Source organism: Streptomyces sp. NBC_00554, from assembly GCF_041431135.1.
In the GTDB taxonomy this organism is placed as follows: domain Bacteria; phylum Actinomycetota; class Actinomycetes; order Streptomycetales; family Streptomycetaceae; genus Streptomyces.
The window spans coordinates 1,547,308-1,604,978 of record NZ_CP107799.1 but is presented as its reverse complement, the minus strand read 5'-3'; the positions used below and the strand labels follow the sequence as shown (position 1 = coordinate 1,604,978).

Genomic DNA, 57,671 nt, shown 5'->3' with positions numbered 1-57,671 from the left:
CGATGCCGTTCATCTCGGCGGCCATCGAGTGCTCGCGGATGCCGAAGTGGACGGTGCGGCCGTACGGGTCGGCCTCCGGCAGCGGGTTGCCCTTCGGGAGGAAGGAGCTGGTCTTGTCGATGGTGGTGTTGTTCGATCCGGCCAGGTCGGCGGAGCCGCCCCACAGCTCGGGGAGTACGCCGCCAAGCGCCTGGAGGACCTTGCCGGAGGCGGCGCGGGTGGCCACCGAGGTGCCTTCCTCGAAGACCGGCAGCGCGGACTCCCAGCCCTCGGGCAGCTGACCGGCCACGACACGGTCGAAGAGCTTGGCGCGCTCGGGCTGCGCGGTGCGCCACTCGGCGAGCTGCTTGTCCCAGGCGGCGTGTGCCTCGGCGCCGCGGTCGAGGGCCGCGCGGGCGTGGGCGAGCACCTCGTCCGAGACCTCGAAGGTCTTCTCCGGGTCGAAGCCGAGGACGCGCTTGGTGGCCGCGATCTCGTCGGCGCCGAGTGCCGAGCCGTGCGAGGCCTCGGTGTTCTGCGCGGTCGGCGCGGGCCAGGCGATGATCGTGCGCATCGCGATGATGGAGGGGCGCTCGGTCTCGGCCTGCGCCGCCCTGAGCGCCGAGTGCAGCGCGTGCACGTCGATGTCGCCGTCGGCCGAGGGCGCGATCCGCTGCACGTGCCAGCCGTACGCCTCGTACCGCTTCAGTACGTCCTCGGAGAACGCCGTCGCCGTGTCGCCCTCGATGGAGATGTGGTTGTCGTCGTAGACGAAGACGAGGTTGCCGAGCTTCTGGTGGCCGGCCAGGGAGGAGGCCTCGGCGGAGATGCCCTCCTCGAGGTCGCCGTCCGAGACGATCGCCCAGATGGTGTGGTCGAAGGGGGACTCGCCCTCCGGGGCCTCGGGGTCGAAGAGGCCGCGCTCGTAGCGGGCGGCCATCGCCATGCCCACGGCGTTGGCGGCACCCTGGCCGAGCGGCCCTGTCGTCGTCTCGACGCCCGCCGTGTGGCCGTACTCCGGGTGGCCCGGCGTCTTGGAACCATGCGTGCGGAACGCCTTCAGGTCATCGAGTTCGAGTTCATAACCTGAAAGGAAGAGCTGGGTGTAGAGGGTCAGCGAGGTGTGGCCGGGGGAGAGGACGAAGCGGTCGCGGCCGGTCCACTCCGGGTCCGCGGGGTCGTGCCGCATCACCTTCTGGAAGAGGGTGTACGCGGCCGGGGCCAGGGCCATCGCGGTGCCCGGGTGGCCGTTTCCGACCTTCTGCACGGCGTCGGCCGCCAGCAGACGGGCGGTGTCGACGGCACGCCGGTCCAGCTCGGTCCACTCGAATCCGTCGGAGAAGCGGGCAGGTGTCTGCGTGCTCTGCTGCGTGCTCATCTTCAAGAAGTCCTCGATAGGAGCGGGGTAACTGCTCTGATGCGTTCAAATCTAAAAGTCTGACTTTTGCCGGGGAAGGTGCCCGTGTGTCAGCCTTCGGTGAAAGTGGGACACGCGGCGTGGGACTGAACCGGCGAGAGACGGACATGGCAGACATAAGCACCCAAGGCGGCGCCGGGGGCGAACGGGGAACCGGCGAGGTGACCGACGGGATCAGGACCTTCCCGTTTCCGGTCGATCTGAGCCTCTCCGGCGTCGGTATGCAGGTCGGCGCCATGGGGACCGGCCGCACCTGGCACGCGGACGCACCGCTGGAGCGCGTGCACCGCATCGACTTCCACGTCGTGATGCTGTTCAACGCGGGACCCGTCCGGCACATGGTCGACTTCGCCGAGTACGAGGTCTCCTCGGGCGACATCCTGTGGATCCGCCCCGGCCAGGTGCACCGCTTCTCCAACACCGACGACTACCGCGGCACCGTCCTCACCATGCAGCCCGGCTTCCTGCCGCGGGCCACCGTCGAGGCGACCGGCCTCTACCGCTACGACCAGCCCCCGCTGCTGCGCCCCGACGCGGCCCGGCTGGCCGCCCTGGAGCACTCACTCGCCCAGCTGGAACGCGAGTACGTCGACACCACCACGCTGCCGCTCAGCCTGCACACCTCGGTACTGCGGCACTCCCTGACCGCGTTCCTGCTCCGCCTCGCCCACCTCGCGGCCAGCTCCGCCGAGGCGGCCCGCGAACAGACCGACACCACCTTCACCCGCTTCCGGGACGCGGTCGAGAAGGGCTTCGCCACCAACCACAGTGTCAGCGCGTACGCCGATGCCCTCGGCTACTCGCGCCGCACCCTCGTCCGGGCTGTCCGCGCGGCCACCGGCGAGACCCCGAAGGGCTTCATCGACAAGCGGGTGATCCTGGAGGCCAAACGCCTCCTCGCCCACACGGACATCCCCATCGGCCGCATCGGCGTCGCCGTGGGCTTTCCCGACTCGGCGAACTTCTCGAAGTTCTTTCACCAGCACACGGATACGACTCCGGCGGGGTTCCGGGCCGAACTGCGCTGAAAGGGGCGAGCCTTCCGGCCCGCCCCTTCGCCAAGCGTTCGGTCAGCGACCGAAGTTGAACCAGTTGACGTTCACGAAGTCGGCCGGCTGGCCGCTGGTGAAGGTCAGATAGACGGTGTGCGTGCCGGTGACCCCGCTGATGTTCGCCGGTACGGTCCGCCAGCTCTGCCAGCCTCCGGTGTTGCCCACCGCGAAGCTGCCGATGGGCGCGTTCGTACGGCTGTCGAGGCGTACCTCCACCAGGCCGCTCACGCCCGAGGACGCGCCGCTCGCGACCCGGGCGACGAACTGAGTGGCCGCCGTGGAGCCGAAGTTGACGCCGTTGTACTGGGCCCAGTCGCCGTTCGCGAGCGCGCTCAGGTTCTGGCCGCCGCCCGTGTCCGTGGTCGTCTCGGTGCCCACGCCGCCCTGGCCGTCGTAGGACTCGGCCTGGATGGCGCTGTAGGCGTCACGGTTGCCGGTCGGGGGCGGTGTGGTACCGCTCCCACCGGACTGGAGAACCTGGACGTAGTCCACGACCAGCGGGTGTCCTGGCACCGTGCCGGCGTCCGGGCCGCCGCCGAAGGCGTCCGGGAAGCCGCCGCCCATCGCGACGTTGAGGATGAGGAAGTAGCCGTGGTTCGTGGCGTTCGTCCACGTGGTCGCGTCGACCTGATTCGCCCTGACCGTATGGAAGTTGACGCCGTCGAGGTAGAAGCGCATCTCCTCGACGCTCGTGGACTTGTCCCACTCCACGGCGTAGGTGTGGAAGCTCGACTGGCAGGTCGTACAGGGGGTGTTGCCGCCGATGCCGCTCGTCTCGTTGCACGGGCCGCCGGGCGAGGTGCCGCAGTGCATGGTGGCCCACAGGGTGCCGAGGCCCTGGACGTTCTCCATGATGTCCAGTTCGCCGATGCCGGGCCAGTTCCAGTAGTTGCCGCGGAAGGGCGCGCCCAGCATCCAGAAGGCGGGCCAGTAGCCCTTGGCGGCGGCACCGGTCACGTTCGGCATCTGGAGGCGGGACTCGACGCGGAGTTTGCCGCCGGCCGGGGGCTGGAAGTCGGTGCGCACCGTCTCGATGCGGCCCGAGGTCCAGTTGCCTGAGCCGTCGCGCAGCGGGGTGATGCGGAGGTTGCCCGAGCCGTCGAGCGAGACGTTGTTGGTGCTGGAGGTCATCGTCTCGATCTCGCCGGTACCGAAGTTGGCGGGACCGCCGGGGTAGCTGGTGCCCGTCGTGTACTGCCAGTTGGCGGTGTTGACGCCGGTTCCCGCGGACCCGTTGAAGTCGTCGACGAAGACCTGGGACCAGCCGGTGGGCGGCGGGGGAGCGGAGGCGTTCGCGGGGAGGGTGGCGGCCGTGGCGGCGGTGGCCGCCAGGGCGAGCGTGCCGAGCACGGCGATGAGCGCGCGGCGTAAGGGGCGGGGTCTGGTGGGTGTGCCGGAGTTTTCACGCATGGGTGCCTCTTCGGGTACGGAGTGGGGTGCGCGGGTGTTGGGGAGAACCGCTTGAGAGCGCTCTCAAAGCGGCTGCGCCGCCAATGTGCTCTCTGTCACCCCGACCGTCAAGAGGCGCAGTCGGTAAAGTCCTTCGGGCGCACGGGAGCTCACGCCGTGAAGGAAGGGTGGCGCGGGGGTGCGGCCCGGGGAGCCGCACGTTGCGGAGAGCGACTAGAGCGCGCTGCCCGCCGTCCAGTCGGCCCACGACAGGTTCCACCCGTTGAGGCCGTTGGCCGGGTCCACGGTGTCCTCGCCCGAGTTCTTGACGATCACCACGTCACCCAGCATCGAGCTCTTGTAGAACTTGTAGCCGTCCACGGCGGTGTCGTCGGCGCCCTTGGTGTCGTGCAGGCCCACGCAGCCGTGGCTGGTGTTGCTGCTGCCGAAGATCGACGTCGACGCCCAGTAGTTGCCGTGGATGAAGGTGCCGGAGGTGGTCAGGCGCTGGGCGTGCGGCACGTCCGCGATGTCGTACTCGTCGCCGAGACCGACGGTGGAGGACTCCATCCGGGTCTCCTTGAACCGCTCGCTGATCACCATGATCCCCGACCAGGTGGTGTGGTCGGCGTCGCCGCCGCTCACCGGATAGGTGGCGAGGGCCGAGCCGTCCCGCTCGACCGTCATCGTCTTCGCCGCCAGGTCGACCGTGCTGATCTGCGAGCGGCCGATGTTGAGGACCACGTCCTTGGACTGCGTGCCGTAGACCCCGTCCGTGCCCTCGACGTCCTTCAGGCGCAGACTCAGGGTGATCTTCGTGCCCGCGGCCCAGTAGTCCTCGGGCCGGAAGTCGAGCCGGGTGTCGCTGAACCAGTGGCCGACCACCTCGACGGCGGGCTCCGCCGTCACCGTGATCGCCTTCTCGACGGCGGCCCGGTCTGACACGGCCTTCGTGAAATTGATCGACACGGGCATGCCGACGCCGGAGGTCGAATTCGCCTCGGGGGTGAAATATCCCACGAAGGTCTCGCCGGGAGACTTGGTGGTGAAAGTCGCCGTCTCCTCCTCGGCCCCCTGCGCCTGCGTCGTGACCGTGTATTTCGTGCCGGAGTACGGGTTCTCGCCCGACGTCCATTGCGTACGGGCGTCGTTGTAGGACCCGGCCAGGGTGGATCCGTCGTTGCCGGTGACCTTCACGGCCGACAGCGTGCCGTCGGACACGGCGACCTCGACCGGGCTGGTGAAACCGGCCTTCTTCGTGCCGTCGGCGGGCGTGACGGTGATCGTCGGCGCCTTGACCGTCGTCTCCGCCTTGGTGCTCGCGGACGTGCCCGCGGACGCGGCCGTCGCCTCCGAGGCGTCCGCCGATTCGGTGCAGCCCGTCAGAACGGCGGCCGGCACGGCACCGAGTACGGCGAGGATCCCGCGCCGGGACCACGCCGGACGTTCGGTCCGGTTCGATATCTCAGGGACGCCCACGGCACGCCTTTCTTGGATGACCACCACTGCCGCTGCATCCTGCGCCTCCTCCATTGGTGGTTTCTTTGAATCCGTGGGGTCTCAGCTGAGATTCCCGTGAAGACGGCCAGGTGGGATCCCGCATGTGTGAATCATCTCGGCGACGTGGCCCCGGTAACGACGACCCCGGGGGCGCCGAATGAGAAAGCCCCGGCTGGACGGGGGAGACCAGCCGGGGCGGTGCGTGGTGATCTGCGGAGGGCGGTCGCCTCGCGGCGGAAGGCTCCATGGGGCTTCAGCCGGACGATCGTCCCCATGGGCTGTAGGTGAGGCCCGGGGACACTGTCCCCTCCGCAGCCACATGTAGGTGGACGGTCAACTGCCGCTGCTTGTTCGGTCGCCGTCGCCACGGGGCGTGTGAACTGAGGCACGTCCGTCAGCCCTCCGGAGGCACCTTCCTCCGGTCCGCCCGGTGATCCCTTGGGGGACAGGCCCTACGATCTGGCGATTTCTTGCCGGAGCTGGTGCGTGAAGCGACGCAGGAGGTCCACCGTCTCTCGGAACTCGGCCCGGCGGTCGTCCCTGCCGTCGGTGGGCCGGGTGCTCCAGACCCGACGCGCGAGAGCATCGGCGAGATCGACGGTCTCGCCGGCACACAGCAGGTAGAGGGCTGAGCGTGCTTCCTGCATCCGGTTCGCCAACTCGTTGGGTCCGGGGCCGTCGTCACTGAGCTGGGTTTCCTTGAGGTGGTCCAGTAGCTGAACCACGGCCGTGTTGAAGCTGATCCCGGCTTTGAGCTTCTGTTCGCGGAGCCACATGCGGTCCTGTCGGCGCGCGGTGAACCACGAACCGAACACCGCCCCTATGAGGCCGATAGCGGCCCCGATGGCCACCGACAGGATGTTCTCCACGGTCAGCTCCCCCCGACGTACAGCGCCGACAGGCTACAAGTGAACAACCCGCCGGTCGGGTGACGGGACGCACGGGCAGTGCCGGAACCGGCCCGTCTCGTGCCGGGCCCTGTTCGATCACGTGTTGGACACGGGTCCCGCCGGCGAGGCGTGCGTGGGGAAGCCTGCGGACATGGCGAGACGCGGGGGATGCGTGCTGAACGGCTGTCTGACCGTGCTGGTGATCGCGCTGGTACTTGTCGGCGGCGTGGTGGTGTGGGTCATGACGGCACCCGGCCGCTACGAGGATCAGGCACAGGACAACTTGGAGAGTTCCGCGGCCGTGGCGAAGGACCGGCTCACCCAGGCGGCAGCGGACGGCACGCTGCTCGGCACGGAGATCGACCGGTCGGTGCGGTCCATGAACAAGAGGATGTCGTACGTCCGTCGGGAGGGGCAGCACGTGACCGTGACCGCCGAGCTCATGGGGCTCGGGCCCGGCATGTTCGCCGGGGGTACCCAGGCCACGGGCTGCTACCGCTTCGAGGTCGACGGGCGTTCCGTCTCCGCCGACGAGTTGTCCCGGGAGACGTGCCGCGATCTGCCGGTGTACCGGTTCCGCAAACCGGCGGAGGTCGCCGCGGATGTGGTCGTGGAACTGCGATCGGCGCTGGACCGCGGTGGGCTGACCGAGGTCCAGGGTGCCCAGGTCTGGGAGACCGTCGGCGTCGAGGTGGAGGACCAGGAGGTGGCGGCCGGCGGGCTGACCGCCCTGGTCTGGCTGTCCGCGGAGGACGGGAGCGACGAGGTCTGCTACGAGTTCCGTGCGACGGACAAGCCCCGCAACGTCACCGCAGACAGGCTGAAGACGGACGGCTGTTACCGCATCCAGCGCAAACAGGACGCGCGAGCGGAGGCGGCCCGTGCGGCCCAACTCGACGCGAGTGCCGAGGCGGTCGAGCGGCGCCTCGACCGCGCGGTCTCCGACGGGGCCCTGACGGACGCCGAGTTGAAGCGCGCCCTCGCCCTGCCGAGGACGGACTCGATGGGGCAGCCCGACGCCGACGACCCGGTCGCCGTACCGGTCGGCACGGAGCGCTCGCGCACCGAGGTGACCGTCATCGCCGAGGTGCGGCCCCTGGACCAGGCGTGGCTCGAGGGCTGCTACGAATTCCGCGCCGACCTGAGGAAGCAGTCCGTCACCCGGCGCGCGACGGGGACGGAATGCCTCTACCAGAATCAATGACTCGAAGGGTGTCCTCGCTGGAGAGTCCTCAGCGCGGCTCCGGCCGCCACCCAAGGGCCCGCGAGATCCCGCGAGCCGCGAGCCGCACCGCAGGGATCAACACCGGTACCTGTGCGTCGACTTGGGGCACCACGACCGACACGGCCGCGACCACCGAGCCGCCCGCGCCGCGCACCGGAGCGGCCACCGACAGCGCGTCGTCGGTGATCTGACGGCTGCTCACCGCCACGCCTGAGTGCCGTACTTCGGCCAGTTCCCGGCGCAGCCTCGCCGGATCGGTGACGGTGTACGGGGTGAAGGCGGCCAACGGGCGCTCGCAGTAGGCCTCCTGGAACGCGGGGTCGCCGTGCGCGAGCAGTGCGAGCCCCACGCCCGTGGCGTGCAGAGGCCAGCGGGCGCCGACCTGGATGCGTACGCCGACCGCGGAGCGCCCGGAAATCCACTCGATGTAGACGACCTCGGAGCCGTCGCGGACCGCCAACTGCACGTTCTCGTGCGTCGCTTCGTACAGGTCCTCCAGGTACGGCAGCGCGATCTGCCGCAGTGCGAGCCCGCGCGGAGCGAGCGCCGCGACCTCCCAGAGGCGCAGGCCCACGTGGTAGACGCCGTCCTCGTCCCGCTCCAGGGCGCCCCACTCGGTGAGCGCGCCCACCAGCCGGTGGGCCGTGGTGAGGGTGAGGCCGGCCCGGCGGCTGATGTCCGTCAGGGACAGCGCGGGGTGCCCGTGGTCGAAGGCGGCGAGCACGGCGAGGAGCCGTTCGGGCGCGGACAGCGCGGTCATGGCCGTGGTCATCAGTCGAGTTCGGCTTCGGCGACCCGTTGCAGGAGCGTGTGCAGGGCGTCACGCTCGGCGGGGTCCAGGGGCTGGAGCAGGTCGTTCGTCACGCGCAGCCCGGCCTCGTCGGTGTCGCGCAGAAAGGCCCGGCCGTCCTCGGTCAGCACGACGATCCGGCTGCGGCGGTCGTCGGGCGAGGGGCGCCGCTCGGCGAAACCGAGCTTCTCCAGGTCGTCGACGAGCCCGACGATCGCGCTCGGGTCGTAGCCGAGCCGCGAGCTGAGCTCCCTCTGCAGAGCGCCCTCGGAGGTGGCCAGGAAGCGGAGCAGCGCGTAGTGGCGCAGGCGCAGCCCGGACTCCTGGAGGAACGTGTTGAACAGTTGCCCCGAGCGCAGCCCGAGCCGGTACAGCAGATAACCGGTGTCCGCGTGCAGCCCGCGCATCCACGGCTCCTGCGCGTCGATGGAGGCAGGGCCCCCGGCGATTTCTGCGGTGCGCTGCTGACCTGCGATGACGGGCTCCCTGGGCCGGGCCCCCGGGTGGGGCGGTTCGTACGTACGGAACACAGCATGACGCAAAGCTGAGTCGGCAACAACTATTGACGTCAACAATTATTGCTCTTAGCTTCGATCTCGTAGCCGCCTCTGCATCTGCTTCTCGAAGGGACCCCGTCGTGCCCAGCATCGATCTCACCGGCAAGGTCGCCGTTGTCACCGGCTCCGGCCGTGGCCTCGGCCTGGCCTATGCGCACGCTCTCGCCGCCGCCGGCGCCTCCGTGGTCGTCAATGACGTGGACGAGGCCGTCGCCGAGCAGGCGGTCAAGGCGATCACCGAGGCGGGCGGCACCGCCGTGGCCGAGGTGGTTCCGGTCGGTACCAGCGAGGCCGCCGACCGTCTGGTCGGCCGCGCCGTCGAGGAGTTCGGACGACTCGACATCCTGGTCACCAACGCGGGCATCCTCCGCGACAAGGTCCTGTGGAAGATGACCGACGAGGACTTCGACGCGGTGATCACCACCCACCTCAAGGGCACCTTCACCTGCGCCCGCGCCGCCGCCGTGCGGATGCGGGAGCAGGGTGAGGGCGGCAGCCTGATCCTGGTCGGCTCGCCGGCCGGGCAGCGCGGCAACTTCGGCCAGACCAACTACGCCGCCGCGAAGGCGGGCATCGCCGCCATGGCCCGTACCTGGTCGATGGAGCTGGGCCGCGCGGGCATCACCGTCAACGCGATCGTCCCGGTCGCCGCGACCGCGATGACCGAGACCATCCCGGCCTTCGCCCCCTACATCGAGGCCATGCACCGCGGCGAGCCGCTGCCCGACTTCCTCCGCAAGGGCGAGGGCTTCGGCACCCCCGAGGACTGCGCGGCCCTCGTCCCCTTCCTCGCCTCCGAGGCCGCCCGCGGGGTCACCGGGCAGGCCATCGGCATCGGCGGCGACAAGGTGGCACTCTGGTCGCATCCGCAGGAGGTCAAGGCGGCGTACGCGGACGGCGGCTGGACCCCCGACACCCTCGCCGACGCCTGGCACACCTCGGTCGGCGCCGAACCGCAGACCGTCGGCATCCCCGCGCCGAAGCTTCCGGAGGCGTGATGGACCTGAACGAACTCGTCGCGATCGACGTCCACACCCACGCCGAGGTGTCGTCGAAGGGCCACTCCTCGCTCGACGAGGACCTGCACGACGCCTCCAGCGCCTACTTCAAGGTCGAGGGCAAGCGGAAGCCGACCCTTCAGGAGACGGCCGCCTACTACCGCGAGCGGAAGATGGCCGCCGTGATCTTCACGGTGGACGCCGAGTCCGCCACCGGCACCGAGCCCGTCCCGAACGAGGAGGTCGCCGAGGCGGCCGCCGCCAATTCGGACGTACTGATCCCCTTCGCCTCCATCGACCCCTTCCGCGGCAAGGCCGGGGTCAAGCAGGCCCGCCGTCTGGTCGAGGAGTACGGGGTGAAGGGCTTCAAGTTCCACCCCAGCATCCAGGGCTTCTTCCCCAACGACAGATCAGTGGCGTACGAGCTGTACGAGGTGATCGAGGAGACCGGCACCATCGCCCTCTTCCACACGGGGCAGACGGGGATCGGCGCCGGAGTGCCCGGCGGGGGAGGCATCCGGCTCAAGTACTCGAACCCGCTGCACGTGGACGACGTCGCCGCCGACTTCCCGCACCTGAAGATCATCCTGGCGCACCCGTCCTTCCCCTGGCAGGACGAGGCCCTCGCCGTCGCCACGCACAAACCGGGCGTGCACATCGACCTGTCCGGCTGGTCGCCGAAGTACTTCCCGCCGCAGCTCGTGCAGTACGCGAACACGCTGCTCAAGGACAAGGTGCTGTTCGGCTCCGACTTCCCCGTACTCACCCCGGATCGCTGGCTCGCCGACTTCGAGAAGCTGCCGATCAAGGACGAGGTCAGGCCGAAGATCCTCAAGGAGAATGCGGCCCGGCTGCTCGGGCTGACGAAACCGTAACCCCCCGACTCGTATCCGGAACTCGCAAAGGGGCGCAACGATGCGCAACGAGGGACTGGGGTCATGGCCCGCACGCCGGGCCCGCAAGACCCCCCAACGCACCGCCCTGATCCACGGGGACACCGCCGCCACCTACGCGCAGCTGTACGCGCGCACCACCCGCCTCGCCCAGGCCCTGCGCGCCCTCGGCCTCCGCCGCGGCGACCGCATCGCCTATCTCGGCCCCAACCACCCGTCCTACCTCGAAACCCTCTTCGCGGCGGGCACCCTCGGCGCGGTCTTCGTCCCGCTCAACCCCCGCCTCGCCGGACCCGAAATCGCCTACCAGCTGCGCGACTCGGGAGCCAAGGCCCTGGTGTACGCGCCGACGCTGGCCGGACTCGTCGCCGGTCTGCCCGGCAACGCGGACGTGCGGACGTACGTCGAAGTCGGCGCCCGGTACGAGGAGTTGATCGACGGAGCGTCCGAAGAGCCGGTCGACCAGCCCGTCACCGCCGACGACACCTGCATTATCATGTACACCTCGGGCACGACGGGCCGCCCCAAGGGCGCGATGCTCACGCACGGCAACCTGACGTGGAACGCGATCAACGTCCTCGTGGACACCGACCTGATCGCCGACGAACGCGCCCTGGTCTCCGCCCCGTTGTTCCACACGGCCGGGCTCAACATGCTCACCCTGCCGGTGCTGCTCAAGGGCGGCACCTGCGTCCTGGTCGAGAGCTTCGACCCGGCGGCCACCCTCGACCTGATCGAACGGCACCGCATCACCTTCATGTTCGGCGTACCGACGATGTTCGACCAGGTCGCCCGGCAGCCGCGCTGGGCCGACGCCGACCTGTCGTCGCTGCGGATTCTCACCTGCGGCGGGTCGCCGGTGCCGACGCCGCTGATCGCCGCCTACCAGGAGCGCGGGCTCACCTTCCTCCAGGGGTACGGCATGACCGAGGCCGCGCCCGGCACGCTCTTCCTGGACGCCGAACACGCGGTGAGCAAGGCGGGTTCGGCGGGGGTGCCGCACTTCTTCAGCGATGTGCGCGTCGTGCGGCCGGACTTCGCGCCGGCCGAGGTCGGCGAGACGGGCGAAGTGGTCGTGCGCGGGCCCCATGTGATGCCCGGGTACTGGGGGTTGCCGGACGAGACGGCCGCGGTCTTCGCCGACGGCTGGTTCCGCAGCGGGGACGCCGCCCGGATCGACGAGGACGGCTACGTCTTCATCGTGGACCGCATCAAGGACATGATCATCTCGGGTGGCGAGAACATCTACCCCGCCGAGATCGAGGATCTGCTCCTCGCCCATCCCGACATCGTCGAATGCGCGGTCATCGGCGTCGCCGACGACAAGTGGGGCGAGGTGCCGCGCGCGGTGGTCGTCGCCCGCGAGGGCGTCGAACTCGACCCGGACGACATCCTCGCGTCGCTCGCCGGACGCCTCGCCAAATACAAGATCCCGAAGTCGGTGGTCGTCGCGGACGAACTCCCGCGCACCGCCTCCGGGAAGCTCCTCAAGGCCCGTGTCCGCTCGCGGTACGGCACCAACTCCTAGACAGGGAACCGCACATGACCATCACCGTGAACGGCCTCGACGAACTCAAGAAGCTGGCCGGCAGCGACCTCGGCACCAGTGAGTGGATCGAGATCACCCAGGAGCGCATCGACACCTTCGCCGACGCGACCGGCGACCACCAGTGGATCCACGTCGACCCGGAGAAGGCGGCGGCAGGCCCCTTCGGCGCGCCAATCGCCCACGGCTATCTCACCCTCTCCCTCTTCATCCCGCTCTTCACCGAACTGCTGGACGTCGAGGGCGTGTCGACGAAGGTCAACTACGGGCTGAACAAGGTGCGGTTTCCCTCGCCGGTGAAGGTGGGCTCGCGGATCCGGCTGGTCGCGAAGCTTGCCTCGGTCGAGGATGTGCCGGGTGGGGTCCAGGTCGCCGTCGACGGCACGATAGAGATCGACGGCGGGGGGAAGCCCGCCGCCGTCCTCCAGAGCCTGTCCAGGTTCTACGCGTAGGCGCTCCGCTGCGAGGGCGTGGGGATCCGCGGGCCCGTCGTGGCTGGTCGCGCCCACGCGGCGGAGCCGCATGTTGAATGCAGCCCCGCGCCCCTGGCGGGGTGCAGCTCAAGCTCCCGCCACGTCCACGAAGATCGGGTTCGCGTAGAACCATGTGTCTGCCCACGGGTCGCCGTTCCCCGGTGCGTGGGTGATCGGGCCGTGCGGGTCGACGGTGGCGCCCAGATACCCCGTGCCATTGCGGTTGCCGTCGCTGCCGCGCAGGCGGACGTAGAAGGACTCGTCGCCTGCGACCAGCGGGATGCGCAGGGTGTACGTCCCCTTGCGGCCGCTGACGTCCACGGTGCGTACCACCTTGGTGTCGGGTGCCTTCCAGTCGTCGCGGGCGGCGGGTCCGCGTACGGCGCCGCGGATCACGTCGACATGGGCCAACTCGGGCAGGATTCCCTGGGGGTTGGGGCGGGATGCGCTCGTCACCGTGACCGACAGGGTCAGCTTGTCGCCCTTGCGGACGCGTAGGCGGCCGCCCATCGTCACGCCCCGGCCCTGGTCGCGGTCCCGCTTCAGCCGGACGTCGAGTCCGTCGATCAGGTGCCCGTGGTCGAGCCAGACCCGGCCGGCACGGAGGCCCGCCATCACCGAGCGGTAGCCGTAGCGGGTCACGCCCACATGGGTGCGGCTGAACTGGCCGGGCCAGAAGTCGCTGCCGGGCTGCGGGGTGTCGGTGTTCACCGGGTCCGGCAGCTTGCCGGTGTTGTCGAAGTTCTGCCCGGCCGCCCAGTCGCCGTTCTTCCAGGTGTCGAACACGATGCGGTGGGCGTCGGAGTTGGTGGTGACCGAGAACAGCTTGCCCTCGGCGAGCATGGCGTCCCAGAGGCCGCCCACCGTCGCGGTCGCCCAGTCGAAGCCGCCGTAGGTGAGGTAGGCGTCCGCCGGGTAGCCGGGCCAGGACTGCGCGGACGGCTTGTTCTCGTACTCGCCGCGGATCGAGGTCGTACCGCGCCAGCCGGGGATGGCCGCGCCCTGTGCGCCCGGAGCGCCCTCCATGCCGATCATGATCTCGGACGCCGCGTCCCGCCAGTCGCGCATCTCGTACGGGGAGTCGATGCCCAGGCGCATCGGGTGGTTGGCGAGGACCAGCACATCGTCGACGTAACCGGTACGGCGCTGCTCGGCCAGCCACTTGATGGCCTTGACCGCGTGTGCCTGGTTGCGTGCCGTGTTCGGGTTGTCGGCGGCGCCGTCGGTGTAGCCGAGCAGCTTGCCGTCGTAGGCCAGCTCGAACCGGGTGAGCAGGTCCACCTCGTGGCGGCCGGGCGCGGCGAAGACCGTGGCGTGCTCGGCGGCAGGGATGTACCACTCCAGGCCCTGGAAGATCAGCTGGCGCGGGTTCTCGGCGCGCGCCTCGAGGATCTCCTTGCGTTCCAGCGGAGCACCGTACTGGGCGTGCCCGAAGTTGGAGTGCTCGGTGAACACCATCCAGTCGAGGCCGTACTCGGCGCCCGCGGCGGCGAGTTGGGAGAACGTGTACTTCGCGTCGTGGCTGTAGACCGTGTGGATGTGGTGGTCGCCGACGAGATAGGCGAGGCGCGGGTCGTTGCCGCCGAGGCCCTGCCCGTGAGCGGCCGCGGGGGTCGCCAGTGAACCGGCGGCGAACGCGGCGCTGAACAGGCCTGCCCGGCGCAGGAGTTGGCGTCTGGAGACACCCTGTGCGTCGAGGCGGGACGGCGAGACGGACGGATCGGCCCAGACGGGCAGCTGCTGCTCGGTCATGACGGTGTGAGTCCCTCGGGTCAGTGGTTCATGAACGACGTGACGGGCAGGGCGCGTTCGACGATCCGGACGTCCCCGAGCCGGCCGTACAGGATCTGGTCGATCTTCCCCGCGTACTCGTAGCCGCCGAGCAGCCAGGGCAGTCCGAGGGAGGTGAGTCCGACGGCGACCGCGGTGGGATTGCGGGCGACGGGGCAGCCCTGGACGTACATCGTGGTGTGCGACCCGTCGTTGACGACGGCGACGTGCCACCACTGCTCCCGGGCCGTCTCGTCGCCCCAGTTGGTCGCGATGCCCTGCTGGTTGAGGGGCCGCGCCGCCCACTGCGGGCCGGGTCCGTCGGACAGCGAGAGTGTGGCGAGCGGCTCGTCCGGGTCCCCCTCGGTCTTGCCCGCGCCACCGCCCGTGCCGGTGCGGCTGACCAGCCCGGCCCAGGCGTTGCGCGAGGCGTCCCAGTCGGCGGGCACCTGGTAGAAGGCCTCGATGGTGTAACCACGCTTGAAGGTGGCCGAGTTGAGGGGAGCACCGTCGATCGTCCGCAGGTAGGCCCCCTTCAGCGGAGGCTTGCCGCCCTGGAAGCTGATGCTGCCGTGGCCCGGCTGGTCCGGGTGATGGGCCGACGAGAAGGTCAGGGAGCTGTCGCCGACCTTGACCAGCGTGAGGTCGTTGCCGTGCCCGGACAGGTCGCGCACGGTTCCCTCGACCGCGCTGCCGTCCTCGTGTCCGTCGAAGCGCCAGTAGGCGACCGTGCCCCGCACCAGCATCTTCGAGGCGGGCCGGGACGGGCGCGCGGGCTCCGGTGCGAAGCCTGAGAAGCGCTCCTCGAAGTCGATGTCGACCGAGAACCGGTCGGCGTCGCCGCTGAGTTCCATCTCCTGGCGCTCCAGCTCGTTGAGCCCCTTGGCCGCCCGGCCAAGGATCCACGGCGAGACCGTCTCGACGTCGATGGTGTCGCGGTCGAGGTCGAAGTGGTAGAGGCGGATCATCGCCGCGCCGCCGTAGTAACGGTTCTGATAGTTCGTCAGGTGCAGGTGTACGTCGTTCCCGGCCGCGTTTTTGCGGGTGGCGCGGGCGGCGGGCCAGTAGTGCCCGTTGAGGGTGAGGAAGATCTGGTCGTGGTCACGGATCAGCTGGTCCCAGAGCTGCTGCCCGTACGCGGAGAGGGCGTCGTCGCCGTAGACGAGCTCGTGCGTGGTGAGGATGACGGGCGTCTTCGGGTGCTGGGCGATGACGTCGTTGGCCCATGCGTACCCCTTCGCCGACAGCCGCCAGTCCAGGGCGAGGACCAGCCACTCCCGGCCGGCGGCCTTGAAGAGGTGGAAGGTGTTGTAGCCGTCCGGCGATGCGCCGCCGAAGGTGCGCTTGCCCGCGAAGCGCTGCGGGCCGAAGGCGTCCAGGTACGGGGTGGAGCCGCGCTGGTCGTCCGTGGACGACCTGATGTCGTGGTTGCCCGCGAGGACGCTGTAGCCCACGCCCCGCTTGTCGAGCAGCTCGAACGCCTTGCCCGCCGCGTCGAATTCGGCCTTCGCGCCGTTCTCCGTGATGTCGCCCAGGTGCGACAGGAAGACGATGTTGTCGTCCCTGCCGTGTTCCAGGAGGTAGCGGAGCGACGCCTCGATCGGAGCCGGGTTGATGCTCGCCCCGTCGAAGAGGTACTGCGTGTCGGGCATCACGGCGAGCGTGAAGCGGCGGCTCTCGGAGTCGGGCCGCCACGTCGATTCCGCGGAGGCGGGTGCGGCCTGCGCGGTGGTGACCGCGGGCAGTGAGACCGCCGAGGCCGCGCCGATCAGCGCCGTGGCCCGCAGGAAGTTGCGGCGGCCGGCGCCGGCCTGTTCGGCCTCCGTCTGGCCATGCGAAGTACACACGTCTGCTTGCTCCATCGAAGAGTTGGGGGATCACACGCGAGTTCAGAGCACGCGCAGCGTCCAGGACCAGCGGTGGGTACCGGCCGCGACGAGGTAGGAGGGCGAGGTGTCGGGCCCGCACGAGGCGGTGCCCAGGCCGCGGTGAGCGGCGTCGAGGTGCACGACGCAGCCGGGCCGCGGCACCAGCTCGTCGTGGTGTGTGGCGGCGGCCAGATCCTCGGCCAGGTAGCGGGTCACGGAGACCTGGGAGGGTTCCGCGAGGTCCACCGCCAGGCCCGTGGCGTCCGGCGCCGACAGGGTGAAGTGCCGTACGCCGTGCCGCCCGCCGCTCTCCTGCGGGCGCAGATAGGGGGTGAACAGCTCGTCCACGGGAACGGAGTGGTGCCCCACGGGCGCGCCCGTGCTCCGGTCCGGGTAGGACTCCCAGGGGCCCTGCCCGTACCACGCGAGGACGTCGAGCCCGGCGACGGTCTCGAAGACGGAGCCGACCCGAGCGACATCGTCGAGCCCGTCCGGCAGTTCGGCCGTCTCCTCGATGCGCACGCCGCCCCGGACGCGTGTGAACACCTGCTCGTGGCGCACGGGGCCGGCCTCGGTGACGTACTCGGCGAGCACGGTGATGCTCGCGCCCGCATGGCGTACGGCGACGACCTTGCGTACCAAGGCGTCCAGCCCCCACGCCTGCCAGCGCGCCGCCATGCCGCCGAGGACGTCGTTGTCGGTCGGTGCCCGCCACAGCGACAGCACGGGGGCGGCCGTGAGCAGCGGATGGACAAGGAGGCCGTCCTCGTCGACCTCGACGGGTGTGCCTCTCGGCGAGACCGGGGCCACTGGATCCGCCGCCCGCAGTCGCACCTGCGGCACACACACCTCCGTGCCGCGCGGCGCCCACGACTCGTCGTCGGCCGTCGTCACCCGCAGCGTGAGCCAGGCCTCGCCGCCGTCCTCCGGCAGCGCGAAGGGAAGCGGCACCGACGCGGTCCCGCCCGGCCGTACGGCGGGCAGCTCGGCCGGCGCCGTGAGCGTGCCGCCGTCCGCGAGGGCGAGCGACCACTCGGCGGCCAGCCATTCCAGACCGCGGAAGTGCTGGTGGTTGGTCACCCGGAGTCCGTCGCGGTCGTACGCCAGCCGAACGGGCGCCGCGATCTCCCGGTGCTCGTACATCACCGGCTTGGGCGTGCGGTCGGGAAAGACGACCCCGTCGGCGATGAACACGCCGTCATGGATCGTCTCGCCGAAGTCGCCGCCGTACGCCCAGCGGTGGCCCGGCGCGGCGACACCGTTGTCATACAGCCCGGCGCCACCGAGCCCGGCCGGTCTTCCGTCGTTCACACGCTGGAGAATGCCGTGGTCCCAGAACTCCCAGATGAAACCGCCCTGAAGCCCTGGGGTTGACTCGATGGCGGCCCAGTGGTCGGCGAGCGTGCCGTTGCTGTTTCCCATGGCGTGTGAGTACTCGCACTGGATGAGTGGCTTGGTCTGCTCGCCGGACAGGGCGTGCGCGACACAGTCCTCGATGGGCGCGTACATGGGGCAGGCGATGTCGGAGGCGAGCGCCGGGTCGGCCCAGTCGAGCTTGGCGGCGCCCTCGTACTGGAGCGGCCTGGTCGGGTCGTGGCGGCGGAGCCAGCCCGCCGCCGCGTCGTGGTTGGCGCCGTAGTCGGACTCGTTGCCGAGCGACCAGATGATGACGGAGGGATGGTTCTTGTCGCGGAGCGCCATCCGTGTGACCCGGTCCACGAAGGCGCTGGTGTAGCGCGGGTCGTCGGCGATCTCGTGGGCGTGGTCGTGCGCCTCGATGTTCGCCTCGTCGACCACATAGAAGCCGAGTTCGTCCGCGAGGTCGTACAGCGTCGGGTCGTTCGGGTAGTGCGCGGTGCGGATCGCGTTGAACCCGAACCGCTTCAGCAGCACGAGATCGGCGCGCATGTCGTCGTACGACACCGTCCGGCCGGTCAGCGGATGGAAGTCGTGCCGGTTGACGCCCCGGATGTAGACCCGCTCGCCGTTGAGGAGCAAATCCCTGCCGCGGATCTCGACCTCGCGGAAGCCGATGCGGTGGAGCGCGGTGTCGGCGACCGAGCCGTCGGCGCGGTGCAGCCGGACGGTCAGCCCGTACAGCTCGGGTGTCTCCGCGGACCACGGGCGGACCTCGCGGACGACCGTGCTCAGACGCACCTCGCCGAGGAAGTCGGAGACGCGGCCGTCCTCCTCGTTGAAGCGGTCGAACTCCGTGTCCTGGGCGATGAGTTGGGTCTCCAGCTGCCCGGTGACGTACCAGCCTGCGGGGAGCGCGCCCGAGGCATGCCGCACCTGGCAGTCCACCCGCAGCTCACCGTCGAGCCGGGTCCGCACGGTCACATCGGCCAGATACAGCGGATCGGTCGCGTACAGCAGTACGGGGCGGGTGATGCCGCCGTGCCACCACTGGTCCTGGTCCTCAAGGTGCGAGGCGTCCGACCACTTGACCACGGTGAGCCGCACGGTGTGCGACGCGCCGGGGTGTACGACGGCGGAGAGGTCGAACTCGGCCGCCAGATGCGAGTCCTTGGAGACGCCTACGGGCCGACCGTCGACGTGGACGAGCAGCACGCTCTCGGCGGCGCCCACCTGGAGCACGATCCGCCGGCCCGCCCACTCGGCCGGAACGTCGACCTCACGCTCGTACACGCCCGTCGGGTTGGCCGCCGGAGACGCGGGCGGGAACTCGCCCCACGGCATCTGGGAGTTGGTGTACCAGGGCAGGTCGTCGGTGTCCTGGAGGGTCCAGGCGCCGGGGACCTGGGACGAGGACCAGTCGTCGCCCACTGGAGCCGTGGGGGTCGGGAGGAGCTGGAAGCGCCAGTCGCCGTCGAGGGAGAGAGCCTGGGCGCGCCGGTCGACGGCGTTCATGGGCAAGCGCCCCCAGGAAGTCACCTCGGGTGACTCCCAGGGGCGCAGGGCCAGCAGCGGATCGTTGGTCATCCGCGGACGGCTCCCTTCGCGAGGTCGCCGATGATCTGCTTGGCGCCGATCGCGAACACGATCAGCAGCGGGATGAGGGCGAGCAGGGCGCCTGTCATCACGATGCCGTAGTCGGTGGTGCCGTGGGTGCCGTTGAGCTGGGACAGCGCGACCTGGAGGGTCACGTTGTCGGGGTTGGTGAGGGAGATCAGGGGCCAGGCGAAGTCGTTCCACTGGCCCATGAAGGTGAAGATGCCGAGGAAGGCGAGGCCGGGGCGGACCACCGGAAGCGCCACGTGCCAGTACTGGCGCAGGAAGTTCGCGCCGTCGAGCTTGGAGGCGTCGAGCAGCTCGTCGTGGATGGCCGTCTTCATGTACTGGCGCATCCAGAAGATGCCGAAGGCGTTGGCCGCGGCAGGCACGATCAGCGCGGTCATCGAGCCGATCCAGCCGATCTTCGCCATGAGGACGAACTGCGGGATGACCGACAACTGCGCCGGGACCATGAAGATGACCATGAGCAGCCCGAACAGCAGACCCTTGCCGGGGAACTCGAACTTGGCGAAGACGAACGCCGCGAGGGAGTCGAAGAGCAGGACCAGGAAGGTCACCGACGTCGCGACAAGGAGCGAGTTCCACATCGACCCGAAGAAGTCGATGGCGTCGAAGAGGTTGCGGACGTTCTCCAGGAAGTGCGTGCCCGGCAGCAGCTTCGGCGGGTAGGAGAAGATCTCCGTCGAGCTGTGCGTCGACATGATGACGGCCCAGTAGAACGGGAAGGCCGAGATCAGCGTGCCGATGACCAGCGGGAGGTGCAGCGCGATCCCTCTGCGGTGGGACCCCTTGATGGATGCCATGATGCGGGCCCTTCCTAGTCGCCCCGGCGCTGCACGAGGCGCCAGTTGATGATCGAGAAGATGACGACGACGAGGAAGATGCCCCACGCCACCGCGGCTCCGTACCCGAAGTCGTTGTTGTCGAAGGTCTGCTGGAAGAAGTAGAGGACCATCGTCTGGCCCGAGTGGCCCGGACCGCCCGCGAACGTCGAGTCGTTGGACGAGGTCTGGAGCAGCACCTGTGGTTCGGAGAAGCTCTGCAGGCCCGTGACCGTGGAGACGACGAGCACGAACAGCAGCGTGGGCCGCAGCAGCGGCAGCGTGATCCGGAAGAAGGTCTGGATCGGGTTGGCGCCGTCCACCCGCGCCGCCTCGTACAGCTCGCTCGGCACGGTCTGGAGCCCGGCGAGGAAGATGATGGCGTTGTAGCCGGTCCACTGCCAGGTCATCAGCGCCGCGATGGTGACCTTGATGCCCCACGGTGTGTTCAGCCAGGCCACTTGGTCGATCCCCACCGCCTCCAGGACGGCGTTCACCATGCCGAAGTTGGTGGAGAAGATCGAGCCGAAGACGATCGCGATGGCGACGACGGAAGTGACGTTCGGCAGGAAGTACGCGAACCGGTAGACGTTCTTGAAGCGGACCGCCGAGTTGAGCATCACGGCTGTGACCATCGCCAGGAAGATCATGGGGAAGGTGGCAAGGGCCCAGATGATGATCGTGTTGCCGATCGAGTTCCAGAAGTCGCTGTCGCTCAGCAGGTACTGGTACTGCGAGAGCCCGGCCCACTCCATCGAGCCGAGGCCGTCCCAGCGGTGGAAGGACAGATAGAGCGAGAAGCCGACCGGGAACAGGCCGAAGCCGAGGAAGATCAGGTAGAAGGGGGAGATGGCGGCGTAGAGGTGCCAGTACTTGCGCCAGCCCTTCTTCGGCCCGGCCGTGGAGGGCGGCGCCACAATGGGCGGGGTCTGCTCGATGACGGCCATCAGTAGCTCACCCCCAGGTGCTTCGCGATGCGACGGCACTTGCTCATGGCGTCACTCCAGGCTTTCTTGGGGTCCTTGCCGAGGACGCCGACGTTCTTGATCTCGTCCTTGATGGGCTGCCCGAGCGCGATGTCGTACGGGCTGTTGTAGGCGACCGCGATCTTCTGCGCGGCGGGCCCGAAGATGTCGGTCGTGACCTGGCCGCCGAAGAAGTCGTCCGGCTCCTGCATCTGCTTCAGGCCGTACGAGGCGGGCGTGGAGGGGAAGAGGCCCGCGTCGACGTAACCCTGCGCCTGGTTGGCCGCGTTGAGCATCCAGGTGATGATCTGGAAGGCCTGCTCGGGCTCGCGGCACGCCTTGGTGATCGACAGGAACGAGCCGCCGTTGTTGGCCGGCCGCACCGGCATGTCGGCGACCCGATACCTGCCCTTGGTCTTCGGCACACCGTTCTTGATGTCGAAGGCCGCCCAGGAGGCGCCCAGTTCGCTGGGCAGCTTGCCGTCCTGCTTGGCCGACAGCTGGTCCGGGGTGCCGTTCACGAGGTCGGAGACGATCCCGCGACGCTTGGCCTCCACGGCGAGCGCCCAGGCGTTGCGTACGTGCTCCTGGTCGCCGATGAAGTGGCGGTCCTTGTCGACGTACCGTTGGGAACCCTGCTGTACGACGTTCTCGAAGACGGAGTTGACGTCGGTGAGGAGCATGGTCCCCGGGATCCGCTTCTTGAGCTGCTCACCCGCGGCGAAGAAGTTCTCCCAGGTGTTCAACTCCCTGGACACGTCGGCCGGTTCGTACGGCAGCCCCGCCTTGCGGAACACCTCGAACTGGTAGAAGTGCGCGACAGGGCCGCAGTCGATCGGGAAGCCGACCATCGTGCCGTCGTCGGCGATGCCCTGGTCCCACTTCCACGACAGGTACTGGCTCTTGTACTTCTCCGCGCCCAGCGTCCGCAGATCGATGAACTGGTCCGCGTTCGGCAGGTAGGCGGCCATGTCCTCGCCCTTGAGCCCCGCGATGTCGGGGATGTGGGCCTGGCCGGTGATGGTGGTGATGAGCTTGGAGCGGTACTGGCCGCCGATCTGGATGGCATCGAGAGCGACCGAACTGTCGTAACGGGTCTTGGCGTTCTTCACGACCGTGTCGCTCAGACCCCCGCTCCAGTACCACAGGACCATGTTCCGACCGGTCGAGCCGGTCGGAACGGCACAGCCGGTCGCCAGGCCGCCGAGCGCGGTGGCGGCCGTACCGGCCAGGCCCGCGCGCAGCAGGCCTCTTCGTGAGAGCCGCACAGCTCCCACCGCCTTTCGGTTCTTCGAAGCGCCATGAAGCGCTTTCTGTACGAGAGGTGCCGATCAGAAGGTTCAGTGGGGGACGAGGTGGTGCGGACGGATTCAGTGGGGGGTGACGGGTGCGTACCGGACGGGCGGGCCGGGGTCGGCCGGGATCCGCTCGGCCAGGAAGCCGTACGCGCGCCGCAGTTCGGGATCCTGGAGGGAGTGCCACCAGCGGTGGACGCCGTACCAGCCGGGCGCCGCAAGCGCGCCGCCGTGCCGCTGCACGGAGAGCCCGGCGGCGAGCACCGCGAAGCGCAGCCGTTCCTCCAGCGGCCAGCCGCCGAGCGAGGCCGCGACGAAACTCGCGCCGAAGACGTCCCCGGCGCCCGTCGCGTCCAGGACATCGATGTCCAGGGCAGGTACTTCGGCGTACTCGCCCGTCGTCTGGTCCACCGCGACCGCGCCGTCGCCGCCCCGGGTGATCACGGCGACCGGCACGAGTTCGGTGAGCGTGCCGAGCGCCGCGACCGCGCTGTCGGTGCGGGTGTAGGCCATCGCCTCGGCCTCGTTGGGGAGGAAGGCGTGGCACAGGGAGAGCTGGTCGAGGAGGTCCGTGGACCACTGCTGGGTGGGGTCCCAGCCGACGTCCGCGTAGATCTGGGTGCCGTTCGCGGCCGCCTTGGCGAGCCAGGCGCGCGGTTCGGCCTCGATGTGCACGAGGGCCGTGCGCGCCTCGGGCGGGTCGCCCATCAGCTCGTCCTGCGAGTACGGCGGTTCCTGGCCGTGGGTGACCAGGGCGCGGTCGTTGCCGTGTGCGAGCGAGACGGTGACCGGGGTGTGCCAGCCGTCCGCGGTGCGGGAGAGCGAGAGGTCGACGCCCTCCTGGCCGGCGAGGACCGTGCGGCAGTACGAGCCGTAGTAGTCGTCGCCGAAAACGGTGGCCAGGGAGGTGCGCAGGCCGAAGCGGGAGGCCGCCACGGCCAGGTTGGCGATGCCGCCGGGGCTCACGCCCATGCCCTCGGTCCAGATCTCCTCGCCGGGGGTCGGCGGCTTGCCCAGCCCGGTGAGGACCAGGTCGTAGAAGAGCAGCCCGGTGAGCAGTACATCGGGCCGTTCGTCACCCACGAGCGCTTCCTCTCGTCAAAAGTCTGCAAGCGGTGCACAGGATCGTGCGCGCCTTCCAGCCATTTGGCAATAGTCGAGCAGAACTGAGCATAGAAATGATTGAGAATGACGAGTACTGTTCACGACGTGCTGGCAGAGCGACGACATCAACTCATCCTGCGGGCCCTGCGTTCAGGGGGCCCCGCGGCCGTGACCGATCTCTCCGAACAACTGGGTGTGAGCCCGGCCACGGTCCGCCGTGACCTGGTGAGACTGGAGGAGGAAGGGCTGCTGACGCGGGTGCACGGCGGCGCCGTCGTGGACGAGGGCGACCAGCCCTTCGCCGAGGTCGCCGAGGTCCGCGTGGCCGAGAAGGACGCCATAGCGGCCAAGGCGGCGTCGATGGTCCAGGACGGCCAGTCCGTCCTGCTCGACATCGGCACCACCGCGTACCGGCTGGCCAGACAGCTGCACGGCCGCCGGATCACCGTGATCACCAGCAATCTGGTGGTCTTCGAGGAGCTGGTGGACGACGAGGGCATCGAGCTGGTGCTGCTCGGCGGCATGGTCCGCCGCGAGTACCGCTCCCTGGTCGGCTTTCTCACCGAGGACAATCTGCGCCAGCTGCACGCGGACTGGGTCTTCCTCGGCACCAGCGGCATACGGCCGGGCGGCCAGGTGATGGACACGACCGTCGTCGAGGTGCCGGTCAAGCGCGCCATGATCAAGGCGGGGGAGCGGGTGGTCCTGCTCGCCGACCGGGCGAAGTTCCCCGGGACCGGCATGGCGAAGGTCTGCGGTCCCGAGGACCTGGACGTGGTGGTGACGAACGCGCCGGTGGACGCGGCGACGCGGTCCTCCCTGGAGGAAGCGGGCGTGCAAGTGGTCGTGACAGGAAAGGCGGAAACAGCGTGAAGCTGACGATTCTGGGTGGCGGCGGATTCCGGGTGCCGCTCGTGTACGGAGCGCTCCTCGGGGACCGAGCCGAGGGCCGCGTCACCCAGGTCGTGCTGCACGACCTGGACGCGGGACGGCTCTCCGCCGTGACCCGCGTGCTCGCCGAGCAGGCCGCCGGGGACCCGGACGCTCCCGAGGTCACCGCCACCACCGACCTCGACGACGCCCTGCGCGGCGCCGACTTCGTGTTCTCGGCGATCCGCGTCGGCGGACTCGAAGGGCGCGCGGCCGACGAGCGGGTCGCCCTGGACGAGGGTGTCCTCGGGCAGGAGACGGTCGGCGCCGGCGGCATCGCGTACGGCCTGCGCACGGTGCCCGTCGCCGTAGACATCGCACGACGCGTGGCCCGCCTCGCCCCCGACGCCTGGGTCATCAACTTCACCAACCCGGCAGGCCTGGTCACCGAGGCCATGTCCCGCCACCTCGGCGACCGCGTGATCGGCATCTGCGACTCTCCGGTCGGCCTCGGCCGCCGTATCGCCCAGGTCCTCGGCGCCAACCCGCGCGAGGCCTGGATCGACTACGTCGGCCTCAACCACCTCGGCTGGGTACGCGGTCTGCGCGTCGCGGGCCGCGACGAACTCCCGCGGCTGCTCGCCGACCAGGAGCTGCTTGGCTCCTTCGAGGAGGGCAAGCTCTTCGGCCCGGAGTGGCTCCAATCCCTGGGCGCGATCCCGAACGAGTACCTGCACTACTACTACTTCAACCGCGAGGCCGTACGGGCCTACCAGCAGGTGGAGAAGACCCGTGGGGCGTTCCTGCGCGACCAGCAGGCCGCGTTCTACGACGAGATGAAGCGCCCGGACGCCGCCGCGCTGACCGCCTGGGACCGTACACGCGCCGAGCGCGAGGCCACCTACATGGCGGAGAACCGGGACGTGGCCGACGCGGGCGAACGCGACGCCGACGACCTCTCCGGCGGCTACGAGAAGGTCGCGCTCGCCCTGATGCGGGCCATCGCCCGCGACGAGCGCACCACCCTGATCCTCAACGTGCGCAACCGCGGCACCCTTTCCGTCCTCGACTCCGAGGCCGTCATCGAGGTGCCCTGCCATGTCGACGCCAACGGCGCGCACCCCGTCGCCGTCGACCCGCTGCCCGACCACGCCACCGGACTGGTCTGCGCGGTCAAGGCGGTGGAGCGGGAGGTCCTGGCCACGGCCGAGTCGGGCTCGCGCACGACCGCGGTGAAGGCCTTCGCCCTGCACCCGCTGGTGGACTCCGTGAACGTCGCGCGCAGACTGGTCGATGGCTACACCTCGGTCCACCCAGGCTTGGCGTACCTTAAGTAAGCGCTTTCCACTTTCCTGGAGACTTCCTATGCATGACGAACGCCGCCGTATCGAGGAGCGCGTCGCGCGCGTCCACGACCAGCGCATCAAGCCCGCGACCTATGCCGCGTCCGTGCCCTTCGAGGTCGAGGCCTGGCAGGCTCCCGGTGAGCCCGTCCCGTTCGAGGAGGCCGCCTCCGCCTCGTACAAGCCCTTCGCCATGGACACCCCCTGGGGCCCGCCGTGGGGCACCACCTGGTTCCGGATGCGTGGCACCGTGCCGCCCGAGTGGACCGGCAAGCGCGTCGAGGCCGTCATCGACCTCGGCTTCACCGGCGACTGGCCCGGCAACCAGGCCGAGGCGCTCGTCCACCTCACGGACGGCACCCCGCTGAAGGCGGTCAACCCGCTCAACCAGTACGTGGCGATCGCCAACCCGGCGACGGGCGGCGAGGAGATCGACTACCTGGTCGAGGCGGCGTCCAACCCGGACATCCTGGCCAACGACTTCGCCCGTCCGACCCCGCTCGGCGACGTCCTCACGGCAGGCGACAAGCCTCTCTACACCTTCCGCCGCGCCGACATCGCCGTCCTGGACGAAGAGGTCTGGCACCTCGACCTGGACATCCAGGTGCTGCGCGAACTGATGCTGGAGCTGAACGAGCAGGACCCGCGCCGCCACGAGATCATGCACGCGCTCGACCACGCCCTGGACCTCCTGGACCTGGACGACATCTCCGGCTCGGCGGCCGAGGTCCGCGCCGCCCTCGTGCCCGTACTGTCCAAGCCCGCGCACGCCAGCGCCCACACCCTCTCCGGCGTCGGCCACGCGCACATCGACTCCGCCTGGCTGTGGCCGATCCGCGAGACCAAGCGCAAGACGTCCCGCACCTTCTCGAACGTCACCTCGCTCGCCGACGAGTACGAGGAGTTCATCTTCGCCTGTTCGCAGGCCCAGCAGTACGAATGGGTGCGCGACAACTACCCGCAGGTCTGGGCCCGTATCCAGGAGTCGGTGAAGCGCGGACAGTGGGCGCCGGTCGGCGGCATGTGGGTCGAGGCCGACGGCAACCTGCCCGGCGGTGAGGCGCTCGCCCGCCAGCTCGTCCACGGCAAGCGGTTCTTCATCGAGCACTTCGGCGTCGAGACCAAGGGTGTCTGGCTGCCTGACTCCTTCGGCTACAACGCCGCCTACCCGCAGCTCGCCAAGCTCGCCGGCAACGAGTGGTTCCTGACCCAGAAGCTCTCCTGGAACCAGACCAACAAGCTGCCCCACCACACCTTCTGGTGGGAGGGCATCGACGGCACGCGCATCTTCACGCACTTCCCGCCGGTCGACACCTACAACGCCCGCTTCAGTGGCGAGGAGATGTCCCGCGCCGTCCGCAACTACGCCGACAAGGGCCGCGGCACGCGCTCGCTCGCCCCCTTCGGCTGGGGCGACGGCGGCGGCGGTCCCACCCGCGAGATCATGGAACGGGCGCGCAGGCTGGCCGACTTGGAGGGTTCGGCGAAGGTCGTCGTCGAGCACCCCGACGCGTTCTTCGCCGCCGCGCGCGAGGAGTACCCGGACGCCCCGGTCTGGGTCGGCGAGCTCTACCTGGAGCTGCACCGCGCGACCTACACCTCCCAGGCCCGCACCAAGCAGGGCAACCGCAGGAGTGAACACCGGCTCCGCGAGGCCGAGTTGTGGGCGACCACCGCCGCGCTGCACGCGCCGGGCTACTCCTACCCGTACGAGAAGCTCGACCGGCTCTGGAAGACGGTTCTGCTCCACCAGTTCCACGACATCCTGCCGGGGTCCTCGATCGCCTGGGTGCACCGCGAGGCGGAGGCCGAATACGCCCGCGTGGCCGAGGAGTTGGAGGTGCTGACGGCCGAGGCGCTGGCCGCGCTCGGCGCGGGGGAGACCCGGGTCTTCAACACGAGTCCGTACGACCGGGCCGAGGTGGTCCGTACGTCCACGGGCGTCCCGATGTACGCGGAGGTACCGGCGAGCGGCAGCGCCCCCCTCGCGGTCGCCGAGTCCCCGCACCCGGTGACGGTCATCGGCCGCGTCCTCGAAAACGGCCTGGTACGCGTCGAGTTGGCGGAGGACGGCACGCTCGCCTCGGTACGCGACCTCAAGGCGAACCGCGAAGTCCTCGCCGACAAGGGCAACTTGCTCCGCCTGCACAGCGACCTCCCCAACTACTGGGACGCCTGGGACGTCGACAAGCACTACAAGAACCGCTACACGGACCTCCTGGACGCCGCCTCGATCACGGTCGTCGACGAGGACCCGCTGCTCGGCGCGATCCGGGTGGAGCGCGCCTTCGGCAAGGGGTCGCGGATCGTCCAGACGATCACCGTCCGCGCGGGCAGCCCGCGCATCGACTTCGAGACGGAGATCGACTGGCACGAGGCCGAGAAGTTCCTCAAGGCCGGCTTCCCGGTGGACATCCGGGCCCCGCACTCCTCCGCCGAGATCCAGTTCGGCCACGTCCAGCGCCCCACCCACACGAACACCAGCTGGGAGGCGGCCCGCTTCGAGGTGTACGGCCACCGCTGGGTGCACATCGGCGAACCCGGCTACGGCGTTGCGGTCATCAACGACTCGACGTACGGCCACGACGTCTCCCGCACGGTCCGCGAGGACGGCGGTACGACGACGACCGTCCGGCTCTCCCTGGTGCGCGCCCCGCGTGTCCCCGACCCCGAAGCCGACCAGGGCAAGCACCGCTTCACGTACTCGCTCCTTCCCGGGGCGAGCATCGAGGACGCGGTCGCGGAGGGCTACTCGCTCAACCTGCCCCTGCGGGTGGCGGAGGCCGGGCCGACCGAACCCGTCGTGTCCGTCGAGGGTGAGGGCGTGACGATCGAGGCGGTCAAGCTCGCCGATGACGCCTCGGGCGATGTCGTCGTACGCCTCTACGAGTCCCGGGGCGGTCGCGGGGAGGGTGTTCTGCGCACCGGTTTCCCGCTCGCCGGGGCCGAGTTGACCGACCTCCTTGAGCGCCCCTTCGAGGGAGCCGAGGCCGCGGTGGACGGCGACACGGTGGCGGTCTCGCTGCGGCCGTTCGAGGTGCAGACGCTGCGGCTGGCGCGGCGCCCGTAGAACACACGAGGGTGCCCGGCCTCCATCGGCCGGGCACCCTCTTTTGTGCGTTTCAGCCGGTGAAGCCGGCCGTGATGGACGTGAACTGCCAGTTGTTCTGGCTGATGCCGGAGCAGTTGCTGACCACTCCGCCACCGGCGCAGGGCCGGTCGCGGTTGACCGACCAGAAGGCGAGCCGGGCGATGTGGTGCGAGTTCGCCCAGTCGCGGATCTGGGTCCAGGTCGTCGGTGAGGTGAGCTCCTGCTGGTCGCTGAGCCCGTTCATGCCGGAGATCCCGATGTGCGCGTACGCCGTGGTGTCGTCCCAGCCGAAGGTGGACTTCAGCTTGGTCTTCAGCCCCTCGGTGGCGTTCACCGTGTTGCCGTACATGTCGGCGCCGCCGCCGAAGTCGAACGGCATGATCGTGAAGACGTCGATGTTGGCGCCCAGCGCCGAGGCACGCTCGATGAGCCGGTTGCCCCAGTAGGTCGGGCCCGTCGTCGTCGTACCGAAGGTGATGATCGTGCGCAGCCCCGGGTTGTTCGCCTTGACGATCTTCAGGGCGTTGAGGATGCGGTCCTGGACGACCTCGTTCTCGAACTCGTCGGTGTTCTCGATGTCGATGTCGATCGCCTTGAGCCCGTAAGCGTTGATCACCTGCTGGTATGCGCCCGCCAGCGCCTCAGGCGTCGAGCAGTTCGGCCCGAGCTTGTTGCCGCTCCAGCCGCCGATCGAGGGCACGATGTCACCGCCCGCGGCGCGGATGGAGTTGATGACCGACTGGTCGTTGCCGCCGGTCAGCGCGCGACTCCCGTCCCAGGCCGGGCTGCAGCCGCCCGAGGAGAGGATGAACGCCATCGTGAACCACTTGATCCCGGTCGAGTTCATCACGGTACTCACGGCCGGCGGATCGCCCCAGCCGAGGTAGAGGTACGGCGCCGCCTGCTTGAAGGTGGTGCCGGGGGTGCCCGCGTTCGTCGTCACGGAAAGGGAGTTGGAGGCGGCGGAGACGTTCCCGGCCGCGTCCCGCGCCCGCACGGTGAAGGTGTACGCCGTGCTCGGCGACAGACCGCTCACGGTCGCGGTCGTGCCCGACACGGTGAGCACCTGGTTGGCGCCGCTGTAGACGTTGTAGCCGGTGACGCCGACGTTGTCGCTCGAGGCGCCCCACGACAGGGACACACTGGAGGAGGTCTTGGCGGGGGAGGTGAGGTTCGTCGGCGCGGTCGGCGCCTGGGTGTCCGAGCCACCGCCGCCGCCCGGTCCGTCAAGGCTGACGTCGTCGGCGTAGTAGGTGCCCTGGCCGTACCAGCCGTGCGTGTAGATCGTGGCGCTGGTCTGCGAGGCACCGGTCGTGAAGTTCACGGTGAGCTGGCTGTACGCCGCCGTGGACGTCGTCCAGGTCGCGGCGCCGCCCTCCACGCCCAGGTACACATAGCTGCCGCGCACCCAGCCCGTCAGGGCGTACGCCGTGTTCGGCTGGACGGCGACGGTCTGGCTGCACTTGGCGTTGTTGCTCGAACTCGCCGCCCCCGCAAGGGCCTTGGTGCCGCCGTGCACGGGGGTGGAGACGATCGAGCCCAGGTTCCCGGTGCAGGACCAGGGGGAGAGGACGCCCGACTCGAAGCCGGGGTTGGTGAGGATGTTGGCCGCGTGGGCCGTGGTGGGCAGGGCGACCGCCCCGGCCAGAGCCAGGGCGGCGGTGCCGAGCAGAGCGAAGAAGCGACGTCTGGAACGCCTGAAGAAGTCGATGCGCACGCGATCTCCCTGAAGGAATGGGGGTGATTCGGGAGTGCTGAAGGTGCGCAACCAAGTTGGTATGGACCAATCACGCTGTCAAGATGCTGTGCGTGAATTGGTCCAGACCGGTAGGTGGAGAAGCGGTACGGGTCTAGGCGGGTGCGGTGGCGGAAGCGGCTGCCGGTGTGATGACCGGTGTGATGGTCGGCGTGAGCGCGATCTCCGTCGCCGGTGCGGTCGTGGTCTCCGCGCCCGTTGCCATGGTGGCCTCCGAGGCGGGTGCGGGCACCGCCGGCAGCGTCTCGGCCCGCTGCTGCGGCAACGTCACCGGACGCACCGGGCGCGGTCCCGTGACCACGGCGTAGTCCTGCCCGAGCATCGACGGAACCACCTCGCCCGTCTCCTCGCCGAGCGCCAACTGCACTGCCGCCCAAGGGGCGTTGATCCCGCACAGTGCGAGCTGGTGCAGTCCGCCGGCCGGCCGGGTGTTGACGTCCATGAGGACCGGCTCGTCCCCGAACATACGGAACTGAATGTTCGTCAGATAGTGCAGCCCGAACGCCTCCGCGAGCCGGCGCGCGGGGTCGATCCAGGAGGGGTGGAGCGTGAACCCGCGACGGCGCCCGTTCTTGGTGCGGCCCACCGCCATCCGGACCCGGCCGTCCGGCCCGGTCAGGCAGTCGACGGACACCTCCGGCTCCGCCAGGAGCGGCATGACCAGCCAGTCGACGGGCTTCTCGGCTCCGCGCACGGCGTCCTGCACCAGGCTCAACGGCACGTACGGGCTGGGAAAACCATTGAGCTGGTTGAGTGAGAAGGGGGCGCGCGTGATGACGCGGAAGCCCACCCCGCCCGCTCCCGCCGCGGGCTTGAAGCAGGCCTTGTGACCCGCCGCCTCCAACGCCTCGACGGCGACGAGGAGTTCCTCCTCGTTGCGCACCCGCCACCACGGCGGCACCGGAATGCCCATCGCCTGCAGCGCCTGATACGCCGTCACCTTGTCGTGGAAGATGGCCACGGCCTCGGCGGGCGGCGCGAGCAGGGCCGTACCGAGCGCGGCGAACTCCGCGCGGTGCGCCACGATCGCCGACTGGTGCAGCACGGGCACGAACACATCGATCTCGTGCCGGGCGCACTGGTCTAGGGCGTACTCGACGTAGGCGGCCCGGGAAAGACCCTCGGGCTCCATGGCGGCGGTGTCGGCAGCGGCCAGGATGGGCGAGTCGGCGTCTCCGTGTGTCGCATGGATCTCGACCGGTCGGCGCTGCGGATTACTTCGCAGCTGATCCATGAAGAACACGTTCTCCGCGTACGTGCGGTTGAGCCAGACGCGTACGCGAGAACCCATGCAGGCCGCCTTTCGGGGTTTCCGGGCACAGCGGAGCAGGCCGTGCCCGGCCAGGGGAGGGGGAGGTGCACCAGGCCGTCGCACACCCGAGGGAGGTTCAGGGCGGTGGTGTTAGGGGCGATCATAAGGGGCGCGGGACGGGTGTGGCGCTACAGGCGTGTTACGGATTCCCGAATTGTGGACCCCGGGCACCGCGGGACGCTCTTGTCCGGGCTCGGCGGGATGTGTTCTCGTGAGGCCAGTCGTGTTCGTGGAAGGGGCGAGGGTGGAGTCGAAGGCCGGCCGTTCGGGACAACTGTTGGCCATCAGCGATCTGCACATCGGATACGCCGAGAACCGCGCCCTCGTCGAGAAGATGCGTCCCCAGTCGGACGACGACTGGCTCCTGGTGGCCGGCGACGTCAGCGAGAGCGTCGCCGACATCCACTGGGCCCTCGAAACGCTCAGCGGCCGTTTCCGCAAGGTGATCTGGGCGCCCGGCAACCACGAGCTGTGGACCCACCCGAAGGACCCGGTGCAGCTGCGCGGCGTCGCCCGGTACGAGCATCTCGTCGCCCTGTGCCGGGAGTTGGGCGTCACGACCCCCGAGGATCCGTACCCGGTCTGGGACGGTCCGGGCGGCCCCGCGGTCGTCGCACCGCTCTTCCTGCTCTACGACTACTCGTTCCTGCCGAAGGGCTGCACGACCAAGGACGAGGGCCTCGCCTACGCCGAGGGCACCGGGGTGATCTGCACCGACGAGCACTTCCTGCACCCCGACCCCTATCCGAGCCGCGAGGCCTGGTGCCGGGCCCGGGTCGCCGAGACCGAGCGCAGACTCGCCGAGCTGCCCGACGACCTGCCCGTGATCCCGGTCAACCACTACCCGCTGGACCGTCACCCGACGGACGTCCTGCGCTACCCCGAGTTCGCGATGTGGTGCGGCACCACACTGACCGCCGACTGGCACCGCAGATTCCGCATCGAGACCATGGTCTACGGTCATCTCCACATCCCACGGACCACCTGGCACGAGGGCGTCCGCTTCGAAGAGGTGTCCGTGGGCTACCCCCGCGAGTGGCGCACCCGCCCGGAACCGCCCGGTACGCTGCGCCGCATTCTGCCGATGGAGGTCGGAACCGGTGATCGAGGAGCTGCTCCCGGAGTCCGTCGTGGCTGTGGAGACCTACGGTGACGACGGGGCCGAGGGTACGACCCTGTACCCCGAGGAGCAGGCGCTCCTGACCCGGGCCGTGGAGAAGCGGCGCCGCGAGTTCACCGCCGTGCGCGGCTGCGCCCGGCGCGCCATGGAGAAGCTCGGCGTGGCCCCGGCGCCCATCCTGCCCGGCGAGCGCGGCGCCCCGCAGTGGCCCGCGGGCCTGATCGGCAGCATGACGCACTGCGAGGGCTACAGCGCCGCCGCGCTGGCCCGCGCCACCGACCTGGCCTCCCTCGGCATCGACGCCGAACCCCACCTGGCGCTCCCCGAGGGTGTCTTCGACGCCGTGGCCCTGCCCACCGAGGTCGACAGGCTGGCCGGCCTCGGCGCCCGGATGCCCGCCGTCCACTGGGACCGGCTGCTGTTCAGCGCCAAGGAGTCGGTCTACAAGGCGTGGTTCCCGCTCACCGGGAAGTGGCTGGACTTCTCCGAGGCGGACATCGACCTCCTCCTGGACCCCGGGTCCGGCGGCGGCCCCGTCCTGTCGGGGAGACTGCGCGCGGAACTCCTCGTACCGGGCCCGCTGGTCGGTGGCGACCGCGTCAGGTACTTCGACGGGCGCTGGACCGTCCAGCGGGGCCTGGCCGCGACGGTGGTGACTGTGCCGCACGGGTCGGGCGGCTCGCGGTGACCGAGCTGCATGGCTGAGGCGGTTCATGGTGACCGTGCCGCTCGGCTGAGGCGGCATGCCGTGACCGTGCCGCTCGGCTGAGGCTGCTCGCCGCCACCCGGCTGCGCTGGATGCACAGTCACCGTGTCGCACAGCTGACGCCGGCGCACGGCCACCGCGCCTCAGACCTGCGTCGGCTCCGGGCACCACGTGTGCAGCAGCCGGAAGAACGCCTCCTCGTTGCCCGCGAGCCCGGCCGCCGCCAGTGCCCGCTCCGCCTCGGCCAGGGCGGCGGGCGGCACCACGGGTGGTCGGCGCCCGTCAGGCGAACTGTCGAAGGCGGCTCGTACGGTCTGGAGGAGACGCAGGTACGCCTGCACGGCGGCGCGTTCGTGATCGGTCAGTACGGCGGTCGGCATCGGACGGCTCTCCCCGGGTCGGATTGTCGAAGCGGTACATGGCGGTACGTGACTCCAGCTTGCCGTCCGCCACTGACAATGCCGTTTTGGTACGCGGAGGTTCGCCCGCTTAGCGGAGGCGAAACCTCACGGAAATCCCTTGTGGGACGAGGGGCCTAGGCTGGACCGGAGAGCTGGGAACCGCTTTCTCGGCGGCTGGGAGCTGCCTCGACGGTGGCTTGGGGGCTGCCTGCACGGCGGCCTGGGAAGAGGAGGCGAGCCCATGGTCGACGTACCGCCCAGGCGACCGCGGCGCACCCTGCGCTCGGTGGGTGACGGGGAGCTGCGCCTGCACCACCGCGTCGTGCACGGCTACCGGCGCGCCTACCGGATGGCGGGCGAGGGTCCGGCCCTCGTCCTGATCCACGGCATCGGCGACTCCTCGGACACCTGGGGAGAGCTGATCCCCGACCTCGCCCGCACCCACACGGTGATCGCGCCCGATCTGCTCGGCCACGGAGCGTCCGACAAGCCGCGGGCCGACTACTCGGTGGCCGCGTACGCCAACGGGGTACGCGATCTGCTCACCACCCTCGACATCGAGTCCGCCACGCTGGTCGGGCACTCGCTGGGCGGCGGTGTCGCGATGCAGTTCGCCTACCAGTTCCCCGAGCGCACCGAGCGGCTGATCCTGGTCAGCGCGGGCGGCGTCGGGGGCGAGGTCAACCCCGTGCTGCGCGCGGTCTCCCTGCCGGGCGCCCACCTCATGCTCTCGACACTGAGACTGCCGGGCATGCGTCTCCAAGTGGGCCTGTTCCTGCGCCTGATGAGACTCCTCGACACCGATCTGGGCCAGGACGCGCCCGAGTTGCTGAACCTCGTGGACGCGCTGCCCGACGCGACGTCCCGCAGCGCCTTCATCCGGACCCTGCGCGCCGTGGTCGACTGGCGGGGGCAGGCGGTGACCATGCTCGACCGCTGCTATCTGACCGAGGGCATGCCCACGATGCTGCTCTGGGGGGACCGGGACAGCGTGGTGCCGGTGCGGCACGCGTACGGGGCGCACAAGGCGATGCCGGGCAGCCGACTGGAGATCTTCGAGGGCGCGGGCCACTTCCCCTTCCACAGCGACCCGGCACGCTTCCTCGCCCTGGTCGAGGAGTTCACGAGTACGACGAGCCCCGCCGACTGGAGCCGTGATCACTGGCGCGAGCTGCTGCGCGCGGGCCGCCCGGGCACGGCCGTCGGACAGCCGGACACGGCCCAGAACCGCGCGCTGGAACGGGACCTGCGAGAGGCGAGCGAACGCAGCGCGACGTGACGCCGCCGCCGGTGCTCATCCGATCCGCTCGCGGGACCCCGTCGCCGCCCCGGCCTCGATCCGTTCCCGCGCTGTCGCGACGACGGGGGACCGGCGCAGGGCGATGGACATCCCCACCAGGTCCCGGGGACCGCCCGCCGAGGCGGAGGCGGAGGACGGGGCGCTGACGACCTTGCCCTCCGGATCGTCCGCCCTGGCCCGCAGCGCCGCCGTCACCATCGTCGCGTCGGCCTCGGCCCGCGCCCGGTCCGGGCCGGAGCCCGCGGCCACGGCGGCGTCGTATGCACGCGCGCGCACCTCGGGGTCGAAGTAGGGGTACAGGGCGAGCATCCCGTCGTGGATGTCGGACTCCCGCTGGGTCACCTGGAGTTCGGCGGGCGCCCACCAGGCGATCCGCACGGCGCGGTGGCCGTGGTCCCCCGCCGGCCGCAACTCCCGCCAAAGCGGCCCGAGTCGACGGTACGTCGACCACGTGCTCCACACGTCCCCGATGCGCTGGCAGGCCATCGGGACGCAGAAGCCGATGGCGCAGACGAGCTCTCCGGCGGCGGACAGCGTGGGTGCGAAGTAGGTGCTCAGGTAGTCGAGGTTCCCGCCGTTCCAGCGGGCGTTGACGGCGATCAACTTGGCCGCCGCGAAACCGATGTTGGACAGGAAGCCGACACTCATGACCAGCAGCCCGACGCGCAGCCAGCCGCTCACCTTGAGGGCCCAGCGCCAGCACACCACGGTCATCGAGACGTTCGCGACGGCGAGTGCCGTGAGGTACAGCACGATCATCTCGCGCATGTACGGCGTGTTGGCGTAGTAGGTGTCGAAGTCCCGCCGGCGTTCCATGGGCGCGTGGCCCAGCGCGAAGAGCACCACCGTCGCCGCGATGACCACGGCGTACCCGGCGATCCAACGGCGCGAGACGAGCCGCGTGTTCGGTCCGCCGCGCCAGTTGATCAGCAGCACCAGGCAGGAGGCGCTGAAGGCGCTCAGCAGGGAGTACACGATCGCCACGGAGAAGTTCGAGACCCCGGTGGCGCGGTTGACCCAGCCGATCGTCGGCGGGGCCGCGAAGAAGAACACCAGGCCGGCGAGGAGGATCAGTGCGTAGGCCGACCGCAGCAGCGGGTCGCGTCGGCCGCGCAGCACCGAAGGGCCCTTGATGACGAGGGCGACCGCCATCGCGGCCGCCGGTACGTAGTAGCTGGAGTCGTGCACGCGGCCTCAGCCCTGCGGCCCGCGGTAGCCGAGCGATGCCTCGATCCGGCCCGCGAGTCCATCGCGCCGCACCGGCCTGCGCAGCGAGGAACCGGCAAGCCACGTACGGCACTTGCTGGCGAGCAGCAGACCGAAGCTCTCCGCCTCTGCCTCGTCCGCGAGGTGCGACCGGGTGCGCGCGGCGACCTTGAGGACGGTCTCCTGGAGGTCCGCGGAGTCGTTGAGTAAGCGGGCCGCGACGGCCGCGCCCTCGACGTGGTGACTGCAGTGCCCGGCCTGCATGTGCCACAGCTCGTGGCCCAGGATCACCAACTGGTGGTCGGGCGCGGTGCGTTCCTCGATGACGACGAGGTCCTGCTCGGCCATGTCGAGCCAGAGCCCGCTGGCGGTCCCGGGCGGGAACGCCGCCGTGCGGAACTGGACGGGGCGGCCGCGACGTCTGCTCATGGCGTCGCACAGCTCCGCGTAGAGGTCGGCGGGTTCCGCCGGTGCCGGGAGGGTCAGTTCTCCGACCAACTCCCCGCACAGGCGGCGCATTTCCCTTCGGATGCCCACAGTTCTCCCCGTGCTCACGACTCGGGCCGCTTGACGCTTTCCAAGAGCATGTCCAGCCACTCGGCGACCTTGTCCCGGTGCTGGTCGGTGGGCAACTGAGCGGCCCGCCAGGCGATTCCGCGGACACCGTGGTCGAGGAGCAGCCGCTCCAGCGGGTCGGCGGCCACCGAGGCGGCCGCGCGCTCACGGTCGGCGAGCCGTTGCAGCAGCTCCTGCTCCGAGCGCTGGAGGGCGCCCACGAGCGCCTCGGAGTCCTCGGCCGTGAGGAACCCGGCATGCACCCTGAAGAAGCGCTGAATGGCGTCGCAGTGCTCCATGGTGGGGCGCCGGTCGCCATTGATGAGGGCCCCGGCCTGCTGCCGCGACATGCCGGCGCCGTCCGCGATCTCCTGCTGCGTGTACCGGCGGCCGTTCGGCTTGAGCCGGGTGCGGCGCAGCAGGTCCAGCCGCTGCAGGAATCGGGCCTGCAGATCGGGTTCCCCGGCGCGGCGGCCGCTCAGCAGGGCTCGCACCACGGGGTCGGGAACGCCGGACTCGGCCGACAGGCGCCGGAGGTCGAAGACCTCGGCCTGCTGCACCCCGAGCCGGTCGGCGAGTGTGGTGACCCGGGCCACGACGGCCTGCAGCAGAACCGTCGCCGTGGCGCCCGGAACTTCGAAGCCATCCGTCACCGACAGATCTCCTACATCTCTTCTCAGTTCGCTCTCATGATGGTCAGGAACCATCGGGAGACTAGCCCCTAGCTCGAACTCACATCCAGGTCTCGCCACAACTGTGGCGAGATTCAGCCGTCAACAGGCGTCAAATGCCACGATAGTTGACACGACTGTATTCCGGGCAGCAGGATCAGGGCGCCGCGTGAAGGCCGCAGAGGCAAGAGGGGTGACCTCCCGATGGCGTACCAGGCAGGATGGCAGCGGTCCCAGCCGCGACCTGTCCCCGAGAGTCTCGAAGCTCAGGCGTATCTCCAGGACTACGCCGCTCTTCTCGGGGCCGTCCCGTTCCCCTCCGTCGTCTTCGACCACCGCTGGGACGTCGTCCTGTGCAACGACGCGTTCGAGACACTTTTCGCCGGGGTCGCACCGCACCCGACGGCCATGCCGGGCGACAACTTCCTCCGGTTCGTGCTGTTCCATCCGGACGCGAGCACCGTCCTGGGCGAGCATGAGTCGAGCTGGTGTCTGCCGATGCTGGCCCACTTCGCGGCCGCCGTGGAGCGGCACGACCAGGACCGCGCACTGCAGTCGATCCGCCGGGACATCGCCCAGGACCCGATCATGGACGTCGCCTACCGGCACGGTCTGCCGCACTGGATCCGCGCGGTCGGCCCGGACGGCGTCGAGCCCGACGGCGCCGTGCGCCCGCTGCTGCACCCCGACCCGCGCTGGGGTCGTACGGACTGCCGGATCGTCGGCGACACCCCCAAGTCCCTTCAGGACATGGGCTACACGCGGATGACACTGGTCCTGCGCGAGGCGCGGCAGGCGGCGACAGGCCCCCGCAAGGCGCGCAAGACCCGGAACGGCGTGGCGGAGCTGCGGGCGGTGTGAGCCCTTGGGGGGCCACGGGGTGGATGCGCCGTTCAGTGGTGCGGCGACACGTGCGGCACCACCAGCACGAGCGGAACCCCGTCGCAGGGAACCAGCCGCATCCCCTCGAAGCTCTCGGCCCGCGCCCGCGTCAGCACGGATCCGAAGTCCGGCCCCTTGGTGAGCGACCCGGCCAGATGTGCGGGATCTGCGGACGCGGCCACCCGCCCCCGCGCGTTCACCAAGTAGGCCGCCCCCGGCAGCCGTTGGAGCAGCGGGATCACCGCCGACTCGAAGTGCCGCAGATAGACGTCGGCCGCGGCGACCCCCACGAAGTCGCCCTCCACATGCACGGGCGCGGACAGCGTCAGGCTGTACTCGTCGGAGCAGAGGTAGTCCACATAGGGCCCGGCGACGGCGCGCTGCCCGGTGTCGCGGGGGAGGGCGAACCAGTCCCAGTGCGTGTAGTCGGAGTACGCCGAGTGCTGCGGGTCGAGGTCGAGCAGCAGCGGTCGTACGTCCCCGCCGGCGCCCTGCTGCCACCACTCCAGCCACGCCGGTACGTCGCTCAGCAGGCCCGGCGCGGCGACGAACCCGACGCCCGACACCAACTCCTGGCGGGCGAGCCGGAGGTGGAGCCCGGGGCGCAGCGCGGCCAGGTCCGCGCTCGCGGGACGACGGCCCTGCGCGGCGACCCTGGTGAGCAGGGCCGCCGTATCGGCCCGGGTGGCGGCGACGGCCTCGAAAACGGCTTCCACGGTGGAGCGGACCTGTGCGGCCACGGCCGCCTCCGGTGTCGCGTCAAGCGTCGCCGCGGCGCCGGCCGGGGCGGGGCTCCTGCTCATGGGTGCCCTCCAGCGGACGGGGACCGGACGCGGTGCGTGGCATCGCGAGGCGCAGGGTGATGAGCCGCGCCGTCGAGTCCTGCACGCACCGCTCGGCCAGCGCTCTGGCCGAATCGTGGTCCCCATCTTGCACCGCCGAGATTACGGAGCGGTGACGGTCCGAGACCTCTTCACGATATTCGTCGTTCCCGAGCACGAGACACAACAGAGCCCCCACCTCCGTCTGGAGGGCGACCTGTTCGCGGGTCAGCCTGGCGGACTGTGCCGCCGCTGCCAGCTCGACATGAAACCGGCCGTAGACGCGGCTGCGCGCGGCGGCCTCCTCGGCGGAGGCCAACTCGTCCAGCGTGCGCCGCAGTTGCTGTAGGTCACCCGGTTCCGTGCGCTGTGCCGCGAGCCGGGCCGCCGCACCCGACACGGCGGCCCAGTGGTCGCCCAGGTCGCGCAGCTCCTCGGTGCTCCAGGCGGCCAGCCGGGCCCTGAGCCGGTCCTCACCGGGGTCCTCGGGGAGCGACACGAAGCTGCCGCCGCCGCGCCCCCTGCGGGTGATGACAAGACCCTGCTGCCGCAGCGCCATCAGGGCCTCACGCAGGGTCACGGTGGAGACGCCGAGCTGTCCGGCCAGCTCGCTCTCGCCGGGCAGCTGCTCCCCGTCGGCGAGCAGGCCGAGCTCGATGGCGTCGCCGAGCCTGCTCACGACCGTGTCGACCCGGGCCCGGTTGTCCACCGGGGTGAAAACGGCTCGCCGGACGCCTTCGCCGTTGTGCTGCCTCACGGTCACCGCCTTGTCCGTTGACTCAACCTTTACTCTAAGGGGGTCTTGAGCTTTGAACTATGACTTCATATCTTTCACTCCAACGTTCGAGTGCACCAGAAAGGTTCCCGACCATGGAGGGAAGTGCGGTCCGGCTCCAGGGACTGCGGAAGGCGTTCGGTGACACGACCGCCGTGGCCGGAGTCGATCTGGAGATCGCCGACGGAGAGTTCTTCTCGATGCTCGGCCCGTCCGGCTCCGGCAAGACCACGGTCCTGCGGATGATCGCGGGCTTCGAGAGCCCGACCTCGGGCCGCATCGAACTGGCCGGACAGGAGGTCACGGGGCTCGCCCCGTTCGAGCGGGACGTGCACACCGTCTTCCAGGACTACGCGCTGTTCCCGCACATGACCGTGGAGCAGAACGTCGCGTACGGCCTCAAGGTCCGCAAGGTGCCGAAGGCCGAGCGGCTCCTGCGGGCCCGCAAGGCGCTCGCCGACGTACGCCTCGAAGGATTCGGCGGCCGGCGCCCCGGCCAGCTCTCCGGCGGCCAGCGGCAGCGCGTGGCCCTCGCCCGCGCCCTCGTCGGGCGCCCCCGTCTGCTGCTCCTCGACGAGCCGCTCGGCGCCCTCGACCTCAAGCTGCGCGAGCAGATGCAGGTCGAACTCAAGGCGATCCAGCGCGAGGTCGGCATCACCTTCGTCTTCGTCACCCACGACCAGGAGGAGGCCCTGACGATGAGCGACCGTATCGCCGTCTTCAACCAGGGCCGGATAGAGCAGGTCGGCACCCCGGCCGAGATCTACGAACGGCCCGCCACCCCCTTCGTCGCGGGCTTCGTCGGCACCTCCAACCTGCTCGAAGGAGCCTCCGCCCAGCAGGTCGTCGGCGACGCGGGCACCTACAGCATCAGGCCCGAGAAGATCCGGGTTCTGAAGGAGTCCGCCATCGCGGACGAGCCGGAGCACTCCACCGCCACCGGCACCGTCGTCGAGGTCGTCTACCTGGGCGACGCCACCCGTTTCCTCGTGGACCTCGACGCGGGAGGACGCCTGACCGCGCTCCAGCAGAACCTGGAGACCTCCTCCGAGGACGTCGCCGCCTACCGCGGCACCCGCGTCCGGCTCCAGTGGCACCGCCGCCACAGCTTCAAGGTGCCGGACGCCCGCTGATCCCCACCACGCCAGGCCCCTCACGTATGGAGACACTCGTGCGCCTCAACCGAACCACCAAAGCCGCGGTAGCCGTCGCGGCGCTCCTCGCGGCCACGGCCTGCGGCTCGTCCGACTCGGGCTCGTCCTCGTCCACCGGCCTCAACCCCCCTGACCTCAAGGCTCAGTCCGAGCTCGGCAAGACCGAGGGCGAGGTCAACCTCATCGCCTGGGCCGGCTATGTCGAGGACGGCTCCAACGACCCCGAGGTCGACTGGGTCAGCGACTTCGAGAAGCAGACCGGCTGTCAGGTCAACACGAAGACCGCGGCCAGCTCCGACGAGATGGTCAAGCTGATGAAGACCGGCCAGTACGACGCCGTCTCCGCCTCCGGCGACGCGTCCCTGCGCCTCATAGCCTCCGGCGACGCGGCCCCTGTCAACACCGACCTCGTGCCCAACTACAAGGACGTCTTCAGCGGCCTGAAGCAGCAGGCGTGGAACTCCGTCGACGGTACGGCGTACGGCATTCCGCACGGGCGCGGCGCCAACCTTCTGATGTACAACACCGAGAAGGTCTCGCCCGCCCCGACCTCCTGGTCCGCGGTATTCGACGACGCGTCCCAGTACAAGGGCCACGTGGCGGCGTACGACTCGCCGATCTACATCGCCGATGCCGCCCTGTATCTCAAGGCGACCAAGCCGGAGTTGAAGATCGAGGACCCCTACGCGCTGGACCAGGACCAGTTCGACGCGGCCGTCGACCTGCTGAAGAAGCAGAACGCGAACGTCGGCGAGTACTGGAGCGACTACCTCAAGGAGATCTCCGCCTTCAAGAGCGGTGACTCCGTGGTCGGCACCACCTGGCAGGTCATCGCCAACCTCGCCGAGGGCGAGGGCGCCAAGGTGAAGGCGATCGTGCCGAAGGAGGGCTCCACCGGCTGGTCCGACACCTGGATGCTGTCCGCCAAGGCCGAGCACCCCAACTGCGCCTACAAGTGGATGGACTGGATCATCTCGCCGAAGGTGAACGCCCAGGTCGCCGAGTACTTCGGTGAGGCCCCGGCCAACTCCAAGGCGTGCGACGAGACCAGTGACGCGTCGTTCTGCGACACCTTCCACGCCACCGACGAGAGCTACTTCAAGAACATCGCGTTCTGGAACACGCCCATCGAGCAGTGCCTCGACGGACGCACCGACGTGAAGTGCGTGCCCTACGCCAAGTGGGTCCAGGCCTGGACCGAGATCAAGGGCTGAGCGACAAGATGACCTCCACCGCGCAGGCCGCCGGACGGTCCCCCGTCCGGCGGCTCGCCGGGACCCTGCACCGCCGCCCCCGGCTCAGGCTGTCCCTGCTGCTGACCGCCCCGCTGCTCTGGCTGGCGGTGCTCTACCTCGGCTCACTGGCCGTGCTGTTCATCTCGGCGTTCTGGACGACGGACTCCTTCACCTCCGAGGTCGTGAAGGTCTGGTCCACCGACAACTTCGAAGCGCTCTTCACCACACCCGTCTTCCGCCAGGTGATCCTGCGCAGCGTCGGCGTCGCGCTCGCGGTCACCGCCCTGTGCGCGGTGATCGCCTTCCCGGTCGCCTTCTTCACGGCCCGGATCGCCAAGCCGAAGTGGCGCCCGCTGCTCGTGGTCGCCATCCTCACGCCGCTGTGGGCGAGTTACCTCGTCAAGGTGTACGCCTGGCGGCTGATCCTCTCTCAGGGAGGCCTCGCCGACTGGATGTTGAAGCCGCTCGGGCTGAGCGGACCCGGGTACGGGCTGACCGCGACGGTCATCGCGCTGACCTACCTCTGGCTGCCGTACATGATCCTGCCGATCCACACGGCACTGGAGCAGCTGCCCGCCAACCTGCTCGACGCGTCGGCGGACTTGGGTGCGCGCGCCGGACGCACCTTCCGCTCCGTGGTCCTGCCGATGGTCCTGCCGTCCGTGGCGGCCGGCTCGGTCTTCACCTTCTCGCTCAGCCTCGGCGACTACATCACCGTGCAGATCGTCGGCGGCAAGAGCCAGCTCATCGGCAACCTCGTCTACTCCAACATCGAACTCAACCTGCCGATGGCCGCCGCGCTCGGCACCGTGCCCGTCGTGGTCATCGTGCTCTACCTGCTCGCGATGCGCCGCACCGGCGCCCTGAGCAGTCTCTGAGGAGCCCGCTGTGCAACTGTCCCGTTCCGCGCGCATCGCGCTGCGCGTCGCCGCAGGGCTCGGCTTCGCGGTCATCTACGTTCCGCTCGCGCTCGTCCTGGTCAACTCCTTCAACCCGGACCGCAGCGCGAGCTGGCCGCCGCCAGGGCTCACCTTCCACTGGTGGTCGGTCGCCTGGGAGAACACGGGCGCCCGCGAGGCGCTCTGGGTCTCCGTCAAAGCGGGGCTCGGCGCCACCGCCATCGCCCTGGTGCTCGGCACACTGATTGCGTTCGCGGTGGCCCGGCACGGCTTCTTCGGCCGCGACGCCATCTCCTTCGTGGTCGTCCTGCCGATCGCGCTGCCCGGCATCGTCACCGGCATCGCGCTCAACTCGGCGTTCAGCACCGTACTCGAGCCGCTCGGCGTCGGCCTCGGCATGTTCACCGTGGTCGTCGGGCACGCCACCTTCTGTATCGTCGTCGTCTTCAACAACGTCGTCGCGAGACTGCGCCGTACCTCAGGCAGTTACGAGGAAGCGGCCATGGACCTGGGCGCCGACACCTTCCGGGCCTTCGTCGACATCACCTTCCCGCTGATCCGCTCGGCGCTCCTCGCGGGCGGACTGCTCGCCTTCGCGCTCTCCTTCGACGAGATCGTGGTGACGACGTTCACGGCCGGACCCGGCGTCGAGACCCTGCCGATCTGGATCTTCAACAACATGACACGGCCCCAGCAGGCACCGGTCGTGAACGTCGTGGCGGCGGTCCTCGTCCTGCTCTCGGTGATTCCGATCTACGTGGCCCAGCGGCTGTCGGCCGACACGGCGACGGAGAGCAGGATCTGACACGGTGACCGAGAGCAGGATCTGAACCGGCTGCGCGCTATCCGGCGAACTCCCGCATCCACGCCTCCACTTCGGCGGCCGAGCGCGGGAGCCCCGCCGACAGGTTCTCGTACCCGTCCGCCGTCACCAGCAGGTCGTCCTCGATCCGGACGCCGATGCCACGCCACTCCTCGGGCACCGTCAGGTCGTCGGGCTGGAAGTAGAGGCCGGGCTCGACGGTGAGCACCATGCCCGGTTCCAGTACTCCGTCGACGTACTCCTCGTTTCGGGACTTCGCGCAGTCGTGGACGTCGAGTCCCAGCATGTGGCCGGTGCCCGCCATGGTGAAGCGCCGCTGCAGACCGAGTTCGTACGCCCGCTCGGCCGGGCCCTCGATGAAGCCCCACGCCACGAGGCGCTCGGCCATCGACCGCTGAGCCGCCTCGTGGAAGTCCCGGTAGTCCGCGCCAGGCTTCACAGCGGCCATGCCGGCCTCCTGGGCCTCGTACACCGCGTCGTAGATCTCGCGCTGGAGCGGGGTGAACGTGCCGTCGATGGGGAGTGTGCGCGTGACGTCGGCGGTGTAGAGGGTGCGGGTCTCCACGCCCGCGTCGAGCAGGAGGAGTTCGCCCGGCCGGACCGGGCCGTCGTTGTCCGTCCAGTGCATGATCGTGGCGTGCTCGCCGGCGGCACAGATGGAGCCGTAGCCGACGTCGTTGCCCTCGACGCGGGCGCGGCGGAAGAAGGTGCCCTCGATCCACCGCTCGGAGGTGGCGACCGCCTGCGACAACTCCCGTACGACATCGGTGAATCCACGGACCGTCGCGTCCACGGCCCGGCGCATCTCGCCGATCTCCCACTCGTCCTTGACCAACCGCAGCCCGGACACCGCCTCTTCGAACTCGGCGTCCCGCTCGTCGTCCGTGGCGAGCGCCGCGTCGAGCACGGCGTCGTGGCCGCGTACGAGACGGGTCGGTACGCCGGTGTCCTTCAAGTCCTCGGCGATCGTACGGATGTCACGGCACGGCAGGCCGAGCACCCGCTCCGACTCGGCGAGGGAGCGGCGGCGGCCCATCCACAGTTCGGCCGTCTTGCCCGTCCAGAACTCGTCGCTGTCCCGGGTGTCGCGGGGGAGCTGGTAGCAGTGCGCGTCGTGACCGCCGTCCGCGCGCGGCTCCAACACCAGGGCCCCGTCTCGGGCCTGATCCCCCGTCAGATGGACATAGCCGGAATACGGGCGGAACGGGTAGGGGGTGTCGTTCGAGCGGGTCTTGAGGCTTCCGGAGGGGACGACGAGGCGCTCGCCCGGGAAGCGGGCGGAGAGCGCGGCGCGGCGGCGGGCCGCGTAGGGCGTCTGTTCGTTCGGCTGGAGGTCACGCTTTTCGGTGTCGGCCCAGCCCGTCCTCATCAGGGCGGAGAGCTCCGCGGAGACACCTTGGTAGAGGCCGTTCTTTCGACCCTTGGCCACGGTCAGGCACCTTCTTCTGCAGTCTTTTTCGGGTTTCGGGTGAGGCGTGACCGAGCCTAGATGCCCTTGGCCGAAAAGGAAACATGTGACATAGTACTGACGTGACCAAGCGACTGACCTGCGACGTCGTGGTCGTCGGAGCCGGAATGGTGGGCGCGGCAAGCGCCCTCTACGCGGCTCGGGCGGGCCTGGACGTCGTCCTCGTGGACCGCGGCCCGGTGGCCGGCGGTACCACCGGCTCGGGCGAGGGCAATCTGCTCGTCTCCGACAAGGAGCCGGGCCCCGAGCTGGAACTCGCCCTGCTCTCGGGGAGGTTGTGGACCGACCTCGCCCAGGAGGTGGGGGAGGCCATCGAGTACGAGGCCAAGGGCGGCCTCGTCGTGGCAGCCACGCCCGAGGGGCTGGCCGCGCTGGAGACTTTCGCGGTCGGGCAGCGCGCCGCCGGGGTTGAGGCCGCAACGGTCGCCGCCGGGCAACTCCACGACCTGGAGCCCCACTTGGCGCCCGGCCTCGCGGGCGCCGTCCACTACCCGCAGGACGCCCAGGTGATGCCGACGCTGGCCGCCGCCCATCTCGTACGCGCCTCGGGTGCCCGCCTGCTCACCGGCCGGACGGTCACGGAGGTGCTGCACACGGCGGACGGAGCGGTGCGCGGTGTCCGTACGGACAAGGGGGAGATCCACGCCCCGGTCGTCGTGAACGCGGCCGGTACCTGGGGCGGAGAGCTGGCCGCGCTCGCCGGAGTCTCCCTTCCCGTGCTTCCCCGGAGAGGCTTCGTCCTCGTCACCGAACCTCTGCCCCGCATGATCCGCCACAAGGTGTACGCCGCCGACTATGTGGCCGACGTCGCGAGCGACTCGGCCGCACTGCAGACCTCGCCGGTCGTGGAGGGGACGGCCGCGGGGCCCGTGCTGATCGGCGCGAGCCGTGAACGGGTCGGCTTCGACCGGACGTTCTCGCTGCCGGTCGCCCGGGCCCTCGCCGGGGGCGCCACGCGCCTCTTCCCCTTCCTGGAAAAGGTGAAGGCGATGCGCGGGTACCTGGGCTTCCGCCCCTACATGCCCGACCATCTGCCCGCGATCGGTCCCGACGCGCGGGTGCCGGGCCTCTTCCACGCCTGCGGGCACGAGGGTGCGGGCATCGGGCTCGCGACCGGTACCGGGTACTTGATCGCCCAGGTGCTGAGTGGCAAGTCCCCGGATCTCGACCTCGGACCGTTCCGGCCCGACCGCTTCCCCTCTCCCGCGCCCGAGGAGGCCCAGTGAGTTCCCGTACCCCGCTGGAACTGGCCGACGCCCGGCCCGGACCGGCCTTCACGGTCACGCTCGACGGACGCGAGATCGAAGCCCTGCCCGGACAGACCGTCGCCGCCGCACTCTGGGCCGCGGGCGTCACCTCCTGGCGCACCACCCGGGGCGAAGGACGTCCGCGCGGCGTCTTCTGCGGCATCGGCGTCTGCTTCGACTGCCTGGTGACGGTCAACGGCCGCCCCAATCAACGGGCTTGCCTGCTGCCGCTGAACCCGGGGGACGCCATCCGCACACAGGAAGGAACCGGTCACGATGGCTGAGGGAACCCGCCTGGCCGTGATCGGCGCCGGCCCCGCGGGGCTCGCCGCCGCGCTCGCCGCCGCCGCGCGAGGTGTCCACGTGACGGTGATCGACTCCGGTGCGGAGGCCGGCGGCCAGTTCTACCGGCAGCCCGCCGAAGGCCTCGGCGCCCGTCGCCCCCAGGCCCTGCACCACCAGTGGCGCACCTGGGAGCGGCTGCGCGACGGACTCGGCGCGCACATCGCCAGTGGACGCGTGGTCCACCTGACGGAACATCATGTGTGGTTCGTGGAAACGGACTTGAACGGATTCACCGTCCACGCCCTGCTCGGACCCGAGCAGGAGGAGCCCGCCGAGGTCCACGCCGACGCCGTACTGCTCGCCACCGGTGGATACGAGAAGGTGCTGCCCTTCCCCGGCTGGACCCTGCCCGGTGTGGTGACCGCGGGTGGCGCGCAGGCCATGCTCAAGGGCGGGCTGGTCCTGCCGGGCCGTACCGCCGTGGTGGCGGGCACCGGGCCGCTGCTGCTGCCGGTCGCCACCGGGCTCGCCGCGGCGGGTGCCGAGGTCGCCGCGCTCGTGGAGTCCGCGGACCCGAAGGCGTTCGTGCGGCAGGGCGGGACGTTCGCGGCGTATCCGGCCAAGATCGCGGAGGGCGCCCAGTACGCGGCCGAGCTGCTGCGGCACCGGGTGAAGACCCTCGTGCACCACACCGTGGTCGAGGCGCACGGCGGGGACCGGCTGAGCGCCGTGACCATCGCCGCCCTCGACGCCGACGGCCGGGTACGGCCCGGCACCGAACGGCGCATCCCCTGCGACACGCTCGCCGTCGGCCACGGCATGCTGCCGCACACCGACCTCGCGGAGGCACTCGGCTGCCGTATCGACGGGCTCGGCGTGCACGTCGACGACGAGCAGCGCACCGATGTCCCCGGAGTCTGGGCGGCCGGCGAGACCACCGGCATCGGCGGGGCGGCCCTCTCGCTCGCCGAGGGCCACATCGCGGGACGCTCGATCGCCGCCCGGCTCTCCGGCGCCGAACCGGACCCGCGCGGCTGGGCGGCCGCAGCGAGGACCCGTACGAAACTGCGGAAGTTCTTCGCGGCCGTCGACGGCGCCTACGCACCGCCCGCGCACTGGACCGAGCTGATCACCGACGACACGGTCGTCTGCCGCTGCGAGGAGGTCACCGGCGGTGCGATCCGCGAGGCCGTCGGCGAACTCGGCGCGGGCGATGTCCGCACGGTGAAGCTGTTGACCCGGGCCGGTATGGGCTGGTGCCAGGGCCGGGTGTGCGGTCCCGCTGTCGCGGGGCTCGCCGGATGCGAACTCACGCCGTCACGGCGGCCGTTCGCCCGGCCCGTACCGCTCGGGGTGCTGGCCCGCGCGGGGGAGTCCGAGGAGCCCTGAGCCCCGCACCGCGCAGGGCGCCTCGGCCCGTGATTACCAGCAACCTATGGCTGATTACCAGCAACCTATGACTGCCAGTAAAATGTCACACCCTATTGAGATGGGACCGCTCATGACCACCACCGAGAACCGCCCCTGGCGCGGAGTCCTCGTCGCCACGGCCCTTCCGTTGAACGACGACCTCTCCGTCAACTACGAGAAGTTCGCCGAGCACTGTGCCTGGCTCGTCGAGAACGGCTGTGACGGCGTCGTGCCGAACGGTTCCCTCGGCGAGTACCAGGTGCTCACGCCCGAGGAGCGCGCCAAGGTCGTGGAGACGGCCGTGGCCGCCATCGGCGGCTCCCGTGTGATGCCCGGCGTCGCCGCCTACGGCTCCGCCGAGGCACGCCGCTGGGCCGAGCAGGCCCGCGACGCCGGCTGTGCCTCCGTGATGCTGCTGCCGCCGAACGCCTACCGTGCCGATGAGCGCTCCGTCCTCGCCCACTACGAGGAGGTCGCCAAGGCGGGCGTGCCGATCGTGGCGTACAACAACCCCATCGACACCAAGGTCGACCTGGTCCCCGAACTGCTGGCGAAGCTGCACGCCGCGGGCCACATCCACGGCGTCAAGGAGTTCTCCGGCGACGTACGCCGCATCTACCAGATCCAGGAGCTGGCCCCCGAACTCGACGTCCTGATCGGCGCCGACGACGTCCTCCTGGAGCTGGCGATCGCCGGTGCGAAGGGCTGGGTCTCCGGCTACCCGAACGCGCTGCCCAAGGCCACCGTGGAGCTCTACCACGCGGCGATCGAGGGCGATCTGAAGACCGCGCTGCCGCTCTACCGGAAGCTGCACGCGCTGCACCGCTGGGACTCCAAGGTCGAGTTCGTGCAGGCCATCAAGCTGTCCATGGACATCGTCGGCCGGCACGGCGGCCCGGTCCGGCCGCCGCGGGTCCCGCTGCTGCCGGAGCAGGAGGCCGCGGTGCGCGCCGCGACCGAGAAGGCCGTCGCCGACGGTCTCGCCTGACCGTCGCCGGTGGTACGGGACCGGGTGCGGCCGGTCCTACACCGACCGACGGGCGCGGTGGGCGGCCCTCACCGACCGCCGCGCCCGTCACCCCTTCACCTCTTCATCCGTGTCCCACGTTCAAGGGAGCAGCTCGGACATGCGCAGCAAACTCGTCCTGCACGCCGTCGACTCGCACACCGAGGGAATGCCGACCCGGGTGATCACCGGCGGCATCGGCACCATCCCCGGCGCGACGATGAACGAGCGCCGGCTCTACTTCCGTGAGCACCGTGACCACATCAAGCAGCTCCTGATGAACGAGCCGCGCGGGCACTCGGCGATGAGCGGCGCGATCCTCCAGCCGCCCACCCGCCCCGACTGCGACTACGGGGTCATCTACATCGAGGTCTCCGGCTATCTCCCGATGTGCGGCCACGGGACCATCGGTGTCGCCACCGTCCTCGTCGAGACGGGGATGGTCGAGGTCGTCGAGCCCGTCACCACCATCCGCCTGGACACCCCGGCGGGCCTCGTCGTCGCCGAGGTCGCGGTGGAGGACGGCGCCGCGAAGGCGGTGACGCTGAAGAACGTCCCCTCCTTCTCCGCCGGCCTCGACCGCAAGATCACGCTTTCCGACGGCCGGACGGTGACGTACGACCTGGCCTACGGCGGCAACTTCTACGCGATCCTGCCGCTGGAGCAGTTCGGACTGCCCTTCGACCGGACCCGCAAGGACGACATCCTCGCCGCCGGTCTGTCGCTGATGGAGGCGATCAACGCGGAGGAGGAACCCGTCCACCCCGAGGACCCGTCCATCCGCGGCTGCCACCACGTCCACCTCATCGCCCCCGGCGCCACGGCACGGCACTCCCGCCATGCGATGGCCATCCACCCCGGCTGGTTCGACCGTTCGCCCTGCGGTACCGGCACGAGCGCGCGCATGGCGCAGCTTCACGCCCGCGGTGAACTCCCCCTGAACACCGAGTTCGTGAACGAGTCGTTCATCGGGACGCAGTTCACGGGACGGCTGCTCGGCACCACCGAGGTCGCCGGGATCCCGGCCGTACTGCCCAGCTTCACCGGCCGCGCCTGGGTGACCGGCACCGCCCAGTACCTGCTGGACCCCTCCGACCCGTTCCCCGCCGGATTCGTCCTCTAGACCCCTCCGACCCGTTCTCGGCCGGACTCATCCTCTAGATCCCTCCGACCCGTTCCCGGCCGGACTCATCCTCTAGACCCCACGGGTCCCAGGAGCGCACCACATGACCCTCGTCGTCAGCCACAACCCCGCCCGCCCCGCCGACATCCTGACCGAAACGCCCGCCACCGGACGCCAGGGTGTCCTCGCCGCGGTCGAACGCGCCCGTGCCGCCTCCCGCCTCTGGGCCCAGGGCGGCGCCGCGCGCCGCGCCGCCGCCCTGCACGCGGCTGCCGAGCGCGTCGAGCAGGCGGGCGACGAACTTGCCGCGCTCGTCGTCCGCGAGGTCGGCAAGCCCATCACCGAAGCACGCGGCGAGATCGCCCGCGCCGTCGCGATCCTGCGTTACTACGCACAGCAGCCGTACGACCCGGTCGGCTCCGTCCACGAACCGGCGGCCGGGGCAGGACTGCTGTTCACCCGCCGCGCCCCGCACGGCGTAGCCGGGCTGATCACGCCCTGGAACTTCCCACTCGCCATCCCCCTCTGGAAGGCCGCGCCCGCGCTCGCCACCGGCAACGCGGTCGTGCTCAAGCCCGCACCACCCGCCACCGCGTGCGCGCTGCGGCTCGCCGAACTCCTCGACGGAGTGCTTCCGGAGAGCGTGTTCACGGTCGTGCCCGGCGGGGCCGAGGAGGGCATGGCGCTGGTCGACGGCGCCGACGTCGTCTCCTTCACAGGCTCCACCGCCGTCGGCCGGGCCGTCGTACAGGCCGCGACCGCGAGCGGCACTCCGGTACAGGCGGAGATGGGCGGCCAGAACGCCGCCCTCGTGCTGCCCGACGCCGACGTGGAGACGACCGCGGCGCAACTCGCCGCCGCCGTCGCCGGATTCGCGGGCCAGAAGTGCACGGCCACCAAGCGGATCATCGCGGTCGGCGACCCGGGGCCGCTCCGGGACGCCCTGATCGGCGCGCTGAACGCCCTGCGCACCGGAGACCCCGCCGACCCGGACACCGTGTGCGGCCCGCTCATCTCCGCCGCGGCCCGCGACGCCGTCCTCGCCGCGGCATCCGGGGGGCGCTTGCTGACCGGGGGAGTGCGCCCGGCCGGACTCGACGGCTGGTACGCCGCACCGACCCTCGTGGACCGGCTCCCCGAGGGCCACCTGCTGGCCACCGAAGAGGTCTTCGGGCCGATCGCCGCGCTCAGCTCGGCGCCCGACCTGGACACCGCGATCGCCTGCGCGGGCTCCGTGGCCCACGGCCTGGTCTCGTCCGTGCACACCGCCGACCTGGACGCCGCCCTGCGCTGCGCCGACCGGCTCGCCACCGGCATGGTCAAGGTCAACGCCCCCACCACCGGCGTCGACTTCCATCTGCCCTTCGGCGGTGAGAAGGCCTCCAGCCACGGCCCGCGCGAGCAGGGCAAGGCGGCCCTCGACTTCTACACCAGGACCCGCACGGTCACGATGCTCTCCGCCGCATAGATACTGGTAGCACGTGACATTGCATATGCCCGTACCAGGAGGACGACGACCCATGGCCGCCCAGCGCACCAGCGCCCCGCCCGCCGCTCCCGACCTGCCCTCGCTGGGCGGCAAGAAGAGCAGCTACCGCGAGCGTGTCGCGGACGCGCTGCGCGCCGCGCTGATCGCCGGTGAACTGCGCGCCGGCGAGATTTACTCCGCGCCCACCCTCGCCGCCCGCTTCGGCGTCTCCGCGACCCCGGTGCGCGAGGCCATGCTCGACCTCGCCAAGGAAGGCCTCGTCGACACGGTCCCGAACAAGGGCTTCCGGGTCACCGCGGTCTCCGAGAAGCAGCTCGACGAATACACCCACATCCGCTCGCTGATCGAGATCCCCACCACCGTCGAGCTCGCCACGGCGGCCGATCCGGTGGCACTGGAGGCTCTGCGCCCTGTGGCCCAGGAGATCGTGACGGCCGCGGCGGCCGGTGACCTCATCGCGTACGTCGAGGCCGACATCCGCTTCCACCTCGGACTGCTCGCCCTCGCGGGCAACGCGCACCTGGTCGAGGTCGTCGGCGACCTGCGCAAGCGCTCCCGCCTCTACGGCCTGAACGCCCTCGTCGAAGCGGGCCGCCTGGAGGACTCCGCCGAGGAGCACCTGGAACTCCTCGACGCGCTGCTCGCCCGCGACAAGGAGGCCGTACGCGCCGTCATGACGCGGCACCTCGGGCATGTACGGGGCCTGTGGGCCGCCGAGTCCGAGTAACTGCCTGTGAAGTGACCTGAGTTAAGGAACAGTGTGCCCGCCCTGACCCGAACCGAGGCCGAGGCGAGGGCCCGGCTGCTGACCGTCCACCGCTACACCGTCCACCTCGATCTCACCGGCGGGGACGAGGAGTTCGGCTCCCGTACGGAGATCGGCTTCACCGCCCGCGAGGGCGCCGACACCTTCGTCGAGCTGAAGCCCTCGACCCTCCACAGGGCCGTCCTCGACGGGCGGCCACTCGATCCGGCCACACTCACCGACGGGCGTCTCCCGCTCACCCTCACCTCGGGCGAGCACACCCTGCTGATCGAGGCGGACATGCGCTACTCCCGCACGGGGGAGGGTCTGCACCGCTTCACCGACCCGGCCGACGGCGAGACATACGTCCACAGCCAGGCGTTCCTCGACCAGGCCCAGCGGATCTTCGCCTGCTTCGACCAGCCGGACCTCAAGGCGGTCTTCGACGTCCAGGCCGCCGTGCCGGCCGGATGGACGGCACTCGGCAACAGCGTCGGCGCCGAACCATGCAAGGACATCTGGGAGTTCGAGCCCACGCCACCCCTCTCCACTTACCTCTTCGCCCTGGCCGCGGGCCCCTGGCACTCCGTCCGCACCGAGCACGCGAACCTGCCCTTCGGCCTGCACTGCCGCCGCTCGCTCGCCGCGCACCTCGATGCGGCCGAACTTTTCGAGATCACCCGACGCTGCTTCGACCGGTACGCCCAACTCTTCGCCGAGCCCTACCCGTTCGACTCCTACGACCAGATCTTCGTGCCGGAGTTCAACGGCGGAGCGATGGAGAACCCGGGCCTGGTCGCGTACAAGGAAGCCTTCCTCTTCCGCTCCGAACCCACTCCGTACGAACGCGGCTACCGCGCCAAGACCCTCGCGCACGAGATGGCCCACATGTGGTTCGGCGACATGGTCACCATGCGCTGGTGGGACGACCTGTGGCTGAACGAGTCGTTCGCCGACCTCATGGCTTATGAAGTGACCGGCGCCTGGCCCGAGTTCACGGTCCACCGCAAGACCTGGGGCTACGACGCCGACCAGCGCTCCTCGACCCACCCGGTGGCCCCCGCCGCCGTACCCGACACAGCTGCCGCCCTCCTCAACTTCGACGGCATCTCCTACGCCAAGGGTGCCTCGGCCCTCCGCCAACTCTCCGTCTGGCTGGGCGAGTCCACCTTCCGCGCCGGAGTCGACGCCCACCTCACCCGCCACCGCTTCGGCAACGCCTCACTCGCCGACCTCGTCGACACCCTGACCGAGGTGTCCGGCCGCGATGTGCGGACCTGGGCGGAGGCGTGGCTGCGGACCACTGGCGTGGACACGATCCGTGCGGAGTGGGCCCCGGAGGGGCCGAGCGGGACCTGGCCCGGCCGCGAGCCGGACGGCGTCACCGCGACCGGCACACGGGTGTCCGAGGGCGCCGCCTCCGTCGCGGAACCTACGTCGGAACGTGCCGGTGGGGCCCGCCGGGGTGGGCCGGGAGGCGTCGCCCCGGGGTGTGCGCTCTGGGGCGACGGTTCCGCCCCGGAGCCTGCACCGGAACGTGCCGGTGGTGCCCGTGAGGGGGAGCTGGGCGGCGTCGCCGCGGGCGGCGGGCGGGTGGGCGAGGGTGTCACCTCTGTCCCGGAGCCGACGCCGGTCCGTGCCGGTGGGGCCCGCCGGGGTGGGCCGGGAGGCGTCGCCCCGGGGTGTGCACTCTGGGGCGACGGTTCCTCCTCGGAGCCTGCGCCGGAGTGTGCCCGTGGGGCCTGCGAGGGCGAGCCGGACGGCGTCGTCCCCGGGTGCCCGCGTGGGCGTATCGGCTCCGTCGGCACCGGTGGGCTGGACCGCGTCACGTCGGTCGGCGGGAGAGTGGCCGATGGTGCCGCCTTCGTCCCGGAACGCACGCCGGGTGCGGGCGCTGCGGCCGGTGAGGGGGAGCCGGACGGCGTCGCCTCCGGGTGCCCGCGCGGGCACATCGGCTCCGCCCGCACCGACGGAACGGACGCCGATGCAACCCTCGCCGTGCGCAGCACCGGCGCCCGACCGCACCGCCTCGCCCTCGGCCTCTACGACTACGACGACCGGAGCCGCCTCGTCCTGCGCGAGCGGATCCTTGCCGAGCCCGGTGGGACGTACGACCTCGTGCGGCGCCCTGTCCTGCTGCTGCCCAACGACGGTGATCTCACCTACGCCAAGGTGCGTCTCGACGCCGGCTCATGGGCCGCCGTCACGGCGTCGTTGTCGTCGATCGAGGACCCGGGGACCCGCGCGGTGCTGTGGACCGTCGCCCGCGACCTCGTTCGCGACGGTGAACTCCCGCCCACCGCCTACCTGGAGCTCGTCGCCCGGCACCTGCCGTACGAGAGCGACCCGGTTCTCACCGAGAGCGTTCTCGGCTTCGCCCGCACCACGGTCGCCGACCAATACGTGAACCCGGGACAGCGCCCTGCCGCGCTGGCCGCCCTGGCGGACGTAAGCCGCGCCCTCCTTGGCACGGACCGGCACGCGGCCGCCCTGCGTACCCTCATCGACTCGACCTCCGCCGACGAGCTGCCGGACGTACCCGAGGGCGACCTCGAACTCCGCTGGCGGGCCCTGCTGCGCCGCTGTGTGCTCGGGGCGGCGGACGAGAAGGAGATCGACGCGCTGGAGGCGGACGACCGCACGGCCGCCGGCCGCGAGGGTGCCGGCCGCTGCCGGGCCGCGCTGCCCGGCAGGGCGGCCAAGGAGGCGGCTTGGCGCGCGCTGTTCGGCGACGAGCTGCCCGTACCGCTCCTTGCAGCCACCGGCCAGGGCTTCTGGCAGCCCGAACAGGCGGATGTGACCGAGGAGTTCGCACCGCGCTGGTTCGACGCAGCGACCGCGCTCGCCGAACGCCGGGGCCCCGCCGTGGCCGCCGCGCTGGCCCGGCACACGTTCCCCGCCCACACGGCGTCCGCAGCAGTCCTCGGGGCCGGTGAGCGGTGGCTGGAGCGCGGAAACCCCGCACCGGCCCTGCGGCGCGGGGTCACCGACCGGCTCGACGACCTGCGCCGTGCCGTGTCCGTACGAGGACCGGGCGGCGGTGCCGCCCCCTGACCGAGCAGTGCGTGGTGCTTGGCGAGCGCAAACGGATCTTCCTCGCCGCTCACAGGATTTCGACGGGTATCACCCAGCTCGCCGACAGCTTCCGGTCCATCATGCAGACACCCGTGGCCACACCCTGACACCGTCCCTACCCTGGGCCGATGCAGCTGGAACTGCGTCACCTGCGGACCCTGCGGACCGTCCGCGACCATGGCAGCCTCAACCGCGCCGCCGCCGCACTCGGCGTGTCCCAGCCCGCGCTGACCAACCAGCTCAAGCGGATAGAGGAGTCGCTGGGCGGCGCGGTGTTCCGGCGCGGCACGAGGGGCGTCGAGCCCACCCCGTACGGCGAGTTCATCCTCGCGAAGGCACGCACGGCGCTGTCCGCCTTCGACGACATCCTCGCCGCCCACCCGGACGAGACGCCGGTCCGCGCCGTCCGGCTCGGCACGGTCGCGAGCCCCATGGCCCTCGACCTCGCCGACCGGCTCGGCTTCCTGCTGTCCGGCGCGCCCGTCACCGTACGGACCGAGGGTGCGGTGCGGACGCTGCTGGAGATGGTGGCAGGGCAGCAGCTCGAATGTGCCGTCGTCGGCGACTACCCGGGCTACGACGCGCGTCCCGAACCGCCCGTCGAGTACCGCCTGATCGCCGTCGAGCCGGTCTTCATCGCCGTCGGCGCGCAGCATCCGCTGGCGGCGCGTGACGAGGTCGACCTCGACGAGCTGGCCGAGGAGACCTGGGTGCTGCCGCCGTCCGACGGCATGGGCTGGCCCGAGCACCTGGTCGACACCTGCGAGGCGCGCGGCTTCACACCCCGCGTCCGCTACCGCCTCGTCGACAACTCGCTGCGCCGCGAACTCATCGCCACCGGACGGGCGGTGAGCCCGGTTCAGCCCACCTTCCGCACCGACGCCGGCATCACCGTGCGCCCCATCAAGGGCGACCCGATGTGGATGCGCTACCACCTGGTGTGGCACGGCAAGGGGCCCCTCGCACCCTACGGCGACGAGCTGGTGCGGCTGGCGCAGCAGTCGTACACCGCCACCATGGAGAACGCCTCCGGATACCTGGCGTGGGCCGCGCGGCGCGGCGGTATGGCGGGTAACGGTACGGAGTAGGGGATATCACGGCAGCGCAACAACCAGGGGTATAACTCCTGGGAGTTATAGCGAGCTGGCATTACCCGGCCCCCTGGAGCGCGTGCCAAAGTCCGGCCATGCGCCTCACCCTCAACCGTTCGGCGGACGTTTCCGCTGATGACACCTCCGCGATCACTCCCGCCCCCCCGGCCACGGGACGCACGGGACGCTCGCCGAAGGCTCTGGCCTGGGCCCGGCTGCGGCGCGACCGCGTGGGGATGGTCTCGGGCGCGGTGGTCCTGTTCTTCTTCGTCGTCGCTCTCGCGGCTCCGCTGATCTCGGCGGT

General features: G+C 70.3%; 49 protein-coding genes (2 of these 49 only partly in view). 27 read left to right on the top strand and 22 right to left on the bottom strand.

The window, feature by feature from the left end:
• Positions 1–1,357, bottom strand: partial view of a transketolase gene (gene tkt, locus OG266_RS07210; RefSeq protein WP_371543883.1) — the 5' portion only. It extends 743 nt beyond the left edge of the window; 1,357 of the gene's 2,100 nt are visible here — the first part of the coding sequence; the start codon lies at positions 1,355–1,357; its stop codon lies off the left edge, out of view.
• A gap of 146 nt (positions 1,358–1,503) precedes the next feature.
• Between tkt and OG266_RS07205 the strand changes: the two genes are divergently transcribed.
• Positions 1,504–2,424, top strand: a complete 921-nt coding sequence (locus OG266_RS07205; protein ID WP_371543882.1) for an AraC family transcriptional regulator — start codon at positions 1,504–1,506, stop codon at positions 2,422–2,424.
• A 42-nt stretch (positions 2,425–2,466) separates the two neighbouring features.
• On the opposite strand, the gene OG266_RS07200 is transcribed toward OG266_RS07205, so the two are convergent.
• The 3 genes from OG266_RS07200 to OG266_RS07190 form a co-directional block, all read right to left on the bottom strand.
• A complete protein-coding gene (locus OG266_RS07200; RefSeq protein WP_266473090.1) occupies positions 2,467–3,858 on the bottom strand; it encodes a glycoside hydrolase family 16 protein in 1,392 nt (463 codons plus the stop codon).
• Between the two features lie 213 nt (positions 3,859–4,071).
• Positions 4,072–5,316 carry an Ig-like domain-containing protein gene (locus tag OG266_RS07195; RefSeq protein WP_371543879.1) on the bottom strand — a complete coding sequence of 415 codons (1,245 nt, stop codon included), beginning with the start codon at positions 5,314–5,316 and terminating at the stop codon, positions 4,072–4,074.
• A gap of 473 nt (positions 5,317–5,789) precedes the next feature.
• Positions 5,790–6,206, bottom strand: a complete 417-nt coding sequence (locus OG266_RS07190) for a hypothetical protein (RefSeq protein ID WP_266473088.1) — start codon at positions 6,204–6,206, stop codon at positions 5,790–5,792.
• Positions 6,207–6,378: 172 nt separating this feature from the next.
• Between OG266_RS07190 and OG266_RS07185 the strand changes: the two genes are divergently transcribed.
• Positions 6,379–7,431 (top strand): hypothetical protein, encoded by a 1,053-nt coding sequence (locus OG266_RS07185; RefSeq protein ID WP_266473086.1) that lies wholly within the window; start codon positions 6,379–6,381, stop codon positions 7,429–7,431.
• Between the two features lie 28 nt (positions 7,432–7,459).
• On the opposite strand, the gene OG266_RS07180 is transcribed toward OG266_RS07185, so the two are convergent.
• Together OG266_RS07180 and OG266_RS07175 are read right to left on the bottom strand one after the other, a co-directional pair.
• Complete coding sequence (locus OG266_RS07180; protein ID WP_371552678.1) at positions 7,460–8,212, bottom strand: IclR family transcriptional regulator; 753 nt, start codon at positions 8,210–8,212, stop codon at positions 7,460–7,462.
• 11 nt (positions 8,213–8,223) lie between these two features.
• Positions 8,224–8,649, bottom strand: coding sequence for a MarR family winged helix-turn-helix transcriptional regulator (locus OG266_RS07175; RefSeq protein ID WP_371552676.1), 426 nt, complete (start codon positions 8,647–8,649; stop codon positions 8,224–8,226).
• Between the two features lie 230 nt (positions 8,650–8,879).
• On the opposite strand from OG266_RS07175, the gene OG266_RS07170 reads away from it, so the two are divergent.
• Genes OG266_RS07170 through OG266_RS07155 form a run of 4 tightly spaced genes read left to right on the top strand, consistent with a single transcriptional unit; the run spans position 8,880 to position 12,688 of the window.
• A complete protein-coding gene (locus OG266_RS07170; protein ID WP_371543877.1) occupies positions 8,880–9,797 on the top strand; it encodes an SDR family NAD(P)-dependent oxidoreductase in 918 nt (305 codons plus the stop codon).
• The gene (locus OG266_RS07165; RefSeq protein ID WP_266473083.1) at positions 9,797–10,672 is read left to right on the top strand and encodes an amidohydrolase family protein; all 876 of its coding nucleotides are present in this window, start codon (positions 9,797–9,799) and stop codon (positions 10,670–10,672) included. Before OG266_RS07170 ends, OG266_RS07165 begins: the two co-directional genes overlap by 1 nt.
• Before the next feature lie 40 nt (positions 10,673–10,712).
• Positions 10,713–12,218, top strand: coding sequence for an o-succinylbenzoate--CoA ligase (gene menE, locus OG266_RS07160; protein WP_371543875.1), 1,506 nt, complete (start codon positions 10,713–10,715; stop codon positions 12,216–12,218).
• A 14-nt stretch (positions 12,219–12,232) separates the two neighbouring features.
• Complete coding sequence (locus tag OG266_RS07155; RefSeq protein ID WP_326719464.1) at positions 12,233–12,688, top strand: MaoC family dehydratase; 456 nt, start codon at positions 12,233–12,235, stop codon at positions 12,686–12,688.
• Between the two features lie 108 nt (positions 12,689–12,796).
• Here OG266_RS07155 and OG266_RS07150 read toward each other — a convergent pair whose 3' ends face one another.
• From OG266_RS07150 to OG266_RS07120, 7 genes are all read right to left on the bottom strand, one after another.
• Positions 12,797–14,461, bottom strand: coding sequence for a PHP domain-containing protein (locus OG266_RS07150; protein ID WP_371543873.1), 1,665 nt, complete (start codon positions 14,459–14,461; stop codon positions 12,797–12,799).
• Between the two features lie 20 nt (positions 14,462–14,481).
• On the bottom strand, positions 14,482–16,326 hold the full coding sequence (locus tag OG266_RS07145) for a LamG-like jellyroll fold domain-containing protein (RefSeq protein WP_371543871.1): 1,845 nt from the start codon (positions 16,324–16,326) through the stop codon (positions 14,482–14,484).
• Between the two features lie 42 nt (positions 16,327–16,368).
• Positions 16,369–19,290: a glycoside hydrolase family 2 TIM barrel-domain containing protein gene (locus tag OG266_RS07140; protein ID WP_371543870.1), complete on the bottom strand. Its 2,922-nt coding sequence runs from the start codon at positions 19,288–19,290 to the stop codon at positions 16,369–16,371.
• The gene (locus OG266_RS07135) at positions 19,287–20,126 is read right to left on the bottom strand and encodes a carbohydrate ABC transporter permease (protein ID WP_266473076.1); all 840 of its coding nucleotides are present in this window, start codon (positions 20,124–20,126) and stop codon (positions 19,287–19,289) included. Before OG266_RS07135 ends, OG266_RS07140 begins: the two co-directional genes overlap by 4 nt.
• 14 nt (positions 20,127–20,140) lie before the next feature.
• Positions 20,141–21,091, bottom strand: a complete 951-nt coding sequence (locus OG266_RS07130) for a carbohydrate ABC transporter permease (RefSeq protein ID WP_371543868.1) — start codon at positions 21,089–21,091, stop codon at positions 20,141–20,143.
• A complete protein-coding gene (locus tag OG266_RS07125) occupies positions 21,091–22,377 on the bottom strand; it encodes an ABC transporter substrate-binding protein (protein ID WP_371543866.1) in 1,287 nt (428 codons plus the stop codon). Before OG266_RS07125 ends, OG266_RS07130 begins: the two co-directional genes overlap by 1 nt.
• Before the next feature lie 102 nt (positions 22,378–22,479).
• On the bottom strand, positions 22,480–23,487 hold the full coding sequence (locus OG266_RS07120; RefSeq protein ID WP_266473072.1) for a carbohydrate kinase family protein: 1,008 nt from the start codon (positions 23,485–23,487) through the stop codon (positions 22,480–22,482).
• Between the two features lie 126 nt (positions 23,488–23,613).
• Between OG266_RS07120 and OG266_RS07115 the strand changes: the two genes are divergently transcribed.
• Genes OG266_RS07115 through OG266_RS07105 form a run of 3 tightly spaced genes read left to right on the top strand, consistent with a single transcriptional unit; the run spans position 23,614 to position 28,791 of the window.
• The gene (locus tag OG266_RS07115) at positions 23,614–24,381 is read left to right on the top strand and encodes a DeoR/GlpR family DNA-binding transcription regulator (protein WP_266473070.1); all 768 of its coding nucleotides are present in this window, start codon (positions 23,614–23,616) and stop codon (positions 24,379–24,381) included.
• Positions 24,378–25,715, top strand: a complete 1,338-nt coding sequence (locus tag OG266_RS07110; protein ID WP_266473068.1) for a 6-phospho-beta-glucosidase — start codon at positions 24,378–24,380, stop codon at positions 25,713–25,715. Before OG266_RS07115 ends, OG266_RS07110 begins: the two co-directional genes overlap by 4 nt.
• Positions 25,716–25,743: 28 nt before the next feature.
• Complete coding sequence (locus OG266_RS07105) at positions 25,744–28,791, top strand: alpha-mannosidase (RefSeq protein WP_371543864.1); 3,048 nt, start codon at positions 25,744–25,746, stop codon at positions 28,789–28,791.
• Positions 28,792–28,843: 52 nt separating this feature from the next.
• Here the strand turns inward: OG266_RS07105 and OG266_RS07100 are convergent, their stop codons facing one another.
• Positions 28,844–30,529: a fibronectin type III domain-containing protein gene (locus tag OG266_RS07100; protein ID WP_371543862.1), complete on the bottom strand. Its 1,686-nt coding sequence runs from the start codon at positions 30,527–30,529 to the stop codon at positions 28,844–28,846.
• A 133-nt stretch (positions 30,530–30,662) separates the two neighbouring features.
• The gene (locus OG266_RS07095; protein WP_371543860.1) at positions 30,663–31,859 is read right to left on the bottom strand and encodes an ATP-grasp domain-containing protein; all 1,197 of its coding nucleotides are present in this window, start codon (positions 31,857–31,859) and stop codon (positions 30,663–30,665) included.
• 265 nt (positions 31,860–32,124) lie between these two features.
• Between OG266_RS07095 and OG266_RS07090 the strand changes: the two genes are divergently transcribed.
• Positions 32,125–33,033 (top strand): metallophosphoesterase, encoded by a 909-nt coding sequence (locus tag OG266_RS07090; RefSeq protein ID WP_371543858.1) that lies wholly within the window; start codon positions 32,125–32,127, stop codon positions 33,031–33,033.
• Positions 32,981–33,688 carry a 4'-phosphopantetheinyl transferase gene (locus OG266_RS07085; protein WP_371543856.1) on the top strand — a complete coding sequence of 236 codons (708 nt, stop codon included), beginning with the start codon at positions 32,981–32,983 and terminating at the stop codon, positions 33,686–33,688. The genes OG266_RS07090 and OG266_RS07085 overlap by 53 nt, the downstream gene beginning before the upstream one ends.
• Before the next feature lie 161 nt (positions 33,689–33,849).
• On the opposite strand, the gene OG266_RS07080 is transcribed toward OG266_RS07085, so the two are convergent.
• Positions 33,850–34,086 carry a hypothetical protein gene (locus tag OG266_RS07080; protein ID WP_371543854.1) on the bottom strand — a complete coding sequence of 79 codons (237 nt, stop codon included), beginning with the start codon at positions 34,084–34,086 and terminating at the stop codon, positions 33,850–33,852.
• 262 nt (positions 34,087–34,348) lie between these two features.
• Here OG266_RS07080 and OG266_RS07075 point away from each other — a divergent pair, with 262 nt between their 5' ends.
• Positions 34,349–35,386, top strand: coding sequence for an alpha/beta fold hydrolase (locus tag OG266_RS07075; protein ID WP_371543853.1), 1,038 nt, complete (start codon positions 34,349–34,351; stop codon positions 35,384–35,386).
• 15 nt (positions 35,387–35,401) lie between these two features.
• On the opposite strand, the gene OG266_RS07070 is transcribed toward OG266_RS07075, so the two are convergent.
• The 3 genes from OG266_RS07070 to OG266_RS07060 are packed head-to-tail and all read right to left on the bottom strand — an operon-like array spanning position 35,402 to position 37,821.
• A complete protein-coding gene (locus OG266_RS07070; RefSeq protein WP_266473058.1) occupies positions 35,402–36,595 on the bottom strand; it encodes an MAB_1171c family putative transporter in 1,194 nt (397 codons plus the stop codon).
• Between the two features lie 6 nt (positions 36,596–36,601).
• Positions 36,602–37,132, bottom strand: a complete 531-nt coding sequence (locus OG266_RS07065; protein ID WP_266474966.1) for a toxin-antitoxin system, toxin component — start codon at positions 37,130–37,132, stop codon at positions 36,602–36,604.
• A 32-nt stretch (positions 37,133–37,164) separates the two neighbouring features.
• Entirely contained in the window at positions 37,165–37,821 is a 657-nt protein-coding gene (locus OG266_RS07060; protein ID WP_329544423.1) for a helix-turn-helix transcriptional regulator, read from the bottom strand.
• A gap of 222 nt (positions 37,822–38,043) precedes the next feature.
• On the opposite strand from OG266_RS07060, the gene OG266_RS07055 reads away from it, so the two are divergent.
• On the top strand, positions 38,044–38,700 hold the full coding sequence (locus OG266_RS07055) for a hypothetical protein (RefSeq protein ID WP_266473055.1): 657 nt from the start codon (positions 38,044–38,046) through the stop codon (positions 38,698–38,700).
• Positions 38,701–38,732: 32 nt separating this feature from the next.
• On the opposite strand, the gene OG266_RS07050 is transcribed toward OG266_RS07055, so the two are convergent.
• The gene (locus OG266_RS07050) at positions 38,733–39,524 is read right to left on the bottom strand and encodes a cache domain-containing protein (RefSeq protein WP_266473053.1); all 792 of its coding nucleotides are present in this window, start codon (positions 39,522–39,524) and stop codon (positions 38,733–38,735) included.
• Entirely contained in the window at positions 39,481–40,299 is an 819-nt protein-coding gene (locus OG266_RS07045; RefSeq protein ID WP_371543851.1) for a FadR/GntR family transcriptional regulator, read from the bottom strand. The genes OG266_RS07050 and OG266_RS07045 overlap by 44 nt, the downstream gene beginning before the upstream one ends.
• Positions 40,300–40,412: 113 nt before the next feature.
• Between OG266_RS07045 and OG266_RS07040 the strand changes: the two genes are divergently transcribed.
• The 4 genes from OG266_RS07040 to OG266_RS07025 are packed head-to-tail and all read left to right on the top strand — an operon-like array spanning position 40,413 to position 44,410.
• A complete protein-coding gene (locus OG266_RS07040) occupies positions 40,413–41,450 on the top strand; it encodes an ABC transporter ATP-binding protein (RefSeq protein ID WP_371543850.1) in 1,038 nt (345 codons plus the stop codon).
• 26 nt (positions 41,451–41,476) lie between these two features.
• Complete coding sequence (locus OG266_RS07035) at positions 41,477–42,685, top strand: ABC transporter substrate-binding protein (RefSeq protein WP_371543849.1); 1,209 nt, start codon at positions 41,477–41,479, stop codon at positions 42,683–42,685.
• Between the two features lie 8 nt (positions 42,686–42,693).
• The gene (locus OG266_RS07030) at positions 42,694–43,584 is read left to right on the top strand and encodes an ABC transporter permease (RefSeq protein WP_326719444.1); all 891 of its coding nucleotides are present in this window, start codon (positions 42,694–42,696) and stop codon (positions 43,582–43,584) included.
• Positions 43,585–43,594: 10 nt separating this feature from the next.
• Positions 43,595–44,410 (top strand): ABC transporter permease, encoded by an 816-nt coding sequence (locus tag OG266_RS07025; RefSeq protein ID WP_371543846.1) that lies wholly within the window; start codon positions 43,595–43,597, stop codon positions 44,408–44,410.
• Between the two features lie 37 nt (positions 44,411–44,447).
• Here the strand turns inward: OG266_RS07025 and OG266_RS07020 are convergent, their stop codons facing one another.
• Positions 44,448–45,857, bottom strand: a complete 1,410-nt coding sequence (locus tag OG266_RS07020; protein WP_371543845.1) for an aminopeptidase P family protein — start codon at positions 45,855–45,857, stop codon at positions 44,448–44,450.
• Between the two features lie 101 nt (positions 45,858–45,958).
• On the opposite strand from OG266_RS07020, the gene OG266_RS07015 reads away from it, so the two are divergent.
• The 10 genes from OG266_RS07015 to OG266_RS06970 all read left to right on the top strand — a co-directional run.
• A complete protein-coding gene (locus OG266_RS07015; protein WP_371543843.1) occupies positions 45,959–47,122 on the top strand; it encodes an NAD(P)/FAD-dependent oxidoreductase in 1,164 nt (387 codons plus the stop codon).
• Positions 47,119–47,427 carry a (2Fe-2S)-binding protein gene (locus OG266_RS07010; protein ID WP_266473043.1) on the top strand — a complete coding sequence of 103 codons (309 nt, stop codon included), beginning with the start codon at positions 47,119–47,121 and terminating at the stop codon, positions 47,425–47,427. Before OG266_RS07015 ends, OG266_RS07010 begins: the two co-directional genes overlap by 4 nt.
• Complete coding sequence (locus tag OG266_RS07005) at positions 47,420–48,817, top strand: FAD-dependent oxidoreductase (RefSeq protein ID WP_371543841.1); 1,398 nt, start codon at positions 47,420–47,422, stop codon at positions 48,815–48,817. The genes OG266_RS07010 and OG266_RS07005 overlap by 8 nt, the downstream gene beginning before the upstream one ends.
• Positions 48,818–48,929: 112 nt before the next feature.
• Positions 48,930–49,826, top strand: coding sequence for a dihydrodipicolinate synthase family protein (locus tag OG266_RS07000; protein ID WP_371543839.1), 897 nt, complete (start codon positions 48,930–48,932; stop codon positions 49,824–49,826).
• 139 nt (positions 49,827–49,965) lie between these two features.
• Positions 49,966–50,967: a proline racemase family protein gene (locus OG266_RS06995; protein WP_371543838.1), complete on the top strand. Its 1,002-nt coding sequence runs from the start codon at positions 49,966–49,968 to the stop codon at positions 50,965–50,967.
• 103 nt (positions 50,968–51,070) lie between these two features.
• Positions 51,071–52,435: an aldehyde dehydrogenase gene (locus OG266_RS06990; protein WP_266473039.1), complete on the top strand. Its 1,365-nt coding sequence runs from the start codon at positions 51,071–51,073 to the stop codon at positions 52,433–52,435.
• A gap of 52 nt (positions 52,436–52,487) precedes the next feature.
• Positions 52,488–53,183 carry a GntR family transcriptional regulator gene (locus OG266_RS06985; protein ID WP_371543837.1) on the top strand — a complete coding sequence of 232 codons (696 nt, stop codon included), beginning with the start codon at positions 52,488–52,490 and terminating at the stop codon, positions 53,181–53,183.
• Between the two features lie 33 nt (positions 53,184–53,216).
• On the top strand, positions 53,217–56,255 hold the full coding sequence (gene pepN, locus OG266_RS06980; RefSeq protein WP_371543835.1) for an aminopeptidase N: 3,039 nt from the start codon (positions 53,217–53,219) through the stop codon (positions 56,253–56,255).
• Between the two features lie 149 nt (positions 56,256–56,404).
• Complete coding sequence (locus OG266_RS06975; protein ID WP_371543834.1) at positions 56,405–57,364, top strand: LysR family transcriptional regulator; 960 nt, start codon at positions 56,405–56,407, stop codon at positions 57,362–57,364.
• Positions 57,365–57,462: 98 nt separating this feature from the next.
• On the top strand, positions 57,463–57,671 hold the 5' portion of the coding sequence (locus tag OG266_RS06970) for an ABC transporter permease (protein WP_371543832.1). The gene runs 811 nt beyond the window's last position; the window shows 209 of its 1,020 coding nt (coding positions 1–209); its start codon is at positions 57,463–57,465; its stop codon lies beyond the right edge, outside the window.

Coding starts and splice junctions, on each gene's coding strand:
- OG266_RS07200 (WP_266473090.1), bottom strand. CDS start 3,858: ATGCGTGAAAACTCCGGCACACCCACCAGACCCCGCCCCTTACGCCGC.
- OG266_RS07065 (WP_266474966.1), bottom strand. CDS start 37,132: ATGCGCCGCCTGTGCGGGGAGTTGGTCGGAGAACTGACCCTCCCGGCA.
- OG266_RS07035 (WP_371543849.1), top strand. CDS start 41,477: ATGGAGACACTCGTGCGCCTCAACCGAACCACCAAAGCCGCGGTAGCC.
- OG266_RS07075 (WP_371543853.1), top strand. CDS start 34,349: ATGGTCGACGTACCGCCCAGGCGACCGCGGCGCACCCTGCGCTCGGTG.
- OG266_RS07150 (WP_371543873.1), bottom strand. CDS start 14,461: ATGACCGAGCAGCAGCTGCCCGTCTGGGCCGATCCGTCCGTCTCGCCG.
- menE (WP_371543875.1), top strand. CDS start 10,713: ATGCGCAACGAGGGACTGGGGTCATGGCCCGCACGCCGGGCCCGCAAG.
- OG266_RS07055 (WP_266473055.1), top strand. CDS start 38,044: ATGGCGTACCAGGCAGGATGGCAGCGGTCCCAGCCGCGACCTGTCCCC.
- OG266_RS07080 (WP_371543854.1), bottom strand. CDS start 34,086: ATGCCGACCGCCGTACTGACCGATCACGAACGCGCCGCCGTGCAGGCG.
- OG266_RS07105 (WP_371543864.1), top strand. CDS start 25,744: ATGCATGACGAACGCCGCCGTATCGAGGAGCGCGTCGCGCGCGTCCAC.
- OG266_RS07180 (WP_371552678.1), bottom strand. CDS start 8,212: ATGACCGCGCTGTCCGCGCCCGAACGGCTCCTCGCCGTGCTCGCCGCC.
- OG266_RS07005 (WP_371543841.1), top strand. CDS start 47,420: ATGGCTGAGGGAACCCGCCTGGCCGTGATCGGCGCCGGCCCCGCGGGG.
- OG266_RS07095 (WP_371543860.1), bottom strand. CDS start 31,859: ATGGGTTCTCGCGTACGCGTCTGGCTCAACCGCACGTACGCGGAGAAC.
- OG266_RS07140 (WP_371543870.1), bottom strand. CDS start 19,290: ATGACCAACGATCCGCTGCTGGCCCTGCGCCCCTGGGAGTCACCCGAG.
- OG266_RS07000 (WP_371543839.1), top strand. CDS start 48,930: ATGACCACCACCGAGAACCGCCCCTGGCGCGGAGTCCTCGTCGCCACG.
- OG266_RS07130 (WP_371543868.1), bottom strand. CDS start 21,091: ATGGCCGTCATCGAGCAGACCCCGCCCATTGTGGCGCCGCCCTCCACG.
- OG266_RS07165 (WP_266473083.1), top strand. CDS start 9,797: ATGGACCTGAACGAACTCGTCGCGATCGACGTCCACACCCACGCCGAG.
- OG266_RS07175 (WP_371552676.1), bottom strand. CDS start 8,649: ATGCGCGGGCTGCACGCGGACACCGGTTATCTGCTGTACCGGCTCGGG.
- OG266_RS06990 (WP_266473039.1), top strand. CDS start 51,071: ATGACCCTCGTCGTCAGCCACAACCCCGCCCGCCCCGCCGACATCCTG.
- OG266_RS07030 (WP_326719444.1), top strand. CDS start 42,694: ATGACCTCCACCGCGCAGGCCGCCGGACGGTCCCCCGTCCGGCGGCTC.
- OG266_RS06995 (WP_371543838.1), top strand. CDS start 49,966: ATGCGCAGCAAACTCGTCCTGCACGCCGTCGACTCGCACACCGAGGGA.
- OG266_RS07040 (WP_371543850.1), top strand. CDS start 40,413: ATGGAGGGAAGTGCGGTCCGGCTCCAGGGACTGCGGAAGGCGTTCGGT.
- OG266_RS07135 (WP_266473076.1), bottom strand. CDS start 20,126: ATGGCATCCATCAAGGGGTCCCACCGCAGAGGGATCGCGCTGCACCTC.
- OG266_RS06985 (WP_371543837.1), top strand. CDS start 52,488: ATGGCCGCCCAGCGCACCAGCGCCCCGCCCGCCGCTCCCGACCTGCCC.
- OG266_RS07050 (WP_266473053.1), bottom strand. CDS start 39,524: ATGAGCAGGAGCCCCGCCCCGGCCGGCGCCGCGGCGACGCTTGACGCG.
- OG266_RS07205 (WP_371543882.1), top strand. CDS start 1,504: ATGGCAGACATAAGCACCCAAGGCGGCGCCGGGGGCGAACGGGGAACC.
- OG266_RS06975 (WP_371543834.1), top strand. CDS start 56,405: ATGCAGCTGGAACTGCGTCACCTGCGGACCCTGCGGACCGTCCGCGAC.
- OG266_RS07155 (WP_326719464.1), top strand. CDS start 12,233: ATGACCATCACCGTGAACGGCCTCGACGAACTCAAGAAGCTGGCCGGC.
- OG266_RS07185 (WP_266473086.1), top strand. CDS start 6,379: ATGGCGAGACGCGGGGGATGCGTGCTGAACGGCTGTCTGACCGTGCTG.